This window comes from Nitratireductor aquibiodomus NL21 = JCM 21793 (genome assembly GCF_000615975.1).
In the GTDB taxonomy this organism is placed as follows: Bacteria; Pseudomonadota; Alphaproteobacteria; order Rhizobiales; family Rhizobiaceae; genus Nitratireductor; species Nitratireductor aquibiodomus.
Window position 1 is genome coordinate 1 of record NZ_BAMP01000016.1, and the last position, 56508, is coordinate 56508.

Annotated in this window: 48 protein-coding genes, 1 tRNA gene, 1 other RNA gene and 8 pseudogenes (1 of these 58 only partly in view); 32 read left to right on the top strand and 26 right to left on the bottom strand. The window is 62.1% G+C overall.

Translation table 11 applies throughout. The features are described 5' to 3' along the window. The first annotated feature begins 167 nt into the window (after window positions 1-167). The gene (locus tag JCM21793_RS06600; protein WP_025029854.1) at window positions 168-2099 is read left to right on the top strand and encodes a beta-N-acetylhexosaminidase; all 1932 of its coding nucleotides are present in this window, start codon (window positions 168-170) and stop codon (window positions 2097-2099) included. Window positions 2100-2151: 52 nt separating this feature from the next. Here JCM21793_RS06600 and JCM21793_RS06605 read toward each other — a convergent pair whose 3' ends face one another. Genes JCM21793_RS06605 through JCM21793_RS06625 form a run of 5 tightly spaced genes read right to left on the bottom strand, consistent with a single transcriptional unit; the run spans window position 2152 to window position 6225 of the window. Beyond that, window positions 2152-2652 carry a GAF domain-containing protein gene (locus JCM21793_RS06605; protein WP_025029855.1) on the bottom strand — a complete coding sequence of 167 codons (501 nt, stop codon included), beginning with the start codon at window positions 2650-2652 and terminating at the stop codon, window positions 2152-2154. 12 nt (window positions 2653-2664) lie between these two features. After that, the gene (locus JCM21793_RS06610; protein WP_025029856.1) at window positions 2665-3417 is read right to left on the bottom strand and encodes an ABC transporter ATP-binding protein; all 753 of its coding nucleotides are present in this window, start codon (window positions 3415-3417) and stop codon (window positions 2665-2667) included. After that, entirely contained in the window at window positions 3414-4259 is an 846-nt protein-coding gene (locus JCM21793_RS06615; protein WP_007008072.1) for an ABC transporter ATP-binding protein, read from the bottom strand. The genes JCM21793_RS06610 and JCM21793_RS06615 overlap by 4 nt, the downstream gene beginning before the upstream one ends. After that, entirely contained in the window at window positions 4256-5152 is an 897-nt protein-coding gene (locus tag JCM21793_RS06620; RefSeq protein ID WP_025029857.1) for an ABC transporter permease, read from the bottom strand. Before JCM21793_RS06620 ends, JCM21793_RS06615 begins: the two co-directional genes overlap by 4 nt. Further along, window positions 5149-6225: an ABC transporter permease gene (locus tag JCM21793_RS06625; RefSeq protein ID WP_025029858.1), complete on the bottom strand. Its 1077-nt coding sequence runs from the start codon at window positions 6223-6225 to the stop codon at window positions 5149-5151. The genes JCM21793_RS06620 and JCM21793_RS06625 overlap by 4 nt, the downstream gene beginning before the upstream one ends. Here JCM21793_RS06625 and JCM21793_RS29145 point away from each other — a divergent pair. The 8 genes and pseudogenes from JCM21793_RS29145 to queF all read left to right on the top strand — a co-directional run bounded on the left by JCM21793_RS29145 (window position 6219) and on the right by queF (window position 12313). Next, the gene (locus tag JCM21793_RS29145) at window positions 6219-6461 is read left to right on the top strand and encodes a hypothetical protein (RefSeq protein ID WP_155983388.1); all 243 of its coding nucleotides are present in this window, start codon (window positions 6219-6221) and stop codon (window positions 6459-6461) included. The two genes, JCM21793_RS06625 and JCM21793_RS29145, sit on opposite strands and share 7 nt — an antisense overlap. Further along, window positions 6458-7123 carry a helix-turn-helix domain-containing protein gene (locus JCM21793_RS06630; RefSeq protein ID WP_025029859.1) on the top strand — a complete coding sequence of 222 codons (666 nt, stop codon included), beginning with the start codon at window positions 6458-6460 and terminating at the stop codon, window positions 7121-7123. Before JCM21793_RS29145 ends, JCM21793_RS06630 begins: the two co-directional genes overlap by 4 nt. A gap of 21 nt (window positions 7124-7144) precedes the next feature. Next, window positions 7145-8729, top strand: a pseudogene (locus JCM21793_RS24535) (ABC transporter substrate-binding protein). 87 nt (window positions 8730-8816) lie between these two features. Continuing rightward, window positions 8817-9914, top strand: coding sequence for a M24 family metallopeptidase (locus JCM21793_RS06640; RefSeq protein ID WP_025029860.1), 1098 nt, complete (start codon window positions 8817-8819; stop codon window positions 9912-9914). A 137-nt stretch (window positions 9915-10051) separates the two neighbouring features. Further along, a complete protein-coding gene (gene queC, locus JCM21793_RS06645; RefSeq protein ID WP_025029861.1) occupies window positions 10052-10765 on the top strand; it encodes a 7-cyano-7-deazaguanine synthase QueC in 714 nt (237 codons plus the stop codon). Beyond that, window positions 10758-11114, top strand: coding sequence for a 6-carboxytetrahydropterin synthase QueD (gene queD / locus JCM21793_RS06650; RefSeq protein WP_007008690.1), 357 nt, complete (start codon window positions 10758-10760; stop codon window positions 11112-11114). The genes queC and queD overlap by 8 nt, the downstream gene beginning before the upstream one ends. Continuing rightward, a complete protein-coding gene (gene queE / locus JCM21793_RS06655) occupies window positions 11111-11830 on the top strand; it encodes a 7-carboxy-7-deazaguanine synthase QueE (RefSeq protein WP_025029862.1) in 720 nt (239 codons plus the stop codon). The genes queD and queE overlap by 4 nt, the downstream gene beginning before the upstream one ends. 15 nt (window positions 11831-11845) lie before the next feature. Next, entirely contained in the window at window positions 11846-12313 is a 468-nt protein-coding gene (gene queF, locus JCM21793_RS06660) for a preQ(1) synthase (RefSeq protein ID WP_025029863.1), read from the top strand. A 71-nt stretch (window positions 12314-12384) separates the two neighbouring features. Here the strand turns inward: queF and JCM21793_RS06665 are convergent, their stop codons facing one another. The 3 genes from JCM21793_RS06665 to JCM21793_RS06675 all read right to left on the bottom strand — a co-directional run bounded on the left by JCM21793_RS06665 (window position 12385) and on the right by JCM21793_RS06675 (window position 14327). After that, on the bottom strand, window positions 12385-13206 hold the full coding sequence (locus tag JCM21793_RS06665; RefSeq protein ID WP_202901404.1) for a class I SAM-dependent methyltransferase: 822 nt from the start codon (window positions 13204-13206) through the stop codon (window positions 12385-12387). Further along, window positions 13203-13715, bottom strand: coding sequence for a GNAT family N-acetyltransferase (locus JCM21793_RS06670; RefSeq protein ID WP_025029865.1), 513 nt, complete (start codon window positions 13713-13715; stop codon window positions 13203-13205). Before JCM21793_RS06670 ends, JCM21793_RS06665 begins: the two co-directional genes overlap by 4 nt. Window positions 13716-13853: 138 nt before the next feature. Further along, the gene (locus tag JCM21793_RS06675; protein ID WP_025029866.1) at window positions 13854-14327 is read right to left on the bottom strand and encodes a GNAT family N-acetyltransferase; all 474 of its coding nucleotides are present in this window, start codon (window positions 14325-14327) and stop codon (window positions 13854-13856) included. A gap of 480 nt (window positions 14328-14807) precedes the next feature. Between JCM21793_RS06675 and JCM21793_RS29150 the strand changes: the two genes are divergently transcribed. After that, the gene (locus JCM21793_RS29150) at window positions 14808-15977 is read left to right on the top strand and encodes a hypothetical protein (RefSeq protein WP_155983389.1); all 1170 of its coding nucleotides are present in this window, start codon (window positions 14808-14810) and stop codon (window positions 15975-15977) included. Window positions 15978-16117: 140 nt separating this feature from the next. Here the strand turns inward: JCM21793_RS29150 and JCM21793_RS06690 are convergent, their stop codons facing one another. Both JCM21793_RS06690 and JCM21793_RS06695 read right to left on the bottom strand, forming a co-directional pair. Next, window positions 16118-17194: a hypothetical protein gene (locus tag JCM21793_RS06690; protein ID WP_155983390.1), complete on the bottom strand. Its 1077-nt coding sequence runs from the start codon at window positions 17192-17194 to the stop codon at window positions 16118-16120. 425 nt (window positions 17195-17619) lie between these two features. Continuing rightward, window positions 17620-17709 (bottom strand) — tRNA-Ser (locus tag JCM21793_RS06695). A 230-nt stretch (window positions 17710-17939) separates the two neighbouring features. On the opposite strand from JCM21793_RS06695, the gene JCM21793_RS06700 reads away from it, so the two are divergent. The 6 genes and pseudogenes from JCM21793_RS06700 (at window position 17940) to JCM21793_RS24545 (ending at window position 24820) form a co-directional block, all read left to right on the top strand. Further along, on the top strand, window positions 17940-18251 hold the full coding sequence (locus JCM21793_RS06700) for a hypothetical protein (protein ID WP_025029870.1): 312 nt from the start codon (window positions 17940-17942) through the stop codon (window positions 18249-18251). A 276-nt stretch (window positions 18252-18527) separates the two neighbouring features. Next, window positions 18528-19520: a BMP family lipoprotein gene (locus tag JCM21793_RS06705; protein WP_025029871.1), complete on the top strand. Its 993-nt coding sequence runs from the start codon at window positions 18528-18530 to the stop codon at window positions 19518-19520. Window positions 19521-19648: 128 nt separating this feature from the next. Further along, a complete protein-coding gene (locus JCM21793_RS06710; RefSeq protein WP_025029872.1) occupies window positions 19649-21031 on the top strand; it encodes a dipeptidase in 1383 nt (460 codons plus the stop codon). A gap of 16 nt (window positions 21032-21047) precedes the next feature. Further along, window positions 21048-21665: a ribonuclease D gene (locus JCM21793_RS06715; RefSeq protein ID WP_025029873.1), complete on the top strand. Its 618-nt coding sequence runs from the start codon at window positions 21048-21050 to the stop codon at window positions 21663-21665. A 110-nt stretch (window positions 21666-21775) separates the two neighbouring features. Further along, window positions 21776-24002 (top strand): annotated as a pseudogene (locus JCM21793_RS30895) (transglycosylase domain-containing protein). A 75-nt stretch (window positions 24003-24077) separates the two neighbouring features. Then, window positions 24078-24820: pseudogene (locus JCM21793_RS24545) on the top strand (SDR family NAD(P)-dependent oxidoreductase). A gap of 37 nt (window positions 24821-24857) precedes the next feature. Here JCM21793_RS24545 and JCM21793_RS06730 read toward each other — a convergent pair. Next, entirely contained in the window at window positions 24858-25304 is a 447-nt protein-coding gene (locus JCM21793_RS06730; RefSeq protein ID WP_025029874.1) for a baeRF12 domain-containing protein, read from the bottom strand. Window positions 25305-25530: 226 nt separating this feature from the next. Here JCM21793_RS06730 and cysG point away from each other — a divergent pair. The 6 genes and pseudogenes from cysG (at window position 25531) to rpsU (ending at window position 30750) form a co-directional block, all read left to right on the top strand. After that, a pseudogene (gene cysG, locus JCM21793_RS24550) lies at window positions 25531-26957 on the top strand (siroheme synthase CysG). Then, window positions 26957-27265, top strand: a complete 309-nt coding sequence (locus JCM21793_RS06740) for a DUF2849 domain-containing protein (RefSeq protein WP_007010891.1) — start codon at window positions 26957-26959, stop codon at window positions 27263-27265. Before cysG ends, JCM21793_RS06740 begins: the two are co-directional and overlap by 1 nt. 15 nt (window positions 27266-27280) lie before the next feature. Continuing rightward, window positions 27281-28951 carry a nitrite/sulfite reductase gene (locus tag JCM21793_RS06745; protein WP_025029875.1) on the top strand — a complete coding sequence of 557 codons (1671 nt, stop codon included), beginning with the start codon at window positions 27281-27283 and terminating at the stop codon, window positions 28949-28951. After that, window positions 28926-29693, top strand: coding sequence for a phosphoadenylyl-sulfate reductase (locus tag JCM21793_RS06750; RefSeq protein ID WP_025029876.1), 768 nt, complete (start codon window positions 28926-28928; stop codon window positions 29691-29693). The genes JCM21793_RS06745 and JCM21793_RS06750 overlap by 26 nt, the downstream gene beginning before the upstream one ends. 9 nt (window positions 29694-29702) lie before the next feature. After that, complete coding sequence (locus JCM21793_RS06755) at window positions 29703-30224, top strand: DUF934 domain-containing protein (RefSeq protein ID WP_025029877.1); 522 nt, start codon at window positions 29703-29705, stop codon at window positions 30222-30224. A 298-nt stretch (window positions 30225-30522) separates the two neighbouring features. After that, window positions 30523-30750 (top strand): 30S ribosomal protein S21, encoded by a 228-nt coding sequence (rpsU, locus tag JCM21793_RS06765; RefSeq protein ID WP_007010888.1) that lies wholly within the window; start codon window positions 30523-30525, stop codon window positions 30748-30750. Window positions 30751-30855: 105 nt separating this feature from the next. On the opposite strand, the gene JCM21793_RS06770 is transcribed toward rpsU, so the two are convergent. From JCM21793_RS06770 to JCM21793_RS06795, 6 genes and pseudogenes are all read right to left on the bottom strand, one after another. Next, window positions 30856-31059: a hypothetical protein gene (locus tag JCM21793_RS06770; RefSeq protein WP_007010887.1), complete on the bottom strand. Its 204-nt coding sequence runs from the start codon at window positions 31057-31059 to the stop codon at window positions 30856-30858. A 120-nt stretch (window positions 31060-31179) separates the two neighbouring features. Continuing rightward, window positions 31180-32206: pseudogene (locus JCM21793_RS24555) on the bottom strand (trans-3-hydroxy-L-proline dehydratase). A 3-nt stretch (window positions 32207-32209) separates the two neighbouring features. Next, window positions 32210-33322 carry a cis-3-hydroxy-L-proline dehydratase gene (locus JCM21793_RS06780; protein WP_025029879.1) on the bottom strand — a complete coding sequence of 371 codons (1113 nt, stop codon included), beginning with the start codon at window positions 33320-33322 and terminating at the stop codon, window positions 32210-32212. Between the two features lie 9 nt (window positions 33323-33331). Next, window positions 33332-34333 (bottom strand): 4-hydroxyproline epimerase, encoded by a 1002-nt coding sequence (locus JCM21793_RS06785; protein WP_025029880.1) that lies wholly within the window; start codon window positions 34331-34333, stop codon window positions 33332-33334. 12 nt (window positions 34334-34345) lie between these two features. After that, window positions 34346-35605 (bottom strand): NAD(P)/FAD-dependent oxidoreductase, encoded by a 1260-nt coding sequence (locus tag JCM21793_RS06790; protein WP_025029881.1) that lies wholly within the window; start codon window positions 35603-35605, stop codon window positions 34346-34348. A 16-nt stretch (window positions 35606-35621) separates the two neighbouring features. Continuing rightward, complete coding sequence (locus JCM21793_RS06795; protein WP_025029882.1) at window positions 35622-37079, bottom strand: aldehyde dehydrogenase family protein; 1458 nt, start codon at window positions 37077-37079, stop codon at window positions 35622-35624. Window positions 37080-37388: 309 nt separating this feature from the next. On the opposite strand from JCM21793_RS06795, the gene JCM21793_RS06800 reads away from it, so the two are divergent. After that, complete coding sequence (locus JCM21793_RS06800; RefSeq protein WP_025029883.1) at window positions 37389-38063, top strand: GntR family transcriptional regulator; 675 nt, start codon at window positions 37389-37391, stop codon at window positions 38061-38063. A 9-nt stretch (window positions 38064-38072) separates the two neighbouring features. Here the strand turns inward: JCM21793_RS06800 and JCM21793_RS06805 are convergent, their stop codons facing one another. The 6 genes and pseudogenes from JCM21793_RS06805 to ffs all read right to left on the bottom strand — a co-directional run bounded on the left by JCM21793_RS06805 (window position 38073) and on the right by ffs (window position 42914). Beyond that, the gene (locus JCM21793_RS06805) at window positions 38073-38471 is read right to left on the bottom strand and encodes a Kazal-type serine protease inhibitor domain-containing protein (protein ID WP_007009202.1); all 399 of its coding nucleotides are present in this window, start codon (window positions 38469-38471) and stop codon (window positions 38073-38075) included. 118 nt (window positions 38472-38589) lie between these two features. Further along, window positions 38590-39822: a lytic murein transglycosylase gene (locus tag JCM21793_RS06810; protein WP_025029884.1), complete on the bottom strand. Its 1233-nt coding sequence runs from the start codon at window positions 39820-39822 to the stop codon at window positions 38590-38592. A gap of 32 nt (window positions 39823-39854) precedes the next feature. Further along, a complete protein-coding gene (recR, locus tag JCM21793_RS06815; protein WP_025029885.1) occupies window positions 39855-40460 on the bottom strand; it encodes a recombination mediator RecR in 606 nt (201 codons plus the stop codon). Between the two features lie 52 nt (window positions 40461-40512). After that, the gene (locus JCM21793_RS06820) at window positions 40513-40836 is read right to left on the bottom strand and encodes a YbaB/EbfC family nucleoid-associated protein (protein ID WP_007009199.1); all 324 of its coding nucleotides are present in this window, start codon (window positions 40834-40836) and stop codon (window positions 40513-40515) included. Window positions 40837-40853: 17 nt separating this feature from the next. Then, a pseudogene (locus JCM21793_RS24560) lies at window positions 40854-42690 on the bottom strand (DNA polymerase III subunit gamma/tau). Window positions 42691-42817: 127 nt separating this feature from the next. Further along, window positions 42818-42914: signal recognition particle sRNA small type (gene ffs / locus JCM21793_RS28620), an RNA gene on the bottom strand. 129 nt (window positions 42915-43043) lie between these two features. Between ffs and JCM21793_RS06830 the strand changes: the two genes are divergently transcribed. Together JCM21793_RS06830 and nudC are read left to right on the top strand one after the other, a co-directional pair. Further along, complete coding sequence (locus tag JCM21793_RS06830) at window positions 43044-43463, top strand: HIT domain-containing protein (protein WP_007009197.1); 420 nt, start codon at window positions 43044-43046, stop codon at window positions 43461-43463. A gap of 31 nt (window positions 43464-43494) precedes the next feature. After that, entirely contained in the window at window positions 43495-44463 is a 969-nt protein-coding gene (gene nudC / locus JCM21793_RS06835) for an NAD(+) diphosphatase (RefSeq protein WP_025029886.1), read from the top strand. Here the strand turns inward: nudC and JCM21793_RS06840 are convergent. Then, on the bottom strand, window positions 44460-45332 hold the full coding sequence (locus tag JCM21793_RS06840) for a prephenate dehydratase (protein ID WP_086008152.1): 873 nt from the start codon (window positions 45330-45332) through the stop codon (window positions 44460-44462). The two genes, nudC and JCM21793_RS06840, sit on opposite strands and share 4 nt — an antisense overlap. Next, window positions 45332-46078, bottom strand: a complete 747-nt coding sequence (locus tag JCM21793_RS06845; protein WP_025029888.1) for a 3-deoxy-manno-octulosonate cytidylyltransferase — start codon at window positions 46076-46078, stop codon at window positions 45332-45334. The genes JCM21793_RS06840 and JCM21793_RS06845 overlap by 1 nt, the downstream gene beginning before the upstream one ends. Before the next feature lie 197 nt (window positions 46079-46275). Between JCM21793_RS06845 and JCM21793_RS06850 the strand changes: the two genes are divergently transcribed. The 7 genes and pseudogenes from JCM21793_RS06850 (at window position 46276) to JCM21793_RS06880 (ending at window position 55859) form a co-directional block, all read left to right on the top strand. Continuing rightward, entirely contained in the window at window positions 46276-47028 is a 753-nt protein-coding gene (locus JCM21793_RS06850) for a c-type cytochrome (RefSeq protein ID WP_025029889.1), read from the top strand. Window positions 47029-47180: 152 nt separating this feature from the next. Beyond that, complete coding sequence (locus tag JCM21793_RS06855; RefSeq protein ID WP_025029890.1) at window positions 47181-49061, top strand: extracellular solute-binding protein; 1881 nt, start codon at window positions 47181-47183, stop codon at window positions 49059-49061. Then, window positions 49058-50946 (top strand): annotated as a pseudogene (locus tag JCM21793_RS24565) (extracellular solute-binding protein). The gene JCM21793_RS06855 and the pseudogene JCM21793_RS24565 overlap by 4 nt, the downstream one beginning before the upstream one ends. Window positions 50947-51000: 54 nt before the next feature. Then, window positions 51001-52112 (top strand): annotated as a pseudogene (locus JCM21793_RS24570) (microcin C ABC transporter permease YejB). Further along, on the top strand, window positions 52112-53263 hold the full coding sequence (locus JCM21793_RS06870) for an ABC transporter permease (RefSeq protein ID WP_025029891.1): 1152 nt from the start codon (window positions 52112-52114) through the stop codon (window positions 53261-53263). Before JCM21793_RS24570 ends, JCM21793_RS06870 begins: the two are co-directional and overlap by 1 nt. Next, on the top strand, window positions 53260-54891 hold the full coding sequence (locus tag JCM21793_RS06875; protein WP_025029892.1) for an ABC transporter ATP-binding protein: 1632 nt from the start codon (window positions 53260-53262) through the stop codon (window positions 54889-54891). The genes JCM21793_RS06870 and JCM21793_RS06875 overlap by 4 nt, the downstream gene beginning before the upstream one ends. A 17-nt stretch (window positions 54892-54908) precedes the next feature. Next, a complete protein-coding gene (locus JCM21793_RS06880; RefSeq protein WP_025029893.1) occupies window positions 54909-55859 on the top strand; it encodes a 2-hydroxyacid dehydrogenase in 951 nt (316 codons plus the stop codon). On the opposite strand, the gene JCM21793_RS06885 is transcribed toward JCM21793_RS06880, so the two are convergent. After that, window positions 55856-56508: the 3' portion of a C40 family peptidase gene (locus JCM21793_RS06885; protein ID WP_025029894.1), read on the bottom strand. It continues 202 nt past the right edge of the window; the window shows 653 of its 855 coding nt (coding positions 203-855); its start codon lies off the right edge, out of view; its stop codon occupies window positions 55856-55858. The two genes, JCM21793_RS06880 and JCM21793_RS06885, sit on opposite strands and share 4 nt — an antisense overlap.

The window sequence follows — 56508 nt, forward strand, 5'->3', positions numbered from 1 at the left end:
CTGCCGACCGGCAGGCCGAAGCGCAGAAACTCGCCCGCCGATCTCGCGCGCCTGCGTGAGCATCTGCGGATCGCCAACGCACCCCGGCAGCGGCAGGACCAACCCACCGCCGCCGACCACTGAAATCCATCAATCCAAGCATTCTTTTTCTTTCGGGAGGAATACTGATGCCGAACAGCCATGCCTGCCGCCTGCTGACCAATTGGGACGCGGAGCGCCGCGTGATCGAGCTGAAGCTCGAAATGACCGAAGGCGCCCCCATCAGCGGCGCGCAGCTCGCCACCACCTCGCTCTTCCGCATTCATCCCGACTGCGAGATCGAGGGGGCAACGCTTGCCGACCAGCTCTCGAACTATCACGTGTTCCTCCAGCCGAAGGGCGCAGTGCTTGCGCCAGGTGAAAGCTGGGTTATTCGAGCAGACCGGCTGAGCCACGTGCTGCGCCATTACACCTATGGCCCCAAGAGCGCGCATCTCATTCTGAAAGACGGAACCACCTGCCCCGTGGAGGTCGAACCGATGACGCTGAATGGCGTTCCCGGCGAACCGAACTGGGAAAAACTCGAGCCGACCGCACTGCCGGAAGGGGCGGCTCCCGTATCCGTCATTCCCGCACCGCTGGATGTGCAGGTGGATGGCCGGCGCGACACGGCGCAGCCCTTGGTGCCCGCAGCGGAAGCATCGCTTACCGCGCAGAAGGCATTTTCGGCGGTGCGCGCGCTTGCCGGCAGGCTGTTTGCCGATGAGGAGCCCCTTTTCGGTCATGGCGCCGGCCATGTGGTTGCAACGGCGGAGGATCCGGGTCTCCCCGACGGCGGTTACGAAATCGCCTTCGATGCGGAAGGCATCGCGCTCACCGCCGGCGATGAAAACGGCTTTCGCCACGGTTTCATCACGCTGGGCCAGATGCTGCGCGGCGCGCGGCTGCGGCCTGACGAATTTACCCTGCCGGAAACCGGGATTGTGCGCGACAGACCGCGGTTCGGCTGGCGGGGCGCCCATCTCGATGTCGCCCGCCAGTTCTATGTCATGCAGGATCTCGTCGATTTTCTCGACTGCCTTGCCTGGAACAAGCTCAACCATTTCCACATGCACCTGAACGATGACGAGGCCTGGCGTCTGGAAGTTCCCGGCTGGCCGGCGCTGACGGCGCGAACCGCTTTTCGCGGTGGCGACGAGCTTCTCCCGCCTCTTCTGGGCACGCCTTCCGAGCGTTCGGGCGGATTCTACACCGGCGACGACATTCGCGCGCTGGTGGCCCATGCTGCGGGGCTTGGCATCGAGATCATTCCGGAAATCGACATCCCCGGACATTGCTATTGTGTGCTGCGCGCGCTGCCCCAGCTTTGCGATCCGGGTGAGAACCGCATCTATTACCGCTCGGTGCAGTACTTCCCGAACAACGCGCTCAACCCGGCCGTCGATGCGACCTGGAATTTCCTTGGCGATGTGTTCGATACGCTGGTGGAGCTGTTTCCCGCACGGTACATCCATGCCGGCGCAGACGAAGTTGCCGAGGGTGCCTGGCTGGAATCGCCGCTCGCCCGCGCGCTGGGCGAAAAACTGTTCGGCAAGGTCGAGACCTTCTCGCTGCAATCCTACTTCCTCAAGCGCGTGCAGGAGATGCTGCGCGAGCGCGGACGCGATATCGCAGTCTGGGAAGAAGGTGCGCTTGGCGGCGGGCTCGAAGTGGAGGGCGCGCTGCTTGTCGCGTGGAAGGAATCGAAGAGCGGACGCGCTCTGGCAGAACAGGGCTATCGGGTGGTGCTGGCACCGGCCCAGCATTATTACCTCGACATTGCCCGTTCGACTGAATGGTGGGAACCCGGCGCAAGCTGGGCCGGAACCGTGACGCTGCGCGACGCCTACGACTATGAACCGGGCGGCGACTGGCCGGAAGAGCTGAAAAGCCAGCTTACGGGTGTGCAAACGTGCTTGTGGTCAGAGAATCTGGCCACGCCCGGCCTCTTCGCCCATCTGGTCTACCCGCGCATCTCCGCCATGGCGGAAACGGCGTGGTCGGCAAGCGAGCGTAAGGATTTCGACCGGTTCCGGGCGATCCAGGATCTGATGCCCATCTCGCACCGGACCGTGGTCTGACGATCATCCGCCCTCATGGTTCGACAGGCTGACCATGAGGGCGGAAATAGTGTCAGCCCTGCAACTGGCGGCTGGCGAGATAGGCGGCCTTTGCCGGCACCGAGAGCCAGGCCTGCGCAAGCGCCACGCGCTCGGACGTGTAGTGATGCTCGACATCGAGCATGTTGACGGTACCGACCAGCGTGTCGCCCAGCACCACCGGCAGGTTGATGACTGAACCGCAGCCGAGCTTGCCGATCAGCGTGGCGTCAGGGAACACCGTGTCGATGTCGGCCAGCGTGTTGGCGACGAAGCATTCGCGCTTCTTGTGCACGGTCTCGAACCAGCGGTCATAGTGGATCGGCTTGGTGCCGGACACCGGATATTCTTCCGGATGCGAGGTGTAGGAACGGCTTGCCGTTTCCGTCTTCATGTCGGCGGTCATGAAGGTGAACAGCTTCGTGCCGACCACGGCACGCGTCAGCTCCAAAAGCGCGTCGAAAGGGGCATCCGGGGTCGTGGCGCGTGAAAGCGCTCGGTCGAATTCGGCCAGCGGGCCGGTGTAGTCGGTCATTTTCAGTCTCTGTTATGCGGGTTGGAGCGTGCCGCCGCTGGCGGCGTAGAGTTCGCGCGAATAGGGATCGGAAAGCCGACCCGTCTTCAACGCATCCACCTCTGCGATCTCGACAACACGGCCATGACGCATGACCGCCATCCGGTCGCAGAGGAAGGAGACCACGGGCAGGTTGTGGGTCACCATCAGATAGGTGAGCCCCTGCTCGCGGCGCAGCTTCTTCAGAAGGTTGAGGATTTCCGCCTGCACCGACACGTCGAGCGCCGAGGTGGGCTCGTCGAGCAGCATCACGCGCGGCTCCAGCATCAGCGCACGGGCAATCGCCACGCGCTGCCGCTGGCCGCCCGAAAGCTGGTGCGGAAAGCGGAAGCGGAAACGCTGGTCGAGACCGACCGCGTCGAGCATGTCCTTCACGCGCGTGTCGCGCCCGCCGATGCCGTGCACGGCAAGCGGCTCGGCCAGGCAGTCATCCACCGTCTTGCGCGGATGCAGCGATCCGTACGGATCCTGAAACACCATCTGGCAGGTTTTTGCGAACGCCCGGTCCGGCGCATGGCCGCGCGGCTTTCCCAGCACCGAGATCCTGCCGGTCCAGTCGGGCGCAAGCCCGCTGATCGCCTTCAGGATGGTCGATTTGCCGGAGCCCGATTCGCCCACCAGCGCGAAGCTCTCGCCCTCGGCCACCGAGAAATTCACATCGAACACCACCGGCGTCTTGCCGTAGCTGATCGACAGGCTTTCGAGATGAATTGCGGCGTTCTTCATGTACCCGCTCCCGTGGTCCAGGTGCTGCGGTCGAGCACCGGCAGTTCGTCGCGGTTCTCGTCCATGCGCGGCATGGCCGCAAGAAGCCCCCTCGTATAGGGGTGCGTCGCCTTGTTAAGGTCGCTGGCCTTGCACGATTCAACGATCTCGCCGCTGTTCATCACGAGGATGCGGTCGCAATAGCGCGAGACGAGGTTCAGATCGTGGCTGATGAGGATCAGCCCCATGCCCTTGCCGGTCACCAGATCGTCGATGATGTCGAGCACCTGCGCCTGCACCGAAACGTCGAGCGCCGAAGTCGGCTCGTCGGCGATCAGAAGGTCGGGCTCGGGGATGAGCATCATGGCGATCATGACGCGCTGGCCCATGCCGCCCGAAACCTCGTGCGGATAGAGGTTCGCCACACGCTCCGGCTCGTTGATGCGCACGGCTTCCAGCATGGAAAGCACCCGCGCCTTCAATTCGCTGCGCGGCAGCTTTTTGTGAGTGAGCAGCGCCTCGCCGATCTGCTCGCCGATGGTCATCACCGGGTTCAGCGAAAACTTCGGGTCCTGCATCACCATGGAGATGCGCGCGCCGCGAAGCTCGCGCATCTGCCGTTCGCTCTGCGCCAGAAGGTCGATGCCATCGAAGGTCATCCGGTCCGCCGTCACGCGGCCCGGCTTGCGGATGAGCCGCAGGATGGACCGGCCCGTCATCGACTTGCCGGAACCGGATTCGCCGACGATGCCCAGACGCTCACGGCCAAGCGAGAATGAAATGCCCTTCACCACGTCGACCGGTCCGCGGGATGTGGGGAAAGTGACGGTCAGGTTTTCGATTTCAAGCAGCGGTGCACTCATTGCTTTTCTCCCTGCTTGGGATCGAGCACGTCACGCAGGCCATCGCCCAGGAAGCAGAAGCCGAGGCTGACGAGAATGATCGCAAAACCCGGCATGGTGGCGACCCACCACTGATCGAGGATGAAGTTGCGCCCGCGCGAGATCATCGCGCCCCATTCAGGCAAAGGCGGCTGCGCGCCGAGGCCGAGGAAGCCGAGGCCGGCGGCGGTGAGGATGATGCCCGCCATGTCGAGCGTCACGCGCACGATGGTCGAGGACGCGCAGAGCGGCAGAACGTGACGCAGGATGACCCGCGTCGCCGAAGCACCCTGCAGCCTGACCGCCGAGATGAATTCCGAATCCCGGAAGGTGATCGTCTCGGCGCGAGCGATGCGCGCATAGACCGGCCATGCGGTGATGGCGATGGCGATGATGGCGTTTTCGATGCCGGGCCCCAGTGCTGCCACGAAGGCAAGCGCCAGAATGAGCTTCGGCATCGACAGGAAGATGTCGGTCACGCCCATCAGGACGCGGTCGACCCAGCCGCCGAAATAGCCGGACACCGCACCGACCACAAGGCCGATGGGGGCGGCGATGACGGCCACCATGGTGACGATCAGAAGCGTGATGCGCGCACCGTAGACGACGCGCGAATAGATGTCGCGGCCAAGCTCATCCGTGCCCATCCAGTGTTCGGCGGAGGGCGGCATGAGGCGGTTTGCGAGATCCTGCCCAACGGGGGAGTAGGGCGCAATCAGCGGTGCGAAGATCGCCATGACGACCAGCACCAGCACGATCAGCGCGCCGACAACGGCGAGCGGGTTGCGCAACAGCGCGGTCCAGACGCGCCATGCGCGGCCCAGATTGGCCTGCAGGCGCGAGGCAGGCGAATCGTCGAGAAGCCAGTCAATCATCGGCGTGCCCTCGGGTCGAGGATGCGGTAAAGCACATCGGAAATCTTGTTGATCATGATGAAGACAGCGCCAATCACCAGCGTCGCGCCCAAAACGGCGTTCATGTCGGCGGTGAGAAGCGCGGTCGTGAGATAATTACCGATGCCCGGCCACGAGAACACGGTTTCGATCATCACCGACCCTTCCAGGAGTGCTGCATAGGACAGGCCGATCACGGTGATGAGCTGAATGCGGATCGGATAGAACGCATGCCGCCAGATGACGCGGCGCTCCGAGACACCCTTCACGCGCGCGGTCGTCACATATTCCTGCCCGAGCTGGTCGAGCATGAAGGAGCGCGTCATGCGGGCGATATAGGCCAGCGAGAAGAAGCCGAGGATCGACGCCGGCAGCATCAGATGGTCGAGCGCGTTCCAGAAGATGTCCCACTCGCCGGCGATCACGCTGTCGACCAGATAGAGCCCGGTCACGGGATCGAGCAGGCCGTCATAGAAGATATCGACGCGGCCCGGACCGGCAACCCAGCCAAGCCCCGCATAGAAGACGGCGAGACCGACAAGGCCGAGCCAGAAGGCCGGCACCGAGTAGCCGAGCAGGCCGAGCACGCGGATCACCTGATCGATCCAGCTGCCCTGATGCGTGGCGGCGACAACGCCCATGGGCACGCCCAAGACGACACCGATGATGATGCCGATGGTGGCCATTTCCAGCGTCGCGGGGAAGACGCGCGCCAGATCGTCGACCACCGGACGCCCGGTGGAGATCGACATGCCGAGATCGCCCGTCAGCACGTCGCCCACATAGGCGAAGAACTGCACGATAAGCGGCCGGTCGAGCCCCATGGCCTGACGTGCTGCCTCATAGACCTCCTGTGTCGCCCGGTCGCCAACAACCGAGAGCACGGGATCGATCGGCACGACACGACCGATGAAGAAGGTGATGGCCAGAAGGCCGAGAAATGTGCCGGCGACGACGATGGCGAAACGAAAAACGCTCGCAGCGCTCTCGATCGCTCTGCCGGCCAGCATGCTGATGCGGGCGTTTGCCGCCCCGGTGGATGGTTCAAATGCCATGGCTTTTTCGCTCTCTGGCCGCGGTTTCTTTGAATGGATGCCCCAAACGCGCCCCCTCTCCCCTGGCTGACCTGCAAGCCGGCGCGCGCACCACCAAGAAGCCAACATTCTGTTTTCATGCAGTTTTGCGGCGCAAAAACCCGTCTCGCGCCCTGCAAAACCTTCAAAAAAGTGCTTGGATCATACAAAAAAATCTGGTTACATCAAAAAAATTTTTGTGGGGGAAAAATCTTTGAGCACGCAGCCGGCCCGCGCCACACCCGATGTCGACACCAGAATCGGTGTGCTGATACGCGCCCGCCGAAAGCAGCTCGGCCTGACCCTGCAACAGCTCGGCAAGGCTTCAGGCCTCTCCGTCGGTTATCTGAGCCAGGTGGAGCGCGACAACGCCACGCCGACGCTCGGTTCGCTCGCCGGTATTGCCCGCGCGCTGGGTGTCGGGCTCGATTATTTCGTCGCCCAGCCCCGCGCCGAGGACGGGCTGACCCGTGCCGAAAGCCGCCAGCAGTTTTCAATTGCCGGCTCCTCTATCATCTATGAGCGGCTTGGGACGGAGTTTCCCGGCAGCCAGCTTTCCTCCTTCGTGTTGACGGTGCCTCCCGGCTATTCCTCGGAGACAGTGAGCCATGAGGGCGAAGAGCTGATCTACATTCTCGAAGGCACCATCACCCAGTATCTCGACGGCGAGGAAATGGTGATGAAGGCCGGCGACAGCCTGCATTATCGCGGCAACACCCCGCATGCGTGGAAGAACACCACCGATACACCGGCCCGCCTTTTATGGACCGGCACGCTGACCGTGTTCGGCGCCAATGGCCAGGCCAACAATCGCATCGAACTGGTTTCGCCGGACAAGAGCCCCGGCAAACCCACAAGAAAAACCAAGAGCAATTCCTGATCCAAAAAGGAGGAGAACATGATGAAGCTCTTCAAGACGGCGCTCCTTGCCGCCGCCCTCACCATGCCGCTGTCGCAGCAGGCATTCGCTGCAACGCCGGACAATGTGCTGGTCGTCGCGCAGAACATCGACGACATCGTCGCCATCGATCCCGCACAGGCCTATGAATTCTCGTCGGGCGAGCTGGTCACCAACATCTATGATCGCCTCGTGCAGTACGACGCTGAGGACCCGACGGTGCTCGCTCCCGGCCTCGCAGCCGAGTGGGATGCCGATGCGGAAGCAAAGACCATCACCTTCACCATGCGCGACGGCGCGACCTTCCACTCGGGCAACCCGGTGCGCGCGGAAGACGTGGCGTTTTCCTTTGCCCGCGTCATCAAGCTGAACCTCACCCCGGCCTTCATCCTCGCCCAGCTCGGCTGGACGGCGGAGAATGTGGACCAGATGGTCACCGTCGACGGCAACAAGGTTGTCGTGAAATATGAGGGCGACTTCTCGCCTGCCTTCGTGCTCAACGTGCTGGCCGCCCGCCCGGCTTCCATCGTCGACGAAAAGACGGTGATGGAGCATGAAGAAAACGGCGACATGGGCAACAAGTGGCTCAACGCCAACTCCGCCGGTTCCGGCCCGTTCAAGCTGACGGCCTACCGCCCCGGCGAACTGGTGCGCATGGGCGCCAATGCCGACTACTTCAAGGGTGCGCCGAAGGTCGAGAACGTCATCATCCGTCACGTGGCGGAAGCCGCGACCCAGCAGCTTCTGCTTCAGTCGGGCGACGTGGACATGGCCCGCAACCTGACGCCGGACCAGATCAACGGCATCAGTGCCGACAACATCAAGGTCGAGACCTATCCGCAGGCGGCCGTGCATTTCGTCTCCTTCAACCAGAAGACCGAAGCGCTGCAGCCGGAGGCCGTCTGGGAGGCCGCGCGCTACCTCGTCAACTATGAGGGCATGACCGAAAGCTTCCTCAAGGGACAGATGGAGATCCATCAGGCCTTCTGGCCGAAGGGCTTCCCCGGCTCCTATGACGAGACGCCCTACACCTACGACCCGGAAAAGGCCAAGCAGATCCTTGCCGACGCCGGTGTGGAAACGCCGATCAACGTCACGCTCGACGTCATCAACTCGACGCCGTTCACCGACATGGCGCAGTCCCTGCAGGCAAGCTTCGCGGAAGCCGGCATCAATTTCGACATCATCCCCGGCACGCTCGCAGGTCATCACCAAGTATCGCGAGCGCAGCCACGAGGCGATGCTGCTCTACTGGGGCCCGGATTTCATGGATCCGCACTCCAACGCGAAGGCCTTCGCCTATAACCGCGACAATTCCGACGACAACTACCAGGCCACCACCACATGGCGGAACGCCTGGGCCGTGCCGACGGAAATGAACGACAAGACCGCTGCGGCACTGGCCGAATCCGACGCTGACAAGCGCAACGCGATGTATGTCGAGCTGCAGAAGGAGGTGCAGGCCAAGTCGCCAATCGTCATCATGTTCCAGGCCGCCTATCAGGTCGCCATGGACAAGAAGGTGAATGGCTACGTCAACGGCGCCACCTCCGACTTCGTCTACTACCGGCTCGTCACGAAAGACTGACGAACGCCGCAGCATTCGAGGCCGCCCCGCCAGTCGTGGCGGCCTCTCTTCTTTTCAAAGCGCCTCTCTCATTTCTGGAGTTTTCCGATGTCCACCACCTCCAACCGGCGGCTTGAGGCCCTGCGCGAGCGCATGCGCGAAACCGGCACCGATCTCGTCGCCATCGGCCCTTCAAGCCACATGATTTATGTGGCGGGCCTCGATCCGCATGGCGACGAACGCCCTGTCATGTTGCTGGTCTCGAAGGATCATGCCGGCTTCCTGATGCCCGCGCTCAATGTCGACAGTTCGCGTCAGAAGACCGACCTGCCCTTCTTCCCCTGGCGCGACGATGACGGCCCGGACGCGGCCCTTGCCGCGCTTTTGAAGGCATCGAACCTGCCGGAGACCCCGAGCGTGGTGATCGACGAAACGATGCGCGCCGATTTCGCGCTGCTTCTGCTCGACGCGATGCCCGGCGCAAAGCGACGCTTCACCGACGATACGGTCGGCCATCTGCGCGCCCGCAAGGACGAAGACGAGTACAAGCGCCTGAAGGCGAGCGCGGTGCTCAACGACAAGGCGGCCATGGCCGGTTTCGATGCGCTGAAGCCCGGCGTCACCGAGCTGGAAGTGGCCGCCGCGATCCGCGACGTCTACAAGGCGGCGGGTGCGGTGCCGGTGTTCACCAGCGTGTGCTTTGGTGGCAATGGTGCGTTCCCGCATCACCACACCGGCGACACGAAGCTGAAGGAAGGCGATGCGGTGCTGATCGACACGGGTGGGCGTCTTGGCGGCTATCCATCCGACATGACGCGCGTTGGCTATTTCGGAAAGCCCGATGCGGAGTTTGAGAAGGTCTACGCCATCGTCGAACAGGCGGTTGCCGCGGCTCTGGCCGCCGCAAAGCCCGGCGTCACAGCAAAGGCCATCGACAAGGCCGCGCGCGACGTGATCACCGAGGCGGGTTATGGCGACTTTTTCCCCCACCGCACCGGCCACGGGCTTGGCATCGACATTCACGAGCCGCCCTACATGACCGCCACCTCCGAGACGGTTCTGGACGAAGGCATGGTGTTCTCCATCGAGCCCGGCATCTACTTGCCGGGCAAGTTCGGCCTGCGGCTGGAGGAGATCGTCATCATGCGCGCCGACGGTGCGGAGATACTCTCCGACCTGCCGCGCACCGCGCAGCTGCGCGGATAGAGGCTCACAAAACCAGGCGGCGGTCGGGAAACCGATCGCCGCTTTTCTTTGGGCTGAAGGTCTGATACGCCTCCAGCCGCCGGAGAGTTCCGGCACCGGTCGCAGCCTACCCGGTCATTAAAACAAGGAACCCGATCATGAAAACGCTCGTCGTCTGCTCAGGCGGACTCGATTCCGTTTCCCTTGCCCACAAGGTGGCGCGGGAACAAAACCTTATTGGCCTGATCTCCTTCGATTACGGCCAGAGACATCGCAAGGAGTTGGATTTCGCGGCAAAGGCAGCCGCCCGGCTCGGCGTCCCTCACGACCTTCTCGACATCTCCGCCATCGGCCGGCATTTCGCGGGCTCCGCCCTCACCGACGCCATCGACGTGCCGGACGGGCACTATGCCGAGGAAACCATGCGCGTGACGGTGGTGCCCAACCGCAACGCCATCATGCTCACGATAGCCTTCGGCATTGCCGCAGCGCGCGGGGCCGATGCCGTGGCCGCCGCCGTTCATGGCGGCGATCACTTCATCTATCCCGATTGCCGGCCGGGCTTCATCGATGCGTTTCAGGCCATGCAGGATGCTGCGCTCGAAGGCATGGGCGCGGTCAGCCTCTACACGCCCTTCGTGAACGGCACCAAGGGCGACATCGTGCGCGAGGGCGCGCGCGTCGATACGCCCTTTGCCGAAACCTGGTCCTGCTACAAGGGCGGCGAAAACCATTGCGGGCGCTGCGGCACCTGCGTGGAGCGGCGCGAGGCCTTCCACGAGGCCGGTGTCGCCGACCCCACCATCTATGACGATCCGGACTTCTGGCTTGCCGCCACCGGGCAGACAACCGGGGAGGCAGAGCATGTATAGGGTCAGCAAGGAGTTTCATTTTTCCGCCTCGCACCGCCTGACGAACCTGCCCGACGACCACCCCTGCGCGCGGCTGCACGGGCACAATTACATCGTCGTGGTGGAACTGGCCGGCGAGCGGCTCGACAATCACGGCTTTGTCCGCGACTACCGTGAGCTCAAGCCCCTGAAAGACCATATCGACGACACGCTCGATCACCGGCACCTGAACGAGGTGTTCGGACATGACGGCGTCACTGCCGAGTTTCTCGCCAAGGCGCTTTTCGACTGGTGCCGGACGCGCTGGAGCGAGGTGTCGGCGGTGCGCGTGAGCGAGACGCCGAAGACCTGGGCGGAATACCGGCCATGAGCACGCTGCGCATCGCAGAGATTTTTGGCCCCACCATCCAGGGCGAAGGTGCGCTGATCGGCATGCCGACCGTGTTCGTGCGCGCCGGCGGCTGCGACTATCGCTGCCGCTGGTGCGACAGCCTCCACGCCGTCGACAATGCCTATCGCCACGACTGGCTGCCGATGCAGAGCCGCGACGTGTTTGAGCGCATAAAGGACCTCTCCGGCGGCGCCCCCGTGATGGTCTCGCTGTCGGGTGGCAACCCTGCGATCCAGCCCTTCGAAGAGCTGATCGATACGGGCCGCGCCGAGGGCTATCGTTTCGCGCTTGAAACGCAGGGCTCCATCGCCCGCGACTGGTTTGCAAAGCTCGACATGCTGGTTCTGAGCCCCAAGCCGCCCTCCTCCGGCGAGACGGTGGACTGGGAGCGTTTCGAAGTCTGCATCGCTGCCGCCGGATCTGCATCCACGGTGATGAAGATCGTCATCTTCGACGAGGCCGATTATCGCTGGGCGAAGGATGCGGCTGAGCGCTACCCCGCCCTGCCCCTCTACCTGCAGCCGGGCAACCACACCCCGCCGCCACCCGAGGCCGAGGATGCCGCCATCGACATGGAAGGCATTCTCGAGCGCATGCGCTGGCTGGTGGACCGCACCGTGGCCGACCGCTGGTTCTCCCCCCACATTCTGCCGCAGCTCCACGTGCTCCTGTGGGGCAACCGGCGCGGCGTCTGAAAGGAAGCGACAGCAATGACCGACAAGACCATCTACGACAATCTGACCCTTCTGGGCGGCAGGACCGAACTGCCCGCGTCCCCCGAAGACGCCGTGCTCGAACGCGTGCCCAACCCGCAGGAGGACGTGCTCTACGCCGTGCGCTTCACCGCGCCGGAATTCACGTCGCTCTGCCCGCTTACGGGCCAGCCCGACTTCGCCCATCTGGTGATCGACTACGTGCCGGCCGACTGGCTGGTGGAGAGCAAGTCGCTAAAGCTTTATCTCGGCGCGTTTCGCAATCACGGCGCGTTTCACGAAGACTGCACCGTCTCCATAGGCCGCCGCCTGTGCGACCTTCTGGACCCCCACTGGCTGCGCATCGGCGGCTACTGGTATCCGCGCGGCGGCATGCCCATCGACGTGTTCTACCAGACCGGCGAGCCGCCGAAGGGCGTGTGGATCCCCGATCAGGGCGTGCCGCCCTATCGCGGGCGAGGCTGAGATGTTCGCACTGCTTCGCCCCTTCAGCCCCTGAAAGCCCCGGGGCGTGGCATGAGCATGCCTGGAGACATTCATCGTCTCGCAAGCGTGATGATCTCGGGGGCGTGCGGTCCGACCGGATTGCGCCGGAAATCGCCATACTGTTCGCTGATACGGAAGCCTGTTTGTTTCAGCAGGTCGCACAGCGCGTGATGTTCCATGAAACGCAGGGTGCTGCAGCTTGTCGCCGGCAGTCCCGGATGATCCCCTTCGAATGTCTCGACGAAGGTCACGCACCGCCCGTCGAACGGCACCGTAACACGGGTTGTGACCTGTAAGGTTCTGCCATCCGGCTCGATCAGCCGGTCCGGCCCTTCCTGCGCCCACCGTTCCCAGACGCGGGCATCCGGATTGCGTGTTTCGAAGGCAAAACAGCCGCCGGGAACCAGTGCCTCCCGGACGGACTGCAGGAGTGTGGCAAGCTCTTCATCTTCAACGATTGCCTGAAACGCGTGACCCGTCATCACGATCAGTTCAAACTGCTCCCTGAAACCGCAGTCAGCCAGCACGCCGGACAACCATTCAACGCCATCGTATCGTCTCGCGATCCTGAGCATGCTCTCGGCCGGATCAAGACCGCAAAGGCGCCCTGCATGTCCTCCCGCATGCGCCTCGCGCAACAAGGAACCCGTACCACACCCCACATCGAGTACAGACTGCGCTTCATGGATCATCGGCAGATAGAAGTCGAAGTCGCCGCGCAGATGGCGCGGCTGAAGTCGATCATAAAGCGATGCCAGATACGGGTTTGCGTATAGTGCATCGATCCCGGCAGTGCCCCCCGGCGCTGTGCCGGAGGCTCCACCGCCGCCATCCCGCGCGGGGCTGAGGCGCGGTTGCGGTTGCGTGTTCAAGACACGCGCTCTCCGCGCGGGCTCTCAAGGGCAAGGACCACCTCTACCTCCTCGTCAAACATGCCGCCCGTGGGCACGAAGCCGAGCTTCTCGTAGAATTTCTGCGGGCCGCCCGCGCCGAGCCCGAAGCTCGTGTAGAGCTCCCTTATGCCGCGCGCGCGCAGACGGTCCGCGATCCCGGCGATCGCCCGCCTTCCAAACCCTCGGCCCTGAAACGGCCGGGCGATCATGAAACGCCAGAGATAAGGCCCGGGACAATCGATGCCGTCGTCCCAGTCCGATCCCTCGTGCAGCATCACGAAACCCACAAGGCATTCATCCGCATAGATTGCGCGGAACCAGGCCGATTCCGAGCAGAACCCCTCGGCAAGCGATGTTCCATTGTCGGCAACGAATTCGCGCTGCTGATCCGAAAGCGTCTCGCTCAGTTCGCACACCTCCGACACATTCGCCGAGGTGACGCGGCGGAAGGTGATCTCGGCAGTATTTTCCAGTGCTTCTTCCATCATGTTCGTTCCGTTGACCATCCGGCTGCGCGATCTTCGCAGCCATTTCCTGAACGCGCCGGCAGGCAGGTCAATGCCTGCCGGCGGTCCAATGCCTCTCTGCAAGGGGCCGGAGAGCGCGAGGCTCCCCGGCCCTTGACGTTACACGTCGAGCCGCATCACCATTTCGCCGTCAATGGTTTCGCCGGTTGGCCGAAAGCCCGCCCGTTCGTAGAGCCTGATGGCAGCCTCGTTTTCGGGCTTCACCCCCAGCATGATGAACGGGCAGTCCGGCAGCGCGGACAGTCTGCGGACGATGAGCGAAAGCGCCGCCGCCCCGTAACCGTGCCCCTGGAAGCGGGCATCGATCATCAGACGGTAGAGCCAGCGATTGCCATCGTCTTCGTCGAGGGCGTGCATGGCGAACCCGACGGGCTGCCCTCCCGCCCGGATAACGAGGGGAACGCAGGCGTCGTTCTCGTCCGCTTCCTCAAGCGAATCCGCGTTTGACGCCACAAACCGGGTCTGCTCATCGGCAACGCGGAGCGCGCAGAGATCTGCACGGTCCCCCGGACTGACGACATGCACGGTGACGGATGACGCGGGCGCCATCCGATGCGATGATTTCTTTTCCATATTTTCCTGCAACGGTGCACACGGGCACCGAAAATGAGCTTCGTTGCAGAGCGCAGATCGAGGGCAGGTCCACCCTTGATACGCTCCCGCGATGCTCGCTGCCGCAGGGTTTTTTAAAGGATTGCGATCCCCGGAACAGCGAGCGCAGATTTACTGATAAAGCCAAACATTGCGCGCCTCCCTGATCGTGGTTCACCGTTTCGCCAATACACGCATGGCGCGCGCGCCGCAAGCGGTTTCGACGCCGTCGACCGTCGATTGGGGGGCGCGGGATTGTCTGCGTGAAAACGCCAGTGCATTGCCCGGCGCAGCACGGCATCATGGGCCTGCGGCGCGTGAAAAGCTGCCATTCGTTGAGAGGGAAGCGAATGGGCGGGGAGCGGACTTTAGCTGCAGAAATTTCAAAGGTTCGGATTGCGTGAACGGTGTGGACGATGCGATTTCAGATGGAGCCAGCCCCGGATGCTATAGTACAAGCGGATGGGTATCATTCAGAAAGTCAAAGGCTTAGTTGTGATCATTTACGCTCGGGGGACGGCAATAATTGAGCATCGCGATTCTGGCGAACAGTTCGAAATTTACGATGATGAATTGGATTGGGAGCCGATTGGTGGTGACGACAGTGGCATGGGATCTGAGGAAATCTATGAAGCATTGGTCGAACACGACGAACTTGGCGATTTGCGCTGGACGATTTCGGAGTATCCTGCTGGAGTCGAAAACTTTAAAGAAACCAACGTGGGCGTTCACCGTGTTGTCCAAGACTTTGAATATGGACTCGAACCTGAACCCGACTTTCACGACAGTGATCCGGCAAACCTACCAGATAGGTTTAAGAACAATCCCGATTGGAGGAAGGCTCTGACCAAAGCCACTATAGTAAAATACTTGGTGGATTGGTTTCACTATTTGTACTGGGACCCTGCGAACGAAACTCCATACAACAGTCGTGAAGGTGGTTACCTCTACATCAAAGGTGGGCCGTATTCGGCGGAAGAGGAACTCCGTGGCGATTTCGAAGGCGTGGTGCCGGAGGATGCCATTCTTGAAGCCGTTGAGGAAATTGAGAGCGATGGCCTCTTCGATTGGGCTCCCTCGCCTCAGCATCCGGACAGCATCGACTTCTATGAAGACGCAGTTGCAGAAGCCTATGCGCAGGAAGAATTCTCGTTTGAGGAGCTCAAAGAGATTGCCAAAGAGGGCCAAAGCGCAGGCCTCGGCAGCAAAAAAGAGAAGGCTGCACGAGCAACAGTCTTGGAGCAACTTGCCGCTCTGAAAGACGACCTGCCTAAGCCCTCTTCACATGGAGGCATCGGCCACAATCACCCGCCCCAAGAATTTGAACTGCAAGGTGAAGAGCTCAACGAAGCTGCTGAAAGCCTTGAGGCAATTGAAGCGGAACTTGCCTCGGATGAGCCAAACGTCGAGATTGTGGCTCAAAAGGCATCGTTTCTCGGAAAGGCGGTTGGCTGGGTCGCAGGCAAAATTGACACGACAGTCGATGCTTTCTGCAAGTCTTTCGGTACAGCTCTTGGTGTCACAGCAGCTGCTACGATTCCCGCCGCCGTTCTTGCACTACCTTACTGGGGCAAACTGGCGGTGTTGCTTGGAAGTCTGAAAGAGTGGCTTTTGCTTGCCTTGGGCTTGTGAGCCAATTTTGCGTTTTCCGCGTGTGGCGCATTACCTACTGCTAACTGGCCCGAGAGCCGAGCAGCAGAACTTCTCTGATGGCAATTGCGGTAGAGCGGCCGTTTGCAAACCTCTCGATGAATGTCCACTGTGGACCGTTGCTATACTGTACCATTGTCGTCGAATAGGTTCATTTCGAGCTTACCTAGGAGCCAACCGAACGGAAAACCTTGGTCCGCGCCGCATTCGGAACACTCGATTCGTTCGGCAATGAAGAGACGCGGCGCGTCCACCTTAAGAAGTCGCATACGTTTGTCGCAAATAGCGCATGCCAGAAGCTCGCCAAGAGCAGATCGAATGAACCGGGTGATACGCGGACTGCCAGAGCTATAAAGCGCCTCGAATGTGCCAAGCGAGGTGAAGAGCAACCAATTGCGATGGTGGCGACTGATCTCGGTCATGCGCCCGTAAAGATCGATCTGCACTAGAGCCAGAAACTGTAGCACCACTCCGATCTGTTGATATGTTTCCCCAGCATACACGTCGTTGTCTAACGGGTTCTTGAAAATGAAATTAATGTTGTAGTCTTCAGTTCGGATTTGGCGGTTTTCCGTGATCAGATGGGTCGCCTTGTCGAAGAGGCCAGCAAGGCCCAGTGCGTTCTTTCGATCGAAAACTGCGTCATATATCATATCAGCCTGCACAATGGTTGGTCCTTTGCAGGCCTTTGACACAGCATCGCGGAGAAGCTGTCTCGTCCGCTGCTCGTTTAACTCTCTTCGGTTAAGCAAGTTGGCAGCATTGGTCTTGAGTTTCGCAAACAGGGCAGATTCGTCTACGCACATCTGTGCAGCGATGAGTAAGCCTTCCTTGAAGGGTTTGCGAAGCAGCGAGAAGGCGACAGCGAACTTGCGCTTCTCGAGCGCTCTCATTGCTTCATAAACGAAATGCAACATGTCGGAGTAGAGGGCGATCGCCATATGATTCACTACGACCCGTTGCTCGATTTCGCCACGTCCTGAAGAAGTAAGGAAATCGAGTACGTGTGGACTGTTCTCTAGATCTTCCTTTTCGCCCTCTGCAAGATCTATGCGGACGTGACCAGCACGCGAATTTTCCATCTGCACAAGTAACCCAGCCATAAGATCGTGCAGATGAAAACAGAACTCGTGTCGGGCGTGGTAGCGCGGGGGAATATGATGCAAGCGATCTCGCGGGATGATTCCAATCGATTTCACCCAATGCTCCAGTCATACAAATTCGACATTTTGATAAGCAACAATCAACCGCAAAGAAACTCGGTGCAAGTGGCTGCTCAATTCCCCCATTGGCCGCGATCCCATCCTGCAGACTTACACACATTTTGAGCTTATGCAGCATTGGCCGCTTTGACGGCCCGCACTGCGGCGTCAGCCCTATTCGGTTAATGTCTTGCTAGGGCCGGAAGCGCCACCACAATTTGAGCCGATGAATGTCTGCTAATCACGGTCCGAGCACGTAAGCAGACGGTCCACCATCGACCCCGCTTAAGCCGAAAGCAGGTGCTAAATGAACGGCAGGTTTCGAGCGTTCCGCAGACCAGATTGAATGTCTGGCTTGGGGCAGCATCAGCCGCTGCCGGCTTTCAAGACCTATCAGCCTGTATCGCAGAATCATTGAAAAATGGCGGAGAGAGAGGGATTCGAACCCTCGATACGGTTTCCCGTATACACGCGTTCCAGGCGTGCGCCTTCAACCACTCGGCCACCTCTCCACGGCGCGGCGTTGTGAGCCGCGCGAGGGTCATCTAGTCGATCTGATCGAGAATGCCAAGACCAGTCTGTGACAGTTTTGCAATTTGCCGCACTTTCCCGCGTGCCTTCCTCACATACGCTCAACTTTCCGTAGGGTGATTGCCAAGCGCAGCAGCGGGGCCTATGTCTCGCACCGAACGTTTCGTCGTCTGAAGACCGAAAACGGCACCGGCACGGATGTGAGGCCCGAATGTTTCGTCTGTTCCTGCGGATACTGGCTGTTCTCGCCCTCGCAGTCGCCGTCGTCATGGCGGTGATCGACGCGACACGCTCCATCGCGGCTTCGGCACTGACCTTCACGCCGCTCGGCGAAAGCTGGTATGCCGTCTCACCCGATACGCTCAATCTCGCACAGGCGACGATCCAGCGCTACACGCTTCCCGCCATCTGGGATCCCTTCATCATCCAGATCCTGACCCTGCCGGGCTGGCTGGTCTTCCTTGCGCTGGCCCTCGTCTTCTACATCGCCGGATACCGGCGTCAGCGGACTGTTCTTGTCTGAATGCAGGAAAGAGGCAGGCCTGCCGCCGGTTGAAACGGGAACTGCAAGACTATCCCAAGTCGTTTTTCCGGACGGTCAAAATTCCGCGTGAATTTTCATTTCAGCCATGCAAGAGTGGCCGCAAGGGGAGAGCGGAAGACTTTCCCCATGCCGTTCCCGATGGTCCACGGCCGTTGCGGGACGCTCGCAGGAGCGCTTGAGCGGATCTGCCATTCGAGGCTGCCCGCTCATGTGGCGTAACCAGAAACGCAAGACAACCGACAGGGTGTGGATCACATGAAGCGTATTGTTCTCGGCCTTCTGGCCGCAACCGCACTTTCCGCAAGCGCATTTGCGGATGAGATCGCTCCGGCTCTCATCTACGATCTGGGTGGCAAGTTCGACAAATCGTTCAACGAGGCGGCCTATAACGGCGCCGAGCGGTTTAAGGAAGAAACCGGGATCGAATATGTGGAGTTCGAAATCTCCAACGACGCCCAGCGCGAGCAGGCCCTGCGCCGCTTCGCCGAGAACGGCCGCAACCCGATCGTCATGGCCGGGTTCACCTGGGTCGATTACCTGAAGAAGGTCGCGCCGGAATATCCCGACACCGATTTCACCATCATCGACGATGCGGTCGACGCGCCCAATGTGCGCTCCGTGACCTTCAAGGAGCAGGAAGGCTCCTATCTCGTCGGCATGCTGGCAGCACTCGCCTCGGAAACCGGCACGGTCGGCTTCGTCGGCGGCATGCAGGTTCCGCTCATCGGCAAGTTCGAGTGCGGCTATGTGGGCGGCGCCAAGGCTGCCCGCTCCGACGCCAAGGTGATCCGCAATTACACGGGCGACACACCTTCCGCATGGAACGACCCGACCAAGGGCGGTGAGATCACCCGCACGCAGATCGACCAGGGTGCGGACGTGATCTATCACGCTGCGGGCGGCACGGGCGTTGGCGTGCTCCAGGCGGCAGCGGATGCCGGCAAGCTCGGCATCGGCGTCGATTCCAACCAGAACGGCCTGCATCCGGGCAAGGTTCTGACCTCGATGGTCAAGCAGGTGGACGTTGCCGTCTACAATGCCTTCATGGACGCCAAGAACGATGCGTTCAGCTACGGCCTTCAGGATCTCGGCCTGGCCGAGGACGGTGTCGGCTATGCGATGGACGACAACAACAAGGACCTCGTCACCGCCGAGATGAAGACCGCGGTTGAAGAAGCCAAGCAGAAGATCATCGATGGCGAGATCGAAGTGCACAACTTCCTCAGCGACAACGCCTGCCCCTACTGAGGCAGCGCCCGCTTTTTACCGAACCGATCCGAAGGGCCGCCGATGCGGCCCTTTTTCCTTTCCTCATCCGGGCCCGAATGTGTTAGGCCGCTTCAACATCTTCTCCGAACAGTCTTCAGGAGCTTTCCATGTCCGATATCGCCCCGGTTCTCGATCAGCTCGATCGTTCCATCGATCAGAGTCTGGAGCGGCTTTTCCACCTTCTGAAGATCAAATCGATCTCCACCGACCCGGCCTTTGCCGGTGACTGCCGCAAGGCTGCCGAATGGCTGGTGGACGATCTGAAGACAATCGGCTTCGAGGCCAGCGTGCGTGACACGGCAGGCCATCCGATGGTGGTGGCGCATCATGACGGCGAAGGGCCGCACGTGCTTTTCTATGGGCATTACGACGTGCAGCCGGTCGACCCGCTGAACCTGTGGGAGAACGACCCGTTCGACCCGTCGGTGAAAGAGATCGAGCCCGGCCGCAAGGCGATCATCGGGCGCGGGTCTTCCGACGACAAGGGCCAGCTCATGACTTTTGTGGAAGCCTGCCGCGCCTATAAGGCGGTGCATGGCAAGCTGCCCTGCAGGATCACCATTCTGTTCGAGGGCGAAGAGGAATCCGGCTCGCCTTCGCTGCGTCCCTTCCTGGAAGAAAACCGCGCAGAGCTTTCAGCCGAATACGCGCTGGTGTGCGACACCGCCATGTGGGACCCGGAGACGCCCGCCGTCTGCGTCGGCCTGCGCGGGCTTGTCGGCGAGGAGATCACCATCAAGGCGGCGGACCGCGACCTGCATTCGGGCTTTTTCGGCGGCGCAGCGGCCAATCCGATCACGGTTCTGGCCCGCATTCTGGGCGACCTGCATGACGAGAACGGCCGTATCACCGTGCCCGGCTTCTATGAGGGCGTTGAGGAAACACCGGCGGAAATCCTGAAAAGCTGGGAAGGGCTGGGCGAGACGACCGAAAACTTTCTCGGTCCGATCGGCCTTTCGAAGCTTTTTGGCGAAAAAGACCGCTCGGCGCTGGAGCTGGTCTGGGCGCGCCCCACGGCGGAAGTGAATGGCATCACCGGCGGCTATACCGGCGAAGGTTTCAAGACTGTCATTCCAGCTGAGGCTTCCGCCAAGGTCTCGTTCCGACTGGTGCACAAGCAGGACCCGGACAAGATCCGCACCGCCTTCCGCAAGTTCGTCGAAGAGCGGCTGCCGTCCGATTGCCGCGTGGAGTTCCATCCGCATGGCGGTTCGCCAGCCTTCCAGCTCGACTATGACATGCCGCTGGTGACGAAGGCGCAGGGTGCGCTGAGCGACGAATGGCCAAAGCCCGCAGTGGCGATCGCCATGGGCGGCTCCATCCCGATTGCAGGCGAGTTCCGCCGCATGCTCGATATGGAAACGCTTCTGGTCGGCTTCGGTCTTCAGGATGACCGCATCCATTCGCCGAATGAGAAATACGATTTGAATTCGTTCCATCGCGGCCAGCGCTCCTGGGTCCGCATTCTCGATGCCCTCAGCGGGCAGTAAGTCCGGAAGACATGCCATGACGATCCGATTTCACAAGAACGACCTGCCCGATCTCAGCAACTACGATGTCGATGCCGTTGCCATCGACACGGAGACGCTGGGACTGAAGCCACACCGCGACCGGCTGTGCGTGGTGCAGCTTTCGCCCGGCGATGGCACGGCCGATGTGGTGCAGATCGATGCCGGGCAGAAGAAGGCGCCGAACCTCGTCGCTCTTCTTAAGAACCGCAAGATCACCAAGCTGTTCCACTATGCGCGCTTCGATCTGGCGGTGCTCTATCACAGCTTCGGCGTGATGCCGGAGCCGGTGTTCTGCTCCAAGATCGCCTCGCGCCTCACACGCACCTATACGGATCGCCACGGGCTAAAGGATCTCTGCAACGAACTGCTTGGCGTGTCGCTTTCGAAGGCGCAGCAGTCTTCCGACTGGGCAGCCGAGGAGCTTTCGCCCGAGCAGCTCGAATATGCGGCGTCCGACGTGCTCTACCTGCATCAGTTGCGCGAAAAGCTGATCGTGCGGCTTGAGCGCGAGAAGCGCACGCGCGAGGCCGAAGCCTGCTTCCGCTTCCTGCCGACACGGGCGAAACTGGACCTGATGGGCTGGGAAGAGGCGGATATTTTCGCCCATAGCTGAGCGCTGCCCGGCCGATTTTGTTTAATTTGACTTAACTGCGCCTTAAACCGCTGCCTCTTACTGTGCCCGCATGAGATGTGCGGGTGCAGGGTTGCGGGGTTTGTGAGCGTATGGCGCGCAGGACGAAAAACCGAAGGATCGAGCCGACTTTCGATGCGCCGGCGGCGCGCCGGAGCAGCGACGATCTGAAACTCGGTGACAGCGACCGCGTCGTACCTTCGCGCCAGCGGCGCAAGCCCTCGCCCTCCAGAGGCAAGAGCGCCAAGGGAGCGAAACGCACCCGCCGTGCGAGCCCGCGACGCAGGAATGGGCGTGGGAGCGGCGGTGGTTTCTTCGGTTTCCTGCGCACCGCCATCTACTGGTCGCTCGTTCTGGCGCTGTGGGGCGGCATCGCCGCTGTCGGCATCACCGCCTATTACGGTGCCAAGATGCCTTCGGCGACCACCTGGGAAATCCCCGACCGCCCACCCAATGTGAAGATTGTCTCGGCTGACGGAGACATGATCGCCAATCGCGGCATGACCGGCGGCGAGGCGGTGGGCCTGCATGAGATGTCGCCGCATATTCCGCAGGCGGTCATCGCCATCGAGGACCGCCGCTTCTACTCGCATTTCGGTGTCGACCCGATCGGCCTTGCCCGCGCCATGTCGGAAAACCTGATTGCCGGGCGGCTGACGCAGGGCGGCTCGACCCTGACGCAGCAGCTTGCCAAGAACCTCTTTCTCAAACCCGACCGCACCATCGAGCGCAAGGTGCAGGAGGTGCTGCTGGCGCTGTGGCTGGAGCAGAAACATTCCAAGGACCAGATCCTGGAGATGTATCTGAACCGTGTCTATTTCGGCTCTGGCGCCTATGGCGTGGAGGCGGCCTCGCGGCGCTATTTCAACAAGTCCGCGCGCGATGTCACGCTCTCGGAAGCCGCTCTTCTCGCGGGTCTTTTGAAGGCGCCTTCGCGGCTCTCGCCGGCGCGCGACCCGCAAGCAGCCGAAACGCGGGCGCAGGTGGTGCTGACCGCCATGCGCGACCAGGGCATGATCGGCGACGGCGAGATGACCACCGCGATGAGCAGGCCCGCCACCCGCGCTGCCGCCTACTGGACCGGCTCGGAGCACTATTTCGCCGACCGCGTGATGGAAGAACTGCCGGGTCTCATCGGTGACGTGAAGGGCGACATCATTGTGGAAGCACGGTCGATCTGAGTCTCCAGAAACAGGCCGAGAAGACCATCCGCAGCCTGATCGACGAGAAAGGCGGGAAGCTGGCCGTCAGCCAGGGGGCGCTCGTCTCCATCGACACGAGCGGCGCGGTGCGAGCCATGGTGGGCGGCTATGACTATGCTAACAGCCAGTTTGACCGCGCCTCCGAGGCGCGCCGGCAGCCCGGTTCGGCCTTCAAGCCTTTCGTCTACATGGCCGCGCTCGAACAGGGGCGGCGGCCCGACAGCGTGCGCAACGACGCGCCGATCAAGATCGGCAACTGGACGCCGGAAAATTACAAGGGCAAGTATTATGGCCCGGTCACGCTCTCCGAAGCGCTGGCGCGCTCGCTGAATTCGGTCGCCGCGCAGCTTGCCATGGAGGCGGGCCCCAAATCGATCGTCGAGCTCGCCCACCGGATGGGCATCGAATCCGACCTGAAGGCCAACGCCTCCATCGCGCTCGGCACGTCCGAGGTCACGCCGCTGGAACTGACGGCGGCCTATCTGCCTTTGCCACCGGCGGCTACAGACCCGAGGTCTATTTCGTCCAGCGGATCACCACGCCTTCAGGCAAGGTGCTTTACCAGCATGACAGGCCGCGCATGACCCGGGTGGCCAGCCCCGAGATCATCGGCATGATGAATGCGATGATGCAGGGAACGGTGGACTATGGCAGCGCGCGCGCGGCAAATATCGGCCGCCCGGCAGCGGGCAAGACGGGAACCACGCAGCAATCGCGCGATGCCTGGTTCGTTGGCTATACGGCCAATCTGGTGACGGGCGTCTGGTTCGGCAACGACGCCTCCAAGGCGACGAAGGCGACCGGCAGCTCCCTGCCCGTACCGGCCTGGAAAACCTTCATGGAGGAAGCCGAGAAGGGCCACCCCGTGAAACGGTTGCCTGGGTCGTGGAGCCCCGGCGCACCGGGCATTGTTGCTCATGAGCCCGCAGCCCGTCCTGTGCCTCAGGCTGCGGTTGGCAGCGGAGCGCAGGCACGTCCCACACCGCAGGCGGCCATTCCAGCCGGCGGCGATCCGGGTCACACGGCTTCGGTCCGCCGCCCCGTACCGCCGGCCGATGTGGGCGGCGGCACACAGAAGAAGCAGACCTCCATCCTCGACATCATTCTCGGAAATTAGAGCCCACCGGTCCGCTTTTGCCTATCGCATTCCCATGCGCTCTCGCTTACATAGGAGCGGAACAGGGAGCAGGGCATGGCCGACGAACGCAAGACACTGGTTTTGACCGGCGCAAGCGGGGCATTGGTCACGCGACGGTGAAGCGTTTTTCGCGGGAAGGCTGGCGGGTGATCACCTGCTCAAGGCAAGCCTTTGCGGAGGATTGCCCGTGGCCTGCCGGACCGGAAGACCACATCAAGCTCGATCTCTCCGACCAGGAAGACGTGGGCATCGCCATCGCCGAGATCCGCCATCGGCTGGAGGCCAATGGCGGGCGGCTCGACGCGCTGGTGAACAACGCCGCCATCTCGCCCAAGCTTGAGGGCGGCAAGCGCATGAACTCCATCGAAACGCCGATGCATGTCTGGCGTGATGTTTTTCAGGTCAACTTCTTCGCGCCCATCATGCTGGCGCGCGGGCTCTTTAAGGAACTCGGCAACGCCAGGGGTTCCATCGTCAATGTCACGTCCATTGTCGGCAGCAGGGTGCATCCGTTTGCGGGAACCGCCTATGCGACCTCGAAGGCCGCGCTGGTGGCACTCACACGCGAAATGGCCGGAGACTTCGGCCCGCACGGCATCCGTGTCAACGCCATTGCGCCGGGCGAGATCGAGACCTCCATCCTTTCCCCCGGCACGGAAAAGATCGTCGAGACCATTCCGCTGCGCCGGCTGGGGCAGACATCGGAAGTGGCCGATACGATCTATTTCCTGTGTTCGGATCAGTCGTCCTATGTGTCGGGGTCCGAGATCCACATCAATGGCGGGCAGCACGTCTGAGGCACCGTCTGGCGCCGGCGCCGATACCCGCTCATACCTACTGCATCAGCACTTTCTCAATGTCGCCTACCGTGTGATTGGTGAGTGTCTTGGCGATCTCGCCGATCACCCTGTCTTCCACTTCCTTGTGCATTTCCTTGCGCAATTCGCCCAAAACCAGCGGCGGGGCGACGAGGACGAGCTTGCTGAACTTGCCCTTGTGGGCGAGCTTGTAGAGGCGCTCGGCAACATCACCGGCAAAGCGTTCCTTCTCGATGCGATGCCAGTCCGTCTCATCCACGGCGCTGCGGTGGGCGCCATGACCATCATTGAGGCGTCCCGGCCTGTCCGTGCCCTGCTCGCGGCTTGGCGGATTTTCCTCGTGGATCGTACGCACCACCTGAAGATTGGGGTAAGTCGCATCGCCTTCATTGCGAAGGAACAGTGCCTTCTCGCCATCGGCAACGACAACCCATGCATCGTGTACAAGCCGGAACTCAGCCATATCGATCTCCATTCTTTCCATGGTTTTGAGGAAACGCAGCCTGCCGCTTCCCGTTCCACACGACGGATATGGGTATCCAGGAAAGAACGGGGAAGGATTTCCTGCCGAAAAGCGGTGCGGCGAAAAAGCAATCTTGTCGCATACGCGCGACGGCGAGTGTGTTTCTTCTCAACAAACCATGCAAACCGCCATTATTCCGGGCATCTTTCACGAAGGCTCGCGAACCATGGCGACAGACACTCAGAAGCTTGCCGCTTTCCCCGTGTTCATGCGGGTGGAGAACCGTTCGGTTGTCATTGTCGGCAATGGCGACGAGGCGCTCGCCAAGGCGCGGCTTCTCAGCCAGTCGAGCGCGACGCTCACGCTTGTTGCCGATGCGCCTGAAAAGACGCTTGCCGACTGGGCCGAGACCAATGACGCCCGTTTGATCAGGGCGCCCTACGCGCCGCGCTATATCGAGAACGCAGCGCTGGTCTTTGCCGCGACCGATGACGAGGCGCAGGACCGCGCCATCGTGGCGGATGCGCGGGCGCGCTCCATTCCCGTCAACGCAGTGGACCGGCCCGAACTTTGCGATTTCTACACGCCGGCTCTCGTGAACCGGGCTCCGCTTGCGGTTGCCATTGGAACCGAGGGGCCGGCCCCGTGCTGGCGCAGATGGTGCGGGCGCGAGTCGACCAGATGCTCTCCCCGTCGCTGGGCGCGCTCGCCCATCTCGCTACCCAATACCGCGATGCCGTGGACCGGCTGGTGCCGCGCGGGCTCGCCCGTCGACGCTTCTGGAAAGCCTTTTTCACGGGCGATACGGCGCGTGCGGTCGAGCGCGGCGATGTGGCCGCCGCCCGCCGCAGCGCCTCCAGCCTTCTTGCCGCCGGTGAGGACATTCCCGGCCACATCGCACTGGTGGGCGCAGGCCCAGGCGCAGAAGACCTTCTGACGCTGCGCGCGCAGCGCCTTCTGATGGAGGCAGATGTCATCGTCTACGATGCACTGGTGCCGGAGGCCGTGGTGGCCATGGGCCGCCGGGACGCCGAGCGTATCTCCGTCGGCAAGCGCAAGGGCTGCCACACCAAGAGCCAGGAAGAGATCAACGACCTGCTCGTGGCGCTTGGCCGTGACGGCAAACGCGTGGTGCGGCTGAAATCCGGCGACCCGCTGATCTTCGGGCGCGCGGGCGAGGAAATGGCGGCACTCCGGGAAGCGAGCGTTTCCTATGAAGTTGTGCCGGGCGTGACAGCCGCCTTCGCCGCCGCCGCCGATTTCGAACTGCCGCTGACGCTTCGCGGCATCGCGTCCTCCATCGTGTTCACCACCGGGCACGACCTGAAGGGCCGCACCCTGCCGGACTGGGCGAGCCTCGCCGTCTCCGGAGCGACCATCGCCGTCTATATGGGGCGCTCGGTGGCTGCCGATGTGGCCGGACGCCTCGTCGAGGCCGGGCTTTCGCCCGACACAGCCGTGGCCGTGATCGAGAATGCCAGCCGCGACGACAGGCGGCTTCTGCACGGAACGCTGAGCGACCTGCCCTCGCTTGCCGAACGCAGCGAGCTGACCGGTCCCGTGATGACGCTGATCGGCGACGCCGTGGCCGGCGCGAATTTCGAGCGCTCCAAAGCGCTCGCAACCTACAAGCACCAGTTGGAGCGCGCGTGATGAAGATTGTAGCCGCCAATCGCCTGACCGATGGCGAAACCGTGTGGCTTGGCGCCGGAGACCGCTGGGTCGAAACGATCGACGCCGCCCATGTGGCGCAGGACACGGAAGACGAAGCGCGCATCGCCGCTGCGGGCAGTGCCGCGCTTGCCGCCAACATCGTGATCGACGTCACGCTTGTTGACGTGGAGATCGCCGAGGGCCGCATCCTCCCCAAACGCCTGCGCGAGCGCATTCGCGCCGGCGGGCCCTCCATTCACCCAGAAATCGGCAAGCAGGCGCGCAAAGCCGCGCAGCACGCCGCCTAAGCCAGGTCACGTTTCATGTATCGTTACGACGAATTCGACCAAGCCTTCGTGAAAGCCCGCGTTGCGGAGTTCAGCGATCAAGTGAAACGCCGCCTTGCAGGCGAGCTCACGGAAGACCAGTTCAAGCCGCTCAGGCTGATGAACGGTGTCTATCTGCAGCTACACGCCTATATGTTGCGGATCGCCATTCCCTATGGCTCCCTCTCGCCGAGGCAGATGCGCAAGCTCGCTCATATCGCGCGCACCTATGACAAGGGCTATGGCCATTTCACCACGCGGCAGAACCTGCAATTCCACTGGCCGAAGCTGGTCGACATCCCGCGTGTGCTCGAAGAGCTTGCGGAAGTGGAGATGCACGCCATCCAGACCTCTGGAAACTGCATCCGCAATGTGACGGCGGATCACTTTGCAGGCGCGGCGGCGGACGAGGTGGCGGACCCCCGCCCCTATGCGGAAATCCTGCGGCAATGGTCGTCGCTGCATCCGGAATTTTCCTATCTGCCGCGCAAGTTCAAGATTGCCGTGACGGGTGCTGCCCGCGACCGCGCGGCTATCGAAGTCCACGACATCGGCCTGCATCTGAAAAAGAATGCCGAGGGCGCGCTGGGCTTTGCCGTGTTCGTCGGCGGCGGTCTGGGCCGCACGCCCATGGTCGCCAAGAAGATCCGCGATTTCCTTCCCGAGCGCGACCTGCTCTCCTATGTGACGGCGATCCTGCGCGTCTACAATCTGAACGGACGCCGCGACAACAAATACAAGGCGCGCATCAAGATCCTTGTGCACGAGACCGGCACGGAAGAGCTGAAGGCACAGGTGGAAAAGGAGTTCCTCGCGCTGAAGGAAAGCGAGCTGAAACTCCCCGACGCCGACATTCGCGCCATCGAAACCTATTTCGCACCGCCGAAGCTGAAGGCCCGCCCGGAGGGCGACGCGGCAGTGAGCAAGGCGGTCAAGGCCGATCCGGGCTTTGCCGACTGGCTGCGCCGCAACGCGCACACGCACCGCAACCCCGACTATGCCTCCGTGACCGTATCGCTCAAGGGCATCGGCGAGGTTCCGGGCGACGCCACCGACGCGCAGATGGACGCCATTGCGAACCTCGCGGAACACTATGGCAACGACGAAATCCGCGTCAGCCATGAGCAGAACCTGATCCTGCCGCATGTGGCGCGCGCCGATCTGCCGGCGGTTCATGCAGCCCTTGTCGAGATCGGGCTGGCAACCTCCAATGCCGGTCTCATCACCGATATCATCGCCTGCCCCGGCCTCGACTATTGCGCGCTCGCCAATGCCCGTTCCATTCCCGTGGCGCAGGAGATTTCACAGCGTTTCGCCACGCAGGCGAGGCAGGATGAGATCGGCGATCTGCAAATCAAGATTTCCGGCTGCATCAATGCCTGCGGCCATCACCATGTCGGCCATATCGGCATTCTGGGCGTCGAGAAGAAGGGCACCGAGCTCTATCAGGTGACGCTTGGCGGTTCGGCGCGCGAAGGTTCGACCATCGGCGAAATCATCGGGCGCGGCTTTGCGCCGGAAGAGATCACCGATGCGGTGGAAACCATTGTCGACACTTATCTGGCGCAGCGCGAGAACCGCGAAGAAAGCTTTCTCGATGCCTATCGCAGGCTCGGCCCCGCACCGTTCAAGGAGGCGCTATATGGCCACGAAGCCAAGGCAGCTTGATCGCGACTTTGCAGCCAGTGGCGATGCGACCGAACTCGCGGATGCGCTGAACCTGCGTTACGGGCATCTACCGGCGGAGGAGATCATCGCCTTGGCGATCGATCTCTTCGCGGATGCCGGCGGCATCGCCGCCACATCCTCGTTCGGCGCGGATTCGGCGGCACTTCTGCATCTGATCGCCGAGGCAGAGCCCGGCCTGCCCATCACCTTTCTCGACACCGGCCAGCATTTCGGCGAGACGCTCGAATACCGGGACCAGCTTGCCGACGATCTGGGTCTGACGAACATCGTGATCGTGCAGCCGCTCGACGATGCGCTCAATGCCGACGACCCGAAAGGCATTCTGCACCAGAGTGACACCGACCGGTGCTGCGCGATCCGCAAGGTGGAGCCCATGGCCCGCGCCATCGCGCCCTACCGCGCCTGGTTTACCGGTCGCAAGCGCGGGCAGGCTTCCACGCGGGCGGAAATGCCTGTGTTTGAGGCCGTAGGCCCGCGCATCCGCGTCAACCCGCTGGCGCGCTGGACGACCGAGGATCAGGCCGACTACATGCGCCGGCACGATCTGCGGCAGAACCCGCTGGTGGCCTTCGGCTATCTCTCCATTGGCTGTTTTCCCTGCACAAACCCCGTCAAACCCGGCGAAGACCCGCGTTCGGGCCGCTGGGCCGGACAGGCCAAGACCGAGTGCGGCATTCATCTGCCCGGCCTCGAGACCTCGCTTTCGCCCACATCGGGATAGGAATTTTTCATGAGCAATTCAGACATCCGCCTCTGGTCGCCGGAGGGTTTCCGGGAAAATCACTGGCAGAAGGCCGAGGATGCCACCGCGATCGAAGACGGCGGGCAAACGATCCTGCCGCTGGCGGTGTTTCTCGAACTCGATGATGAAACGCGTAAAGGTGCGGCGGACCGGATCGGGGTGGAGCTTCAACCGGGCGAGGCGCTGGACGCGCTTTTGACGCACCTCGCACACCTGCCGCTGGTGGCGCTCGCCTTCCCCGCTTTCAACGACGGGCGCAGCTATTCCAAGGCGGAACTCCTGCGCACCCGCCACGGATATCGCGGCGAAATCCGCGCCACGGGCGATGTGCTGATCGATCAGGTGGCGCATATGTTCCGGGTCGGGTTTTCGACGCTTGAAATCGTCAATCCCCATACGATCAGCCAGCTTGAGGGCGGGAAAGAAGCGGGCATTCCGCTCTATTACCAACCGGCGGCGAAAACGGCTGCGGCGCCCGCATCCTATGCCTGGCGGCGCGTTTCGGCCTGAATTTTCAGGAAATCCTGTCTGGAATTGTGGAATAGTGGCGCGATTTCGCGCCATTTGACCTCGAAATTTCGTGGTTTTCGCCTATATTCGAGTGCAGGGGTGCATTCGGCAAAACTTCTGTTATGGTGCGCCCCATCTTGAGTCGCCCCTTTTTGGCGGGCGCTTTTGCATCTCTGCGCCGGCTGATGCCAGGCCCTTGCACCGATGTGGAATAAGATTGACCGAGAGCTTCCCTTCGCGCTTTCCAGCGCCTTGGCCATGCTCAACCATTGAAACGCCAACTGAAGAAGGAAGTCCATTGCAGGTTATCGTTCGCGACAACAATGTCGATCAGGCCCTTAAAGTGCTCAAGAAGAAGATGCAGCGCGAGGGTGTTTTCCGGGAAATGAAGTCCCGCCGTTCTTATGAAAAGCCGTCGGAAAAGCGCGCACGCCAGCGTGCCGAAGCTGTCCGCCGCGCCCGCAAGCTGGCCCGCAAGCAGGCCCAGCGCGAAGGCCTTCTGCCGAAGAAGCGCCGTGCAGCCTGAGGGCTGACGATCAGGCCTTGCCTGACTTTACCGGATTTTGAAGCAGGGACGGCGCGGCTCAGGCCCCGTCCCTGTTTTGATTCACGGGTTCGGTATGGAAACGGATCAGCCGGCGCGGCGCTCGGCCTCGTCGAGTTTGCCCAGAAGGTCATGAAACTCTTCCGGCATATCGGTATCCAGTGAAAAATGCGGCATCTGGTTCAGAAACCGCGTATTTTCAGGCTGGCCAAGACGCTTTCTGACACTGCGCGCAGTGTCAGCGCGATTTGCGTCGCCCCGGCGCTCCTGTCGTTTGATGTGTTGCGTCATTGTCCTTGCTCTATGGTTTCAAATCGCACTCAGGGAGTTAAACCGCCAGATGTGGATTTGTTCCGAGAAATGAGGCACTTCAGCCACATTTGAGCAACAGGGTAAATTTTTCCTAAAATCTTATACATCGGCCCAGGTGTCTGAAATCCTGTATCCCTGCGGCCATGGATCGGACGGGTCGAGCATGAGCTGATGCGTTCCGGTTACCCAGCCCCGGCCGGCTATTTCAGGGATGATAGCCGGCTTATCTCCTGCGCGGGTTTCTCCCGCGATCCGGCACTGGAAACGGGAGCCGAGGACAGACACCCCCGTGAAACGGTCACCTGGTTTCATACGTCCGCGCGCGTGTAGCACGGCCATGCGGGCGGAACAGCCGGTGCCGGTGGGCGAGCGATCAAGCTTTGCGGGGCGGATGACGACCGTGTTGCGCCCCATCAGCCATCCGCGGTCTCCTCGACCGGCAGGGCGAGTTGGCAAAAGGAGATGTGATCCCATTCCGGATTTTCGGGATGGACGAAGCCGAGCTGTTCGTTTGCCGCGCGGGTGATCCTCGCGCCGGTTTCGGCCAGATCGCGGGCTTCGTCCGGCGTGACGGAAAAGCCGAGCGCGGCGGCATCGGCGATCACGAAACTGTCGCCGCCATAGGCGGTATCGACCGTCAGCGTGCCGAGACCCGCGACCTCCAGAGGCGCGTCGAGACGGTCGGCGAAGGAGGGCACATTGGTGACGCGAATGCGCTCGGCCTTGCCGTTGCGGCATTCGGCGACCACCTGAACGAGACCGCCCGGCGCTTCCAGAACGAGCCTCGTTTCGGGCTCGTTCATGGGCACGATGCCGGTGTCGAGCAAAACGGTGGCAACGCAGATGGAATTGGAGCCAGACATGGGCGGCGTGTCTTCTGGCTCCATGATGATGAAGCCCATATCGCTGCCGGGTTTTTGGGCGGGACCAGAAGATTGACATGGCGGAAGACGCCGCCGCGCGGCTCATTGAGCACAAAGTTGCGCAGCTTGCCGTCGCTGGCGATGAAATTGCGCTGCTCCCACAGCGTATCGCCCGGCGGCGGCAGGACACCACCGACAATGACGTCGCCCACCTCGCCCTCGGCATGGCAGGAGACGATGTGGACGATCTGGCTCGAGCGCATGTTTCAGACGCCTTTGTCGAACGACAGAACCGGAGCACCGAGCGCCTTGAAATCGGGCTCAATGCCGAGCCCCGGCGCCGATGGCGCTTTCATGCCGCCATCGACACGCTTCGGCGCATTGGCGGCAATGGTCTTCGTTCCATAGGAATTGAAGTCTGTTGCGGAAAAGACGAAATCGGACGGTGTGGACTGCGCCAGATGCGCGATCGCGGCGGTGACGATGTCGCCGCCCCATGTGTCTTCAATAGTCATGGGGATGCCGTGTGCCACGCACACATCACGCATGGTGCGCGCCTTCGACAGGCCGCCGACCTTGGAGATCTTCAGGTTGATGACATCGAATGCGTCATCGGCCAGACCGCGCACGAGCATATCCAGACCGGTGATGTTTTCATCCATCACGAAAGGCTTTGCCGTGCGGCGGCGGATCGACAGGCACTCGTCATAAGTGGGGCATGGCTGCTCGATATAGACATCGAGATCGGCCACCGCATCGACCACACGCGCTGCCTCATGGCGGGTCCAGCCGGTGTTGGCGTCGGCCACGAGAATGTCCGTGTCGTCGAGGATTTCGCAGCAGGCGCGGATGCGGGCGATGTCATCATCCGCATTGCCGCCGACCTTGAGCTGGAACTTGGTGTAGCCCTCGGCCTTGTAGCTGGCGATCTTCTTCGCCATCTGATCCGGGTCTTCCTGGGAGATGGCGCGGTATAGGCGCACCTCGTCCTGCGCGCTGCCGCCAAGAAGCGTGACCAGCGGCAGGCCGCTCGCCTTGCCGAGAACATCCCAACAGGCGATGTCGAGCGGCGCTTTCACATAGGGATGGCCGTTGAGCGCGGCATCCATGGCGCGGTTAACGAGACCGAGATTGGTGGGATCGAGGCCGATCAGCTTTGGTGCGATCTCCTCAAGCCCGGCCCGCACGCCGCGCGCATAGGACGGCAGATAGGCAGAACCCAGCGGGCAGCATTCGGCATAGCCGGTGATGCCCTCATCCGTCTCGATGGCGACGACGGTGGAATCGAAGACCTCGACGAAGTTTCCGTTCGACCATGAATAGCGCCCTTCCTTCAGCGGCAGGTTGACCTGATAGGCGCGGATAGCTGTGATTTTCATGGTCTCTCCTCAAACGACAACAAAGCCGTGGGCATAGGGATCCCGGTCGTCGATCATGATCGTGTTGTAGCCCGTGACACGCGCCCAGCCGGCGACCGAAGGCACGATGGCGGGCTTGCCTGCAACCTGCGTTTCGGCCTCCACGCGGCCTTCGAACATGGAGCAGATGATGCTTTCGTGGACGAAATCATCGCCGGGTTTCAGGAGCCCTTTCGCATGCCAATGCGCCATGCGCGCCGAGGTGCCCGTGCCGCAGGGCGAGCGGTCGATGGCCTTGTCGCCATAGAACACGGCGTTGCGCGCATGCGCTTCAGGCCGGGAGGGTTTGCCGGTCCACAGAATGTGGCTCAGGCCCTTGATGTCGGGCTTTTCAGGATGGACGAAATCGTATTTCGCGTTGAGGGCGGCGCGCAGTTTAGGGCTCCAGCCTATGAGCTCGCCCGCCGTATGGTTCGCCATATCCTCGAAGGCAGGCTGCGGCTCGACGATGGCGTAGAAATTGCCGCCATAGGCGACATCGACCGTGATTTCGCCAAGCCCCTCGACCTCCGCTGTCAGTTCGGTCGCATGAACGAAGGCAGGCACATTGGTGAGGCGCACCTTTTCGACAAAGCGGTCGTTCTGCTCGTACTCCACAACGACAAGGCCCGCCGGCGTGTCGAGGCGGACCATGCCGGGCTCGCGCGGACGGATGAGGCCGTTTTCGATGCCGATGGTGATGGTCCCGATCGTGCCATGCCCGCACATGGGCAGGCAGCCCGACGTTTCGATGAAAAGGATTCCGATGTCGCAATCCTCCCGCGTGGGCGGATAGAGGATGGAGCCGGACATCATGTCGTGGCCGCGCGGCTCGAACATCAGGCCGGTGCGGATCCAGTCATATTCGGCGAGGAAATGCGCGCGACGCTCCAGCATGGTGGAGCCCTGGAGCTGCGGACCGCCGCCGGCCACCACACGCACGGGGTTTCCGCAGGTGTGGCCGTCGATACAGGTGAAGGTGCTGACCGCCATAATGCTTTCCTGTCAAAACCGGCCGGGCCGGAAGGGCGATATGTCGATGGGTGGGTTTCGCTCAAGGATCAGATCAGTAACGAGCCGCGCGGTGGCGGCCGACTGGGTGAGCCCCAGATGGCCGTGGCCGAAGGCATAGAGAATGCGCAGGCTGGAGGAGGCCCGCCCGATGACCGGAAGCGAATCCGGCATGGAGGGGCGCGAGCCCATCCACTCCGTTCCGCCTTCGCGCTTCAGCCCCGGCAGGAAACCGGCGGCCTTGTCCAGCATGTGCCGCGCGCGCTTGTAATTGACCGGGGCATCGAACCCGGCAAACTCGGACGCGCCGCCGACGCGGATGCCGGTGGCAAGCGGCGTGACCACGAAGCCATGCGCGGGAAAGATGACCTGCCGTTTCAGATCGAAACTGCCGGGCGGCAGCGTGGTGTTGTAGCCGCGTTCGGGTGTGACCGGCACCCTCTCGCCCAGCGTCGCGGTGAGCCTGTTCGACCACGGCCCGGCGGCGAGAACGGCATGGTCTGCCTTGAGGGTTTGACCACCCTCAAGAGTGACCATGACGCCTTCGGTGCTATCGGCCAGATGAGAGACCGCTCCCGCGACAAGCTGGACGCCCCGCGCCCGGGCGGCTTCCAGCAGGGCAAGCGCATAGTCGCGCGGGTCGCTGACCGTTTTCCACTGCGGCAGGAACACGCCCTTCACCAATCCTGGCGAGAGGCCCGGCTGCAATTCTGCAAGGCGCGCGCCTTCCACGTGCTCGATCTCGACGCCGGCCTTCTCGCAACGCTCCCAGCTTTTCAGCGTGGCGCGCCATGCGGTCTCGCTCTCATAAAGCTCCAGAGCGCCATCATGGCGTACCAGATGGTCGAGCCCGGCTTCCCGCGTGAGGGTTGCGGTTTCGGCTTCGGAGAGCCGGTTCAGGGCTGCCTGCGCTGCCGTACTGGCCTCGATGCGGTCTGGCATGGAGGCGCGGAAGAAGCGCAGAAGCCACGGCAGAACCTTTGGGAACTCCGCCGGCGGAATGGAGAGCGGCCCCAGCGGATCGAACAGCCATTTGGGCGCCTTGAAGAGAATGCCGGGTGACGCCAGCGGAAGGATGGAAGGAAAGGCGAAAGCACCGGCATTGCCCCGGCTCGCGGCATTGGCCGGCGCATCGCGCTCGATGAGCACGACCTGCCGACCAGCCTCTGCAAGGCGGAACGCAGTGGCGATGCCGATGATGCCGCCGCCTATGATGGCGACATCGGCGTTTCCTTGCGAACGGGCTTTGCCCATCCTCCGCTCCTTCCGATCAGGGCTGCGTGTAGGCCGTCTTCACCGTCGTGTAGAATTCGACGGCGTAACGCCCCTGTTCGCGCGAGCCGAAGCTCGAGCCCTTCGTGCCGCCGAAAGGCACGTTGTAGTCAACACCGGCGGTCGGCAGGTTGACCATGACCATGCCGGCCTCCGACTTCTGCTTGAAGTCGCTCGCATATTTGAGCGAAGTGGTGCAGATGCCCGAGGAGAGGCCGAAGCTCGTGTCGTTGGCGACGTGCAATGCCTCTTCGTAATCCTTGACGCGGATGACGCTGGCGACAGGGCCGAAGACCTCCTCGCGGTTGATGCGCATGTCATTGCTGGTTTCGGTGAAGAGTGCAGGCGCCATATAGAAGCCGGGCTTCTCCAGCGTCAGGCGCTCGCCGCCGATGGCGAGCTTTCCGCCCTCCTGGCCGGCGATCTCGACATAGGACAGATCCTGCTCGAGCTGCTTTTCGTCAACCACCGGGCCCATCTGTGTCTTCGGGTCGAGCGCATCGCCGACGACGAGGGTCTTGAGCTTTTCGGTGAGTGCGGAGACGAAACGGTCGTGAATGCCTTTGGACACGACGAGACGGCTGGACGCGGTGCAGCGCTGGCCGGTGGAAAAGAATGCGCCGTTGAGTGCGGCACCGACTGCCACGTCGAGATCGGCATCGTCCAGAACCACAAGCGGGTTCTTGCCACCCATTTCAAGCTGCACCTTTTTCAGATGCTCGCCACAGGCTGCGGCAATGCCGCGGCCCGTGGGTACGGAGCCGGTGAAGGAGATTGCGCGGACCTTCGGGTTTTCGATCATGCGCGGGCCGAGCTCGGAACCGCGGCCCGCAACCATGTTGAACACACCTTCAGGCAGACCGGAGCGCGAGAGGATTTCTGCCAGCGCCCAGGCCGAGCCCGGCACGAGCTCGGCCGGCTTCAGCACGACCGCATTGCCATAGGCAAGTGCGGGGGCAATCTTCCAAGCCGGGATGGCAATGGGGAAGTTCCACGGGGTGATCATGCCGATAACGCCCATCGGCTCGCGGCGCATGTCCACCTCGACGCCGGGACGGATGGAATCGAGGCGCTCGCCCGGCAGGCGCACGGCCTCTCCTGCGAAGAACTTGAACACCTGACCGGCACGCACCACCTCGCCGATGCCTTCTGCCAGCGTCTTGCCTTCCTCGCGCGAAAGCAGACGGCCAAGCTCGTCTTTACGGGCGATGATCTCATTGCCGACGGCATCGAGAATGTCATAGCGCTGCTGCGGGGTAGACCGCGCCCAGCCCGGCGCTGCGTCATGCGCCGCATCGATGGCGCGATCGAGATCGGCCCCGCCGGAGCGCGCTGCCAGACCAACGACATCGCGCGTGTCGGACGGGTTGATGTTTTCAACCTGGCTATCGCCTTCGATCCATTCGCCGGCAATGTAGTTCTTGAAATGGTTGGTGCGTGTCTCGCTGAGCGCCATTGGTGGAATACCCCCGAATTCAATCAGTTTCTGTTTGTTGGCCAGTTTCAGTTCGGCCGGCAGCCTAGCGCAGACGCCGCATGCCAGTCATGCGATGCTTCGTTATGCCAGCCTGCCATTTGCACATGATGCGCTGATCGACGCTGGAAAACGCCCTGCTCCCACAAGCGGCTCACCAAACATTGCGGAAGAGTCTTTAACTCAGATTGGATCCAATATACAATCGTAAAATGAAGCATCATTCGATGCTGCGGGAGTTCGGGCACACAGCGCAGGCATGTCAGCGGGGCCGCAGGCGGGATTCAGGAAATGAAGCTGGAAACCATTGATGTAAGACAGACAGCCTCGGCGACCGACCTGGTGTTCGAAGCCCTGCGCAAGGCCATCATCGAGGGCGAACTGGCGGAAGGCGAACACCTGCGGCAGGACCGTATCGCGCAGATGTTCAACACCAGCCGCATCCCCGTGCGCGAAGCACTGCAGCGGCTGGAACAGGACGGGCTCGTGACCACCCAGCGCTACCGGGGCACGGTTGTGGCAGCTCTTTCCGCTGTGGAGATCGAGGAGATTTTCGAGTTTCGCGCCCTGCTGGAAAGCGAAGTTATCCGGCTTGCGGTGCCGGCGCTCACGCGGAAACAACTGGATGCCGCCCGCACGAACCTCGAGGCTTTTGCCACAGCCTCAGACCCGGGCGGCTGGGGCGAGGCGAACCGAAAATTCCACTATGGCCTCTATGAAGCGGCTGACCGCCCCTACCATCTGCAGATCATCCGCTCGTCACTCGACCGGGTCGACCGCTATCTGCGGGCGCAGCTCACCCTGACGGACGGCAAAAAGCGCGCCCACCGGGAACATCTCAGCATCCTTGATGCCTGCGAAAGAGGCGACGCGGATGAAGCGGCCAGCCTCACCCGCGCCCATATTCTGGATGCCGGCCGCTCGCTGCTCGCCATTCTGGAGAAGCGACGCGGCCAGAGCGTTTAGCACACTCTCTCAGCACTCTCCGGGGCGAACGACCCGGAAGCCGGCTGCGCGCGCCGTGCATGCATTGCCGAACGTGCGGCGCTGACCACCCCTGCGCGCACAGACAGGGCGGTATTCACGGGTGCAGATCTGCGGACGCTCGGGCCGGCTGGACTGAGGCCGACAGGTTCCCGGTCGCACGATCCTGAAGCCCTGCGCGCGTGCCGAACAGGCATTGCCGAACGTGCGTTGCTCGCCGCCGCGTCGCGCGCAGACGGGGTTGTATTCCATCGTGCACATCTGTGGGCGGTCCGGCCGCGGCGGACGCGGACGGTTCGGCCCTTCCTCCACGACAACGGTGCAACTGGCCAGAATGATCGCCCCACCGGCAAGCGCGGCGAAACGGGACATGAGTTTTGCAATGATCACCGGTCTTTCCCTCTCTCGACTGCAGGCATGGAGGTTCCGCGCCTTGCCCCGAAAGCAGATTAGCCGATTTTCGGGCGGCTTCCAGCCTATACCGTGACGATCACGCGACTGCCTGACCCTAGCGCAGACGCCGGATCGTATCGCCGGCGGGAAAGCAGGTCGGCGCGATGCCGTTCTTCTGCTGCCACTCGCCGATGGAGCGCCGGGTCTTGAACCCGACGAGGCCGTCAGCGCCGCCGACATCATAGCCAAGCTTTTCAAGCCCGCGCTGCATGGCCGCGACATCGCCACGATCGAAGCCGCCGACACGCTCCCATGAGCCGGAAAATTCGCTGTTGCCATACATGATGCGGTCGCCCGCGTGGCCAACGAACAGCGCGTAGAGATCGCTCTCGTTATAGTCCTTGAGGCGGTAGAAATTCGGTGTGACGATGAATGCCGGACCGAAGCGGCCTGCGGGCATCATCAGATAGCCCTCACCGCGCAGCTCATGCTCGGGAAACGCCTTGCCGCCGACCCGGCGAATGCCGAGCGCCTGCCAGTCTGCGATGCGTTTTCCACGATCAGGGCCTTCAAGCGCGCAGGACACGGATTGCGGAACGCTGACTTCAAAACCCCAGTCGCGCCCGCGCACCCAGCCATGCTGCGCCAGGTAATTGGCTATGGAAGCCAGCGTGTCGGCCTCGGATTTCCAGATGTCGGCGGTGCCGTTGCCGTCGCCATCGACGGCGTATTTCAGATAGGAACTGGGCATGAACTGCGGCTGTCCCATCGCGCCGGCCCAGGAAGAGCGCATGGCGCGCGGCGAAACACCCCGGCGCTCCACCATCTCGAGTGCCGACAGAACCTCCTCGCGGAACATCTCCCTGCGGGTTGCAAGGAATGCCTTGGTGCCAAGCACCTCAAAGGCGTCATAGGGGATTTTTGCGCGTCCGAAGCCCGATTCACGCCCCCAGATGGCAAGCACGATGCCGCGCGAGACGCCATAGCGCTTTTCGATTGCAGAAAGGACGCCCGAAAGCTGGCCGGCGCGGGAGCGGCCGCCTGAAACGACACCACCGATGTGCTGGAAATAGGCGGACGGGGCGCGGAATTCGGCCTGGTGCTGCCTGTCACTGCGCGGTTTGCTCTCTCCCGGCATAACGAGATCTGGCAGCTTCAGATTGGGCGAGACGCTGGCGAAGGCGGCGTTGAACGTAGCGGAGGAAATGCCGCGCCGCTGCGCCTCCGGCCAGAGGTCTTGTGCGAGCCAGTCGCGGAACTGCGCCTCGATGGACTGCGCCGACGCGGCACCCGCCACAAGCGAAAAGCAAAGGGCTGCAATGAGGCGGATCGAGTTGCGAAGGCTCAAGTTGCGAAGACTCAAGGCGTTTCTCCCGCTGTTCAAAAGCTCGTGCGCGACTTCAACGCTGCCGAAAGCGTTCCCTCATCCAGATAGTCGAGTTCACCGCCCACCGGCACGCCGTGGGCAAGGCGCGTGACCTTCACCTCCATGCCGGCCACCTGATCGGTGATGTAGTGGGCCGTGGTCTGCCCCTCCACCGTGGCGTTGACGGCGAGGATCAGCTCCGACACGCCGCCTTCGGCCACCCGCCCCACCAGTCCCTTGATATTGAGATCGTCCGGTCCGATCCCATCAAGCGGCGAGAGCGTGCCGCCGAGAACGTGATAGCGCGCGCTCATTGCGCCGGCGCGCTCCAGCGCCCAGAGATCGGACACATCCTCCACCACGATAATGGTGGTGCCGTCGCGGCGCGGATCGGTGCACAGCGTGCAGGGATCGCTGGTGTCGACATTGCCGCAGGTCGAACAGACCCGCACCTTGTCAACGGCCTCGGCCATGGCCGCCGTGAGTGGTGCGAAGAGCTGGTCCTTCTTCTTGATCAGATGAAGTGCAGCCCGCCGGGCCGAGCGCGGCCCGAGCCCCGGCACACGCGCCAGGAGCTGGATGAGACGTTCGATTTCCGGTCCGGCAATGGATTTGGACATGGCTGTTCCGCCCACGCATGGCCAGTGCAGGACTGGCCTTACCCTTATTCTATTAGAAAGGCAGCTTCATGCCGGGCGGGATCGGCAGGCCGGCGGTCATTTCCTGGGTCTTTTCCTGAATGGCCGCCTCGAGCTTTGATTTTGCATCGTTGTGCGCGGCGAGGATCAGGTCTTCGAGGATTTCCACATCGTCTTCCTTGAAGAGCGAGGGATCGATTTTCAGGGCCTTCATCTCGGATTTGCCGCTCAGCGTCACCTTGACCGTGCCGCCGCCGGCCTGGCCCTCGATCTCCATCTCGGCCATTTCTTCCTGCATGGCCTGAAACTTGGCCTGCATTTCCTTTGCCTTGCCCATAAGGCCCATCAGATCGCGCATTGTGGTCTCCAATTCACTCAGAAATCGTCGTCGTCATCATCGTCCGGATCGACCGGATCAATTGCGTCGCTGTCTCTTCGACCGCATCAGGGTCGGTTGCATCCGGAATGCGGATGTCGATGATCTTCGCGCCGGGGAAACGGTCGAGAATGGCCGCGACCGCCGGGTCGGCCTTCGCGTCGGCGATCGCACTCTCGCGGCGGCCCTCCTCCTGCTCGGCGAGCGTCGGCCCGCCAGCCTCGCTCGACAGCGAGACGATCCAGCGACGGCCGGTCCATTCCTTCAGCCGATTGGTGAGATCACCCATCACCGTCTTGGGCGCATCCTCAGTCAGGCTGATGTCGAGGCGACCCGGCTCAATCGAGACAAGGCGGACACACCGCTTGAGAAGAACCTTGAAGGCCATGTCGCGCTTCGCATCGGCGAGTCTGGCGATGTCCTCAAGCGATTTGAGCGGAACCGTATCGGGCACCGCCTCTTCGGCAACCACCGGCGGCTGGACCGCCACGGGCGCTGCTTCGGCTGAACGAGACGCATGGTCTGACCGCCACCGGAGACCGGCGCATGCTGGGTCGCAACGGCGGATGCCATTGCGCCACGGCCGCCATTGCCGGACGGTGAAACCCCGCCGGGCGCCGGAGGCTGGCCCTGCCCGTTGCCCGCGCCTGCCGGCATGTCGTCGAGCCGCTTCAATGCCTCATCGAGTGTCGGAAGGCTGGCGGCATGGGCGATGCGGATCAGCACCATCTCGCCGGCGGCCATGGGCCGACCGGAAGACTGTACCTCCTGAATGCCCTTGAGGAGCATCTGCCATGTCCGCGAGAGGACGCGCACAGACAGTGTTTTGGAGAATTCGAGACCGCGCGTGCGCTCATCTTCGGAAAGTGCCGCGTCTTCGGCAGCTTCCGGCACGAAACGCAGACGGGTGACCAGATGATTGAATTCGGCAAGATCGTTCAGAACCGTTGCCGGGTCGGCGCCGACGTCGTATTGCGCGCGGAACTCGGCCAGCGCAGCAGCCACATCGCCCTTCATCAGGTCTTCGAACAGGCCGATGATGCGGCTGCGGTCCGCCAGCCCCAGCATGTCGCGCACGGTTTGCGCCGTGACCTTGCCGGAGGAATGGGCAATCGCCTGATCGAAGATCGACTGGGCGTCGCGCATCGAGCCTTCGGACGCGCGCGCGATCATCGCCAATGCTTCATCTTCCGCCTCCACACCCTCGAGCCCGCCGATGCGGGCGAGATCGGCCTTGATCATGGCCGCATCGATGCGGCGCAGATCGAAGCGCTGACAGCGCGACAGGATGGTGATGGGAACCTTGCGGATTTCCGTGGTGGCGAAGATGAACTTCACATGCGGCGGCGGCTCCTCAAGCGTCTTCAACAGACCGTTGAAGGCCTGATTGGAGAGCATGTGAACCTCATCGATGATGAACACCTTGTAGCGCGCGGAAACCGGCGCGTAACGCGCCTGGTCGATGATGTCGCGTATGTCGTCGATGCCGGTATGGGAAGCGGCGTCCATCTCAACCACGTCCACGTGACGGCCTTCGAGGATGGCGCGGCAATGCTCTCCTTCCGAGGTCAATTCGACCGTCGGTCTGTCTAAGGAATCGGTCTTGTAATTGAGTGCGCGCGCCAGAATGCGGGCTGTTGTCGTCTTGCCGACACCACGTACGCCGGTCAGCATCCATGCCTGCGCGATACGCCCGGCGTTGAACGCGTTGGTGAGGGTGCGCACCATCGGCTCCTGGCCGATCAGTCCCGTGAAATCACTGGGGCGGTATTTGCGGGCAAGAACCCGGTAGGCGCCGCCGGCCCTGTCGCTTGCTTTGGTGCCGGCCTCGGTCATTGCCCTCTTGCGCTCCGTGTTTTGTCCTGACGCCGGCAGTGTCCCCTTGGACATGGTTCTGCGTCAATGGACAATGTGGACGGCAAGGCTGGAATCCGGTGAATGCGGCCAGAAAGACGAGAAGAAGGTGGGAGGCTGGCACGGCGACCCGTGCCTGGCTCGTTAGGGCTGCTTCCTTCCGGACCTGACCCGGTTGGCGAGTGGCTCGTCCACCACCAACCTCCCGGCCCCCATATCGGAAATTGTGAAGCCAAATGCAAGAGAAGAGATGTGCTTTCCTGTCAACGATCAATCATTCGCTTGCAGGCGTGCCCGGCACATTCTAGCCTCGATGAACATCATGAGGATGACCGATGCTGCCAGATGCAAAACAGGGTTTCGAGCTTGACCGACGGCTGGAGGCGGAAAGCCTGCATGTGATGTGGCTCGGGCTTTGCGAACTGCGGCTTTGCGATGACAGGCGCTGGCCCTGGCTGATCCTCGTGCCACAGCGCCCGGGCTCGGAGGAAATCCACGACCTGACGCCTCTCGATCAGGCGATGGTCAGTTTCGAGACGAATCTGGTCGCGCAGATGCTGAAAGATATGACAGGCTGCACCAAGATCAACACTGCCGCGCTCGGAAACGTGGTTCGCCAGTTGCACATCCACGTGATTGCGCGGAGTGAGGGTGATCCGGGCTGGCCAGGCCCCGTCTGGGGATATGGTGTCCGCGAACCCTATCGCCGAGAAGACCTGCACCAACTCGCCGAGACGATTCGCGGCAAGTTATGAGCCCACCTTGAAAACCGACAGATCATCTTTCATGACCTTTCCATTCTTCGACACCGCCCGCGACGAGGCGAGCCAGCGCGTCGCCTTTTCGGGAAACCGCATCGACAGGCAGGCCGAAGCCCGCACTGACGATGCCGCCGAACAGGCGCTGAAGGCCCGGGATGCGCGCCTGTTGCTGTTTGCGCAGGGGCGGCTCTTTCTGCGTGTCGAAGGTGACAGGGCTTTCGACCCCTATTTCACCCGGGACGAAACCCCGGCCTTTGCGCCCGATCTGAAACAGGCGGTGCTGCTTGGCCATGAGAACGGTGCCCCCGTGCTGGCCGTGCCGTCAGCGGCGGATATCGAGGCACTGCCCGCACCGGCCAAGGCCATCGACTATCGCTCGATCTATATGCAGGGGCTTCTGGAGCCGACCGCGCTCGGCGCGCTGGCACAGGGGGCGGCGCTTCTTGCCTGGCACGAGAGCCACCGTTTCTGCGGGCGCTGCGGCAATGAAACAGAGATGCGGGATGGTGGCTACAAGCGGCATTGTCCGACCTGCGGGCGCGATCATTTTCCGCGCACCGATCCGGTGGTGATCATGCTCGCTGTCCGTGGCGAGCAGTGCCTGCTGGGCCGCAGCCCTCATTTCGCCCCCGGAATGGTTTCCTGCCTTGCCGGTTTTGTGGAGCCCGGCGAGACAATCGAGGCTGCAGTGCGACGCGAAACGCAGGAAGAGGCGGGGATTGCCGTCGGCGCAGTCGCCTATCATGCGAGCCAGCCCTGGCCGTTTCCCTATTCGCTCATGATCGGCTGCTATGGTCAGGCCGAGAGCGAGGCGATCACCATGGATGAAAACGAGCTGGAGGATTGTCGCTGGTTTTCCCGCGACGAGGTGCGCCTGATGCTGGAAGACAGAAATCCGGACGGCCATCGCGTACCGCCTCGGGGCGCGATAGCCAACAGGCTCATCCGCGACTGGGTGTTTGGATCGGATCCACGCCAGATGGACGGCGGTTAATCTTCGTCCTCGGTCTGCGTCGCGCGGAAGGGGTGAGCCTCATAGACACCGAGAATGCGCACTTCACGCGAGAAGAAGCTCAGTTCCTCAAGCGCAAGCGCTACATTGCGGTCGTCGGGATGCCCTTCAACATCGGCATAAAACAGGGTGGAGAAGAATTTGCCGCCGAGTTGGTAGCTTTCCAGCTTGGTCATGTTGACGCCGTTGGTGGCGAAGCCGCCCATCGCCTTGTAGAGCGCGGCGGGAACGTTGCGCACCCGGAAGATGAAGGTGGTCATCATCAACTGATCCGGCGCGGTCCGCGCGGCCAGCTTCTGCTCCTTCGAAAGCACAACGAAGCGGGTAACATTGTTGTCGGTGTCCTCGACATTCTCCATGGCGATGTCGAGGCCGTAGAGCTCTGAGGCAAGCCGGGGCGCCAGCGCGGCGTTGGAACGCTCGCCCATTTCGGCAACGAGGCGGGCGGCACCCGCGGTATCGCCGGCGACCGTGCCCTTCCAGCGGTTCTTGCGGATGATGTTGCGGCACTGGCCGAGCGCATGAATGTGGCTGTAGACCGTCCTGATTTCCCCGGTCTTCACGCCCGGCAGCACCATGAGCTGAAAGTGGATCGGCAGGAAGTACTCACCGACAATGTGCAGCTTCGAACGCGGGAGAAGGTGGTGGATGTCGGCCACGCGCCCGGCGATGGTGTTCTCAATGGGGATCATTGCCAGGTCGGCGGCGCCGGTCTCGACCGCAGTAAAACAGTCTTCAAAGGTTGGACACGGAAGCGGCTCCATGTCGGGAAACATGTTGCGGCAGGCCGTATCGGAATTTGCACCGGGTTCGCCCTGAAAGGCGATCTTGTTTGTCTTGGCTGCCATGATCATGTGTCCGTTTGCAATGCTAGTATCTGCCTGGCTTTCTCCAGGTCTTCTGGCGTATCGACGCCAAGCGGAACCGAAGCGACGATCTGCGCATCAATGCGCATACCGGCCTCCAGCGCCCGCAACTGCTCAAGCCGCTCGCGCTGCTCGAGCACCGATGGCGCAAGGGAGACGAAACGCTCCAGCGCCGCGCGACGATAAGCGTAGATGCCGACATGGTGGTAGAGCGGCCCTTCGCCCCATGGGGCGGTGGCGCGGGTGAAATAGAGTGCGCGCAGCCGCGACGGTTCGTCATCGCGCGGCGCCCCCACGATCTTCACCACGTTCGGATTGATCTTCTCCGCCTCGTCCACGATCTCGACGCCGAGCGTGGCGATGTCGACCCGGGGATCGTCCAGCGGGCCGGCAACGGCGCGGATGTCCTCAGGGGCGATGGTGGGCAGATCGCCCTGTAGATTGATAATGCTCTCATAGCGACCATCCGGATCGATGCTGCCCAGAGCCTCGAAGATGCGATCGGAACCGGATTGATGGTCGGCGCGGGTCATAATGGCTGTGAAACCGGCTTTCTCGACGGCGTCGGCCACCTCTTTCGAATCGGTTGCGACCGCAACCTGCCCGGCGCCGCTCTCCAAGGCCCGACGTGCCACCTGAACGATCATCGGCAGGCCGGCAATGTCCGCCATCGGTTTGCCGGGCAAACGTGTCGAAGCCATGCGCGCGGGAATGACGATGAGGCTGGACATCGGGGCGGGAACTCTCTTGAATCGCTAAAGTGGCAAAAAGTCTCACTGGGAAGTGCCTTATATGTGTTGCATGCGCGGAGCAAAAGACCTAGTTTCCGCGCGATTTTACCGGCAACGGCCGAACGCGGGGGACAACGGCGCTGAAGTTTCGTTCTTCTCGCCGCCGCGAGCGTCCGGAATAGGGAGCCTCAGGGCGTATGAACTCGTTCGAACTCAACAAAATCCTCGGCGCGCTGCTTGGCGCCGTTTTCGTCATCTTCTCGGTCAGCATTCTTTCGGACGCGATCTTCTCCTCGCCTCCGCCGGCCACACCGGGCTATGCGATCGAGGTGGCTGAGGACGATGGGGCCGGTGCGTCCGACGAACCGGCAGAGCCAGAGTCCATTGCGCCGCTGCTGGCTTCCGCCGATGCAGGCAAGGGCGAGAACATCTTCAAGCGCTGCCAGGCCTGCCATACTGTCGATGACGGCGGCGCCAACAAGGTCGGCCCCAATCTCTGGGAGATCGTCGATCGCCCAATCGCCAGCCATGAGGGCTTCGGTTATTCGGCCGCCATGCAGGAATTCGCACAGGGCGGCAGCGTCACGTGGACCTATGAAAACCTGGATCATTTCCTGGCCAATCCGAAGGGGTTCATTTCCGGGACCGCTATGGCATTCGCCGGCCTCAAAAAGATCGAGGACCGCGCCGACCTGATCGCCTATCTGCGCCAGCACGCTTCAAGCCCGGTGCCTCTGCCTGAACCCGAGGCCGAAGGTGGTGACGACGCGGCTGCAGCGCCTGCCGAGAGCGAAGAAGCCGCACCGGCCGCTGAAGGCGAGGCGACGCCCGCTGAAGAAACGGCCGCACCAGCCGAAGCGCCCAGCAACGAAAGCTCTGCGCCTGATGAGGAAGCCCCGGCTGAAGAGGCTCCTGTCGAGGACGGCGACAGCGCCGCATCCGGCAACTAACGAAAATTTAATTTTGGCAAACTTGAAAAAGCCGGTTTCGACCGGCTTTTTTGTTACCTGAAAGAAGCTTTCAGGGAGACCGTATCCCTTGCCATGCGTGGGGGATGGTCTACCTTTCGGCTGGGAACCAAAAACAATATGAGGAGAATGCCATGCGGGTGATCGGTGCGAGAGCAACATGGGCGGCCTGTCTCGCCACGGCTCTTATGTTCGCCAGCCATCCCGCCCGCGCCGAAGACGAATGGCTTACCAACTCGTCCCTCATCCAGCCCGAAAGCGAACAGGGGCCTTTCGAGCGCTACGACTATGTGAACCCCGACGCCCCCAAGGGCGGGACGCTGAATTCGGTGGCACTTGGCACCTATGACAGTTTCAACCCGTTCATCGTGCGCGGCACGCAGGCGGCGGGGCTCAACTATTTCGGCGGCTTCCTCTGGGACACGCTGATGCAGCAGTCGCTGACAGAGCCGAGCACGAGCTATCCGCTGATCGCCGAGGCCTTCAAGCATCCAGAAGACAATTCTTCCGCCACCTATCGCATCAACCCGAAAGCGCGCTGGCACGATGGTGCGCCGATCACGGCGGAAGACGTGGTCTGGTCTATCAACATGCTCAAGAAGCACAGCCCCCAGCACACGCGCTATTTCTCCAGCGTGGTGGAGGCGATGGCCCTTTCCGAGCGTGAGGTGGAGTTCCGCTTCGACCAGAAGGGCAACAAGGAACTGCCACACATCATGGGCGACCTGCCGGTTCTGCCCAAACACTGGTGGGAAGGCACGGACGCCGACGGCAAGAAGCGCAACTTCACCCAGCCCACGCTCGAGCCGCCGCTGGGCAGCGGACCTTACAGGATCGAGAGCTTTACGCCCGGTTCCGAGATCGTGTGGAAGCGGGTGGAGGATTACTGGGCAGCCGATCTGCCGGTGAATGTCGGGCGCTACAATGTAGACCGGCGCAAATACACCTACATCCAGGATGAGAACGCTGCCTGGCTCGCCTTCACCAAGGGCGGCCTGCAGGACATCCGCGTGGAGACCCGCTCGCGCCGCTGGGCGACGGAATACACGTTCCCGGCCGTGAAAGATGGCGATGTCATCAAGAAAGAGTTTCCGACCGGCGGCGCCGAGCCCATGCAGGGCTTCGTGCTGAACACCCGCCGACCCAAGTTTCAGGACCGCCGCATCCGCGAGGCGCTGACCCTCGCCTTCAACTTCGAAGACATGAACCGGACGCTGTTTTTCGACAGCTATACCCGCACGGACAGCTATTTCGAAGGGACCGAGCTGGCCGCCACCGGCCTGCCGGAGGGGCGTGAACTGGAGATACTCGAAGAATTCAGGGACAAGCTTCCGCCGGAACTTTTCACCGAGGAATTCAGGCTGCCGGTCTACGACAATCCGCAGGCGGAACGAACCTATCTGCGCGAAGCCATCAAGCTCTTTTCCGAAGCGGGTTGGAGCATCAAGAGCGGCAAGATGACGAACAATGGCACGGGCCAGCAGTTTACCATCGAGTTTCTCGGTAACAGCCCCACTGACGAGATAACGACGGGGCCTTACATGGCGGCGCTGCGCAAGATCGGCATCGACGTATCGCTGCGCATCATCGATCCCTCGCAATATGTAAACCGCATCCGGAACTTCGATTTCGACGCGGTGGCGAGCATCTTCGTCAACTCGCTTTCTCCGGGCAATGAGCAGCGCGAATACTGGGGTTCCAAGGCCGCCGACACGCCCGGCACCCGCAATCTTGCCGGCGTGAAGGATCCGATCGTCGACGCGCTGGTCGAGAAGATCATCTATGTGAAGGACCGTGAAGAACTGATCGCGGCCAGCCGGGCGCTCGACCGCGTGCTTCTGTGGAACTACTACTGGGTGCCGCAATGGCACGCGCCCTATGTCCGCATTGCCTACTGGAACAAGTTCGGCATGCCGGAGAAGCAGCCCGAATATGCCGGCGTCGACCTTGATTCCTGGTGGATCGATCCGGAGCATGAGAAGGCTCTCGCCGCCAAATACCGGAGCCAGAATTGAGCGGGCGCGCCACGGTACCGCATCGGCTCCCGCGTCGGGACTTCCTGTCGCTCGCCGGTGCGGCCATCGCCACGCCTCTTTTGCCGCGCGACGTGTTCGCCAATGTGGAGACGGGCACGCCGCTGCATGGTCTTTCGGCGTTCGGCGATCTGAAATATGCGCCGGGCTTCAGCCGTTTCGACTATGCCAGCCCGGAGGCGCCGAAGGGCGGCACCTTCAACTTCCAGCCCGGTTACTGGTACTACAACCAGAACGTCCTGACCTTCAACACGCTGAATGCCTTCGTGCGCACCGGGGATGCGCCGCCGCGCATGGAGATATGTTACGATTCGCTGATGGTGCGGGCCTATGACGAGCCTGACGCAATCTACGGGCTTCTGGCCGAGAGCGTGACACTTTCCGACGACCGCAACGGGTTCACCTTCAAACTTCGGCCGGAGGCGCGTTTTCATGATGGCTCGCCTGTCACCGCCGCCGACGTGGCCTTCACTTACAATCTGCTGAAGGAGAAGGGGCATCCTCAATTGCAGTTGCCTCTTACCGAGATGACCGAGGCCTCGGTGGAAGGGCCCGACCTGGTCCATCTGCGGTTTTCCGGGCGGCAATCGCGGCGCAACATTCTGACCGTGGCCGGGTACCCGATTTTCTCAAAGGCCTTTGTCGAGGAGAACGGCTTCGACAGTTCCCGTCTCGTCCCGGTGCTCGGCTCCGGCCCTTACAAGGTGGGCCGGTTCTCCGCCGGGCGCTACGTGGAATATGAGCGGGTTGCAGACTACTGGGCGCGCGAGCTTGGCCCTGCAAAGGGGTTCAACCATTTCGACACGATCCGCATCGACTTCTACCGCGACCGCAATGCCGGGTTCGAGGCTTTCAAGAAGGGCGATGTCTACTGGCGCGAAGAGTTCACCGCGCGCGTTTGGGCTACGGGATACGATTTTCCGGCCATCCGCGACGGACGCGTGGTGCAGACTTATATCCCCGGTGAAAAGCGCCTGCAGCTCTATGGCCTGGTGCTGAACCAGCGGCGCGAGCAGTTCAAGGATGTGCGGGTGCGCGAGGCCATCAGCCTGTGCTTCGACTTCGAATGGACGAACCGCAACCTCTTCTACGACGCCTATGCGCGATCGCACTCCTTCTTCGAGCGCTCGCCTTACATGGCCGAGGGGGAACCCTCACCCGAGGAGCAGGCGCTGCTCGACCGGTTTCGCGGCGAGGCGCCGGAGGCAGCGTTTGGCGAGGCGGTGAAGCAGCCGGTTTCGATGGTTCCGGCCGCGACCGCAACAATCTGAGACGTGCGCGCCAGCTTCTGACAGAGGCCGGCTGGACCTCGCGTGACGGTGTTCTCCACAATGAGAAGGGCACGCGCTTCACGCTGGAATATCTGGTGCGGGATGAACTCTTCCTGCGGCAGGATGCGAGCTTCGGCGAGAACCTGCGGGCCATCGGCATCGACGCTTCCACCCGCGTGGTCGATGCCTCACAGTATCAAAGCCGGCAGAATGCGTTCGATTTCGACATGATCTCCATGGCGATCGGCCTGACGGCCACTCCGGACGCGAACGGGCTCGAACAGATATTCCATTCGCGCACGGCGGGTGTGGAAGGTTCCTACAACTTCGCCGGCACGGCCGACCCGGTTGTCGATGCGCTGGTCGAGATTGCCGGAGAGGCAAAAAGCCGCGACGAACTGACCGTCACGCTAAAGGTGCTGGACAGGGTCTTGCGTGCGAGGCGCGACTGGATTCCAAATTGGCATCTGACGAATCACCGTGTGGCCCACTGGGACATGTTCGGGTACAGCGACAACAAGCCGGATTACTTCTTCCCGGTGGAATCGCTCTGGTGGTTCGAGGCAAAAAAGGCAAAAGCGATTGGCAAGGCGTAAGCGCGGCGTGGCAGATTTTATCTCAGTTCCAAACATGAATAGAGCGGCTGACTGATGGGCGCCTATATCCTGCGTCGTCTGCTGCTCATGATCCCGACCCTGTTCGGCATCATGGCCATCTCCTTCATCGTCGTGCAGTTTGCACCGGGCGGCCCCGTGGAACAGGTGATCGCACAGATCACCGGCCAGGCCGGCGGCGCGGATGCGCGCATCTCCGGCGGTGGCGGCGATTTCGGCAATCAGGGTTTTGACGGTGGGACTGTCGAAGGCAGCGGCGTGACCTCGAAATATCGCGGCGCGCAGGGTCTCGATCCCGAGTCATCGCTTCGCTTGAAAAGCAGTTCGGTTTCGACAAGCCGCCTCTCGAACGCTTCGCCCTGATGATCTGGAACTATGCGCGGTTCGACTTCGGCGAGAGCTATTTCCGCGACATTTCGGTGATCGACCTGATCCTTGAGAAAATGCCGGTCTCGATTTCGCTCGGCCTCTGGATCACGCTGATCTCCTACGGAATTTCCATTCCGCTCGGCATCCGCAAAGCCGTGAAGGACGGCTCGGCGTTCGATGTGTGGACCAGCGGTGTGGTGATCGTTGCCTATGCCATTCCGGGCTTTCTGTTCGCCATCCTCCTGATGGTTCTTTTCGCCGGCGGCTCCTTCTTCGACTGGTTTCCGCTGCGCGGCCTGACCTCCGACAACTGGGAGAGCCTTTCCTGGCCGGCGCGCATTCTCGATTATTTCTGGCACCTTGCCCTGCCGCTGACGGCCATGGTGCTCTCGGCCTTCGCCACGACGACGCTTCTGACGAAGAACTCATTTCTCGATGAAATCCGCAAGCAGTATGTGGTGACCGCACGCGCCAAGGGGCTTTCGGACCGGCAGGTGCTCTACGGCCACGTCTTCCGCAATGCGATGCTGATCATCATCGCCGGCTTTCCAGGCGCGTTCATCTCGGCGTTCTTCACCGGGTCGCTGCTGATCGAGAGTATTTTCTCGCTCGACGGGCTTGGGCTTCTGGGCTTCCGTTCGGTGATCGACCGCGATTACCCGGTGGTGTTCGCCAATCTCTACATCTTCTCGCTGATGGGTCTGTTTATCAGCCTCATCTCGGATGTGACCTACACGCTGATAGACCCCCGCATCGATTTCGAGCGGAGGGATGTGTGATGTCCGATATTCAGGTGCAAAGCGAAGTGGCGGCGGCGCGGCGCCCCGGCAGACGGCCTTGGCTTTCGCCGATCAACAGGCGCCGCTGGCAGAATTTCTGCGCCAACCGGCGGGGCTACTGGTCTCTCTGGATATTCCTGATCCTGTTCGTGCTGTCGCTGTTTGCCGAATTCCTCGCCAACGACAAACCGATCCTCGCCTATTACAAGGGAGAGGTTCTGTTCCCGGTTCTGGTGGATTATCCGGAAGAGAAATTCGGGGGCTTCCTTGCTGTAACCGACTACCGCGATCCGATCATCTCCGAGGAGATCGCGGCCAATGGGTGGGTGGTGTGGCCGCCCATCCGCTATTCCTACCGCACGGTGAACAACGAAATACCGGAGGCGGCGCCAGCCAAACCTTCATGGATGTACTCCAAAGAGGAGCGCTGCGGGCGCTATCTGCATGGGGTGGACGACCCGGCCTGCACGCCCGGCAACTGGAACTGGCTCGGCACGGATGACCAGGCGCGCGATGTGCTTTCGCGCGTGATCTACGGGTTCCGTATTTCGGTTCTTTTCGGCCTGATCCTGACCGGTGCCTCGGCGCTGATCGGTGTGAGCGCCGGCGCGATACAGGGCTATTTCGGCGGCTGGACGGACCTTCTCTTCCAGCGCTTCATCGAGATATGGTCCTCCATTCCGGTGCTCTATCTGATCCTGATCATCGCGGCCGTTCTGCCGCCGGGTTTCTTCATCCTGCTCGGCATCATGCTGCTTTTCTCGTGGGTGGCTTTCGTGGGCGTCGTGCGCGCCGAATTTCTGCGCGCCCGCAATTTCGAATATGTGAGTGCGGCACGGGCGCTTGGCGTTTCCAACCGGACGATCATCTTCCGCCACCTTCTGCCCAATGCGATGGTGGCCACCCTCACCTTCCTGCCCTTCATCCTGAACGGCTCGATCACGACACTGACATCGCTCGACTTTCTGGGCTTCGGCCTGCCGCCGGGCTCGCCATCGCTGGGTGAATTGCTGCGGCAGGGCCAGCGCAACCTCAACGCCCCCTGGCTCGGCATCGCCGGCTTCCTGAGCCTTTCGATCATGCTGTCGCTCCTGATCTTCATCGGCGAAGCCGTGCGCGACGCCTTCGACCCGCGGAAGACGTTCAAATGAGTGACACCCCCCTCCTCTCGATCCGCGATCTATCCGTGTCCTTCCGGCAGGGCGCGCAGGAGACGCTTGCGGTCGATCGCATCTCATTCGACATCGCGCGTGGCGAGACCGTTGCGCTTGTGGGGGAATCGGGGTCCGGGAAATCGGTTTCGGCACTCTCGGTCCTGCGGCTTTTGCCCTATCCGGCGGCGAGCCATCCCTCCGGCGAAATCCTCTACAATGGCGTGGACATCCTTGCCGCCGATGAAGCGACACAGCGCAAGGTGCGCGGCAACGAGATCTCCATGATCTTTCAGGAGCCGATGACCTCGCTCAACCCGCTGCACACCATCGAGCGCCAAGTGGGTGAGGTGTTGAAACTGCATCGCGGAATGAGTGACAAGGCAGCGCGGGAGCGGACCCTTGAATTGCTGGAGCAGGTCGGCATCCGTGACCCGGAAAAACGACTCGATTCCTTTCCGCACCAGCTTTCCGGCGGCCAGCGCCAGCGCGTAATGATCGCCATGGCGCTCGCCAACGAGCCCGACCTCCTGATCGCCGATGAACCGACCACCGCGCTCGACGTGACGGTGCAGGCGCAGATCCTGGAGCTTCTGGCCGATCTGCGGCGCAAGAAATCCATGTCGATGCTGTTCATCACCCACGATCTCGGCATTGTGCGTAAGGTGGCGGACCGGGTCTGCGTGATGACCGACGGCAAGATCGTGGAAAGCGGGCCAACGGAGGAGATATTCACCAACCCTCAGCACGCCTATACGCGCCATCTGATCGAAGCCGAGCCAAAGGGACGGCCGCCCAGGGCGGACGCCAATGCCGAAACGGTGATGAAGGGCGACGAGATCAAGGTCTGGTTCCCGGTGAAAAAGGGGCTGCTGCGCCGCACGGTCGACTACATCAAGGGTGTCGACGGGGTGGACGTGACCGTCCGCGCGGGCCAGACGCTCGGCGTGGTGGGTGAATCGGGCTCCGGCAAAACGACTCTCGGCCTGGCCCTTGCACGCATGATCGGCTCGGAGGGGCATATCCACTTTTCTGGCAACGAGATCGATCATCTCTCGTTTCGGCAGATGCGTCCCTACAGGCACGACTTGCAGGTGGTGTTTCAGGATCCCTATGGTTCGCTCAGCCCGCGCATGTCTGTTGCCGAAATCATCGAGGAAGGCCTGCGCATTCACGAGCCCGGCCTTTCAGCCGATGAACGCGACGCGATGGTGGTCGATGTCCTGAAGGAGGTCGACCTCGATCCCGACAGCCGGTTTCGCTATCCGCATGAATTTTCCGGCGGGCAGCGTCAGCGTATCGCCATTGCCCGTGCCATGGTGCTGAAGCCGCGTTTCGTGATGCTGGACGAGCCCACCTCGGCACTCGACATGAGCGTGCAGGCGCAGGTGGTGGACCTTCTGCGCGATTTGCAGAAGCGGCATAACCTGGCCTATCTCTTTATCAGCCATGACCTGAAAGTGGTGCGCGCGCTTGCCAATGAGGTGATCGTCATGCGCGCCGGCAAGGTGGTGGAGGCCGGTCCGGCGGAGCAGATTTTCGATGCACCGCAGACCGACTACACACGCGCGCTGATCGCAGCCGCGTTCAACATCGAAGCCACGCCTGGAGGCGTGGTCAGCGAATAAAAATCGAGGGGCAAACCATGAGCACACCGGAACGCGGTCGCGTCCTTCTTTCTGTCACCGGCTTCAACCCGCAGCGCTGGTATGACCTTCTCTCCAAAGAGCGGGATGTCGTGCTGGAGCCCGACGGGGCGGAAGACCCTTCGATCGATTATGCCGTTGTCTGGAAGCACCAGAAGGGCGCACTCGCCAAGCTACCGAACCTGAAGGTCATCTTCTCCATCGGTGCGGGCGTGGATCACATCTTTGCCGACGACCAGGTGCCCGATGTGCCCATCGTGCGCGTGGTGGCGGAAAACCTCACGCAGTATATGTGCGAGTATGTAACGTGGCGGGTGCTCGACCATCACCGGCAGGGCGCCGTCTACCGGGAACAGCAGGTCAGGAAAGTCTGGCACGAGCCGCGGCAGCCGCCAGCCAACGAAGTTTCGGTAGGCATTATGGGGCTCGGACAGCTCGGCACCCGCGCCGCACAGGCCCTGTGTGCGGTCGGTTTTTCGGTGAATGGCTGGAGCCGCACGCCCAAGGATATCGATGGCGTCAAGGGCTTTCACGGCGAGGACGGGCTGACGCCCTTCCTCAACGCCACCGACATTCTGGTGGTGCTTCTGCCGCTGACGCCCGCGACCCACGGCATTGTGAACCATTCGCTGCTGTCGCGCCTGCGGCAGGATGGACCGCTGGGCGGTCCCTGCCTCATCAATGCGGGGCGCGGCGGGCTGCAGCGCGAGACCGACATCCTCAAGGCACTTGAGGAAGGTGTGCTGAAGGAAGCAAGCCTCGACGTGTTCGAACGCGAGCCGCTCGCGCCGGAAAGTCCGCTCTGGTCGCATCCACGTGTTTTCGTGACACCGCACGCGGCTGCCACTTCAGACCCGGCACATCTGGTGCCGCCCATGCTACGGCAGATGGATGCGTTCGAGAGTGGCAAGGCACTGGAAAACCTCGTTGATCGAAGCGCGGGGTACTAGGGCCGACGATAATGCGTCGGGCGACCGTAGAGGCGCTCAATCCGCTCGATGGCATCTTTCAGCGGTTCACGCGCCACCGTCATCGTGTTGCCGTTGGCGTGAAGCATCGTCTCGTGATCCAGCATGATCGCCACATGGCCTTTCCAGAAAACGAGGTCGCCACGGCTGAGCCCGGTTTGATCGGGCTCAATCACGGTGCCGATGCTCGCGGCCTGCATGTCGGTATCACGCAGGACGGTTCTTCCGGCCATGCGCATGGAAAGCTGCACCAGACCGGAACAGTCAATACCGAAGCCGCTTGCCCCACCCCACAGATAGGGTGTGTGCAGAAAGGTTCCTGCAACCGTGACATAGTCTTCGTGGTGCGTGTCGAGCGGCTGCAGGTGCCCGGCGATCATCGCGCCGCCCGAGGCAAGAAGCGCATATTGCGTGCCGCGATTTTCGACCGTTTCCGTGATGCAGACCGCCGCACCGATGCTGTGCGCCCCGATTGCAGGAGCCTTCAGCTCCGGCTCCGGATAGATGAAACTGCGCTGCGCACGAACACGATGCGTGGGGGCGACATCCTGCTCGGTAAGGCCCACGGCATTCACATAGCCCACATACCCATCATGCTCCGCCTGCACCCAGGCCCAGCCTCCGCGCCGTT

What these genes read in the sequence shown, in the direction of transcription:
- JCM21793_RS06600 (WP_025029854.1), top strand. Translation starts at nt 168, where the DNA reads ATGCCGAACAGCCATGCCTGCCGCCTGCTGACCAATTGGGACGCGGAG.
- JCM21793_RS06605 (WP_025029855.1), bottom strand. Translation starts at nt 2,652, where the DNA reads ATGACCGACTACACCGGCCCGCTGGCCGAATTCGACCGAGCGCTTTCA.
- JCM21793_RS06610 (WP_025029856.1), bottom strand. Translation starts at nt 3,417, where the DNA reads ATGAAGAACGCCGCAATTCATCTCGAAAGCCTGTCGATCAGCTACGGC.
- JCM21793_RS06615 (WP_007008072.1), bottom strand. Translation starts at nt 4,259, where the DNA reads ATGAGTGCACCGCTGCTTGAAATCGAAAACCTGACCGTCACTTTCCCC.
- JCM21793_RS06620 (WP_025029857.1), bottom strand. Translation starts at nt 5,152, where the DNA reads ATGATTGACTGGCTTCTCGACGATTCGCCTGCCTCGCGCCTGCAGGCC.
- JCM21793_RS29145 (WP_155983388.1), top strand. Translation starts at nt 6,219, where the DNA reads ATGCCATGGCTTTTTCGCTCTCTGGCCGCGGTTTCTTTGAATGGATGC.
- JCM21793_RS06625 (WP_025029858.1), bottom strand. Translation starts at nt 6,225, where the DNA reads ATGGCATTTGAACCATCCACCGGGGCGGCAAACGCCCGCATCAGCATG.
- JCM21793_RS06640 (WP_025029860.1), top strand. Translation starts at nt 8,817, where the DNA reads ATGTCCACCACCTCCAACCGGCGGCTTGAGGCCCTGCGCGAGCGCATG.
- queC (WP_025029861.1), top strand. Translation starts at nt 10,052, where the DNA reads ATGAAAACGCTCGTCGTCTGCTCAGGCGGACTCGATTCCGTTTCCCTT.
- queD (WP_007008690.1), top strand. Translation starts at nt 10,758, where the DNA reads ATGTATAGGGTCAGCAAGGAGTTTCATTTTTCCGCCTCGCACCGCCTG.
- queE (WP_025029862.1), top strand. Translation starts at nt 11,111, where the DNA reads ATGAGCACGCTGCGCATCGCAGAGATTTTTGGCCCCACCATCCAGGGC.
- queF (WP_025029863.1), top strand. Translation starts at nt 11,846, where the DNA reads ATGACCGACAAGACCATCTACGACAATCTGACCCTTCTGGGCGGCAGG.
- JCM21793_RS06670 (WP_025029865.1), bottom strand. Translation starts at nt 13,715, where the DNA reads ATGATGGAAGAAGCACTGGAAAATACTGCCGAGATCACCTTCCGCCGC.
- JCM21793_RS06675 (WP_025029866.1), bottom strand. Translation starts at nt 14,327, where the DNA reads ATGGAAAAGAAATCATCGCATCGGATGGCGCCCGCGTCATCCGTCACC.
- JCM21793_RS29150 (WP_155983389.1), top strand. Translation starts at nt 14,808, where the DNA reads ATGGGTATCATTCAGAAAGTCAAAGGCTTAGTTGTGATCATTTACGCT.
- JCM21793_RS06700 (WP_025029870.1), top strand. Translation starts at nt 17,940, where the DNA reads ATGTTTCGTCTGTTCCTGCGGATACTGGCTGTTCTCGCCCTCGCAGTC.
- JCM21793_RS06705 (WP_025029871.1), top strand. Translation starts at nt 18,528, where the DNA reads ATGAAGCGTATTGTTCTCGGCCTTCTGGCCGCAACCGCACTTTCCGCA.
- JCM21793_RS06710 (WP_025029872.1), top strand. Translation starts at nt 19,649, where the DNA reads ATGTCCGATATCGCCCCGGTTCTCGATCAGCTCGATCGTTCCATCGAT.
- JCM21793_RS06715 (WP_025029873.1), top strand. Translation starts at nt 21,048, where the DNA reads ATGACGATCCGATTTCACAAGAACGACCTGCCCGATCTCAGCAACTAC.
- JCM21793_RS06730 (WP_025029874.1), bottom strand. Translation starts at nt 25,304, where the DNA reads ATGGCTGAGTTCCGGCTTGTACACGATGCATGGGTTGTCGTTGCCGAT.
- JCM21793_RS06740 (WP_007010891.1), top strand. Translation starts at nt 26,957, where the DNA reads ATGAAGATTGTAGCCGCCAATCGCCTGACCGATGGCGAAACCGTGTGG.
- JCM21793_RS06745 (WP_025029875.1), top strand. Translation starts at nt 27,281, where the DNA reads ATGTATCGTTACGACGAATTCGACCAAGCCTTCGTGAAAGCCCGCGTT.
- JCM21793_RS06750 (WP_025029876.1), top strand. Translation starts at nt 28,926, where the DNA reads ATGGCCACGAAGCCAAGGCAGCTTGATCGCGACTTTGCAGCCAGTGGC.
- JCM21793_RS06755 (WP_025029877.1), top strand. Translation starts at nt 29,703, where the DNA reads ATGAGCAATTCAGACATCCGCCTCTGGTCGCCGGAGGGTTTCCGGGAA.
- JCM21793_RS06770 (WP_007010887.1), bottom strand. Translation starts at nt 31,059, where the DNA reads ATGACGCAACACATCAAACGACAGGAGCGCCGGGGCGACGCAAATCGC.
- JCM21793_RS06780 (WP_025029879.1), bottom strand. Translation starts at nt 33,322, where the DNA reads ATGAAAATCACAGCTATCCGCGCCTATCAGGTCAACCTGCCGCTGAAG.
- JCM21793_RS06785 (WP_025029880.1), bottom strand. Translation starts at nt 34,333, where the DNA reads ATGGCGGTCAGCACCTTCACCTGTATCGACGGCCACACCTGCGGAAAC.
- JCM21793_RS06790 (WP_025029881.1), bottom strand. Translation starts at nt 35,605, where the DNA reads ATGGGCAAAGCCCGTTCGCAAGGAAACGCCGATGTCGCCATCATAGGC.
- JCM21793_RS06795 (WP_025029882.1), bottom strand. Translation starts at nt 37,079, where the DNA reads ATGGCGCTCAGCGAGACACGCACCAACCATTTCAAGAACTACATTGCC.
- JCM21793_RS06800 (WP_025029883.1), top strand. Translation starts at nt 37,389, where the DNA reads ATGAAGCTGGAAACCATTGATGTAAGACAGACAGCCTCGGCGACCGAC.
- recR (WP_025029885.1), bottom strand. Translation starts at nt 40,460, where the DNA reads ATGTCCAAATCCATTGCCGGACCGGAAATCGAACGTCTCATCCAGCTC.
- JCM21793_RS06820 (WP_007009199.1), bottom strand. Translation starts at nt 40,836, where the DNA reads ATGCGCGATCTGATGGGCCTTATGGGCAAGGCAAAGGAAATGCAGGCC.
- JCM21793_RS06830 (WP_007009197.1), top strand. Translation starts at nt 43,044, where the DNA reads ATGCTGCCAGATGCAAAACAGGGTTTCGAGCTTGACCGACGGCTGGAG.
- nudC (WP_025029886.1), top strand. Translation starts at nt 43,495, where the DNA reads ATGACCTTTCCATTCTTCGACACCGCCCGCGACGAGGCGAGCCAGCGC.
- JCM21793_RS06845 (WP_025029888.1), bottom strand. Translation starts at nt 46,078, where the DNA reads ATGTCCAGCCTCATCGTCATTCCCGCGCGCATGGCTTCGACACGTTTG.
- JCM21793_RS06850 (WP_025029889.1), top strand. Translation starts at nt 46,276, where the DNA reads ATGAACTCGTTCGAACTCAACAAAATCCTCGGCGCGCTGCTTGGCGCC.
- JCM21793_RS06855 (WP_025029890.1), top strand. Translation starts at nt 47,181, where the DNA reads ATGCGGGTGATCGGTGCGAGAGCAACATGGGCGGCCTGTCTCGCCACG.
- JCM21793_RS06870 (WP_025029891.1), top strand. Translation starts at nt 52,112, where the DNA reads ATGTCCGATATTCAGGTGCAAAGCGAAGTGGCGGCGGCGCGGCGCCCC.
- JCM21793_RS06875 (WP_025029892.1), top strand. Translation starts at nt 53,260, where the DNA reads ATGAGTGACACCCCCCTCCTCTCGATCCGCGATCTATCCGTGTCCTTC.
- JCM21793_RS06880 (WP_025029893.1), top strand. Translation starts at nt 54,909, where the DNA reads ATGAGCACACCGGAACGCGGTCGCGTCCTTCTTTCTGTCACCGGCTTC.